This is a genomic window from Flavobacterium sp., assembly GCF_044360715.1.
Classification (GTDB): domain Bacteria; phylum Bacteroidota; class Bacteroidia; order Flavobacteriales; family Flavobacteriaceae; genus Flavobacterium.
In genome coordinates this window covers 1-51,820 of record NZ_JBIKJY010000017.1, presented here as the reverse complement: position 1 = coordinate 51,820, position 51,820 = coordinate 1, and the positions used below count along the sequence as shown (strand labels likewise).

The following is a 51,820-nucleotide window of genomic DNA, read 5'->3' as shown; positions in this document are numbered from 1 at the left end:
GTTTTAAAATTTTCCTTTTTTTTATTAGATATTTTCTGTTTAAAAGTAAATATCCCGAGAATAAAACTAAATTGAGTTAAATTATAACTCATAAACAAATAGAAGGATATATTAGAAGTAAAATACAATAAATAAACAACAGTTGAACAAAAAACTGAAGAAATAACTGCTAAAAAATAAGGGTCTAAAATTGACTTTACTAGAGATCGAAAAATTATATAATGTATGAAAACAGAAAAAAATAAAAGACTAATAAAAAGGCCAATATTATTTAAAGCTATATCATAAAATTCGTAATTATTCATAATAAACGGAGGGTTTTAGATATTTTACTCCTATAAATCCTGTATAAATAAATCCAATATGGAAAATTATTTTTAATAATTTCAAACCTATCCCTTTCAAAACAAAAATCTAAAATGTTAGAACCCGATGACCCTTCATCATTAAATAATGCTACAGTGATTGGCATATAGACAAATGAATAAGAAGAATTACCATATAATTTTAGGTTCAATTCATAATCTGCAAATATTTTATACTTGGTATCAAAACTATATTTGTTAAAAATTTCTCTAGGGTAAAAAATGCTTTGGTGACTAATGTTTCTAGTTGCAATTTTTAAAGCGCTAAACTTCCCATCATATATAACATTCCTTGTTTTAAATAGTACATTGCCATAATATATTTTATTCTTATCTATTAATTTACTACATATATTGTTTAAAACAGAATTGCTATATAACAAATCATCGCCCCCTAAAAAATACACATAGTCCCCTTTTGCTATCTTAATACCTTTATTCATAGCATCATAAATCCCTTTATCTGGTTCAGAAATCCATAATGTGATTTTATCTTGGTATTTTTTGATGATTTCTATTGTACCATCGGTCGATCCACCATCAATGATAATAAATTCAAAGTCTTCAAAATCTTGATTAATAACGCTGAGTATAGTTTCTTCTAAAGTTGCTACAGCATTATATACAACCGTTATAACAGATATTTTTGGCAACATTAATTTACTATTTTATTATCATTAAAAATGTTTAAAATTTCAGTTCCTAATTTCACTAGTGACTTATTGTTTTTTGCAATAAGCTCTTGGGGTGAATATTGTTTTTTTGGGCTTTCAAATACCATTTTCATTTTTTCTGCCAAATCTTCTGGAGAACCTGTTTTAAAAAAGGTTACTGTTTCGTCATCTAATTCCTTATTTACTGGGATATCAGATACAATTGATGGTATGCCAAAAGCAACGGATTCATAAACAGCACCTCCTCCAGGTCCGCCTTCGAACAAAGTCGGTTGTATTACCGCAACACTATTTTTTAATATCTGTAATTGGTCATTTTTAGGAATGTACCCAAGGATAAAAATTTTTTCGGCTAAACCAAACTCATTTATAAGGTCTTTTATTTCATCAAAATAATTTGGAAAACGACTATCATGAGTTTGTCCGGTACATACTAAACCAATGTTTTTATTTTCTAAGCCATCTAAAAACAACTTAAAACCTTTAATTGCTGTAAAATGGTCTTTATGTCGCCAAAATTGATTTGATATCACAAAGTAATTTTTTGGCAAATTATATTTGGCTAAATTAACATTAAGCTCAAAAAACGCTGGGTTTAACACCGGGCAAAAAGGAAGGCTTACTACTTTTGCTATGGTTTTGCCAATAAAATGCTTAATATCTATTTTAACAGCTTTAGCATTAACAATAACGGTTTGTGCGGTATTTAGCATTGCAGCAAATTCTTTGTCTCTGGATGTTAGCTCTGCGGCTGGGAAAAACTGTGGATAATATTTATGCTGAAAGTCATATAAGTAACCAACCCAAGGTATAGGAAAATTATTGGGCAGCGGCGCAAATGCTGGAATGATAAAGTCTATTTTATTTTTAATTACCTGTTCTTTTAAATCTTTATCTAAATCATTATAATGGCAAATTACTATATTGGGATCAACTTCCTTAAAAGCTTTTATAATTTGTGGAATGTCAATTTCTTTTTGTATTACAAATTTACTGTTAAAACAGTTATTAAGTGCAATCTTGACGATGTTTTTAAATTTGGTTTTAAATTTTAGTCGCTTGGGGATTAAAATATACAATTTAACTTTTTTCGTGTTTTCTTCTGTATTTAATGTAGAGAGCCCCTTAATTATTAGTCTAATAAAGTCGACGCCACCACCCCATTTAACGAAGTGCTCTGTTAATATACCAACACTATGCATTATTTGATTCTTTTAACTGGCATACCAACATAAGTTCCGGCTTCTTCAATAGTTTTGTTAACTAAAGCACTAGCGCCAATTATAGAGTTTGCAGTGATTTCTACTTTTTCAAGTATGGCTGCACCTGTACCAATAAAAACATTAGTAGAAATTATTACATTACCAGATATTTGAACCCCAGGTGAAATTGTTGAAAAACTACCAATTTCACATTCGTGTCCAACCGTAGAATTTATATTAAGGTGTACAAAATCTCCGATTTCTATTTCAGTAGTAATCAAATTACCTGGGCAAATAATAGAGCCTTTACCTACTTTAACCGAACGTTTATCATAGATTACACTAGGATGTATAACGGTGGGAAATAAAGTAGTTTCACAATTAATCTTATTGTATATCTTTTCCTTCAAAGCAGGATGACCAACAGCTATAATACAATTGTGAATTTTACTTTTATGAAATGTATTAAAGTATTGGTTTTCAGATATAATCTGGATACCATTAATACTATTTCCTGCCTGATATTCAGAATCATTTACTACAAAAGCATAAATATCTAACTTAATTTTCGAATTACTATTAGACTCGAATATATAAAATTCAACTTCTTTTGCAAAGCCCGAAGCACCAAATATAAAGGTTTTCATATGAAAAAAATTAATAATGAATGGTTAGATTTTATTATAATCAATTATTTATTGGCAAAGAAGTTCTTTATTTCATTACAAATAAATTCGATTTCTTCTTGTTGTAGGCCTGGGTAACTAGGTAAGTTAAGACCTCTCCATCCAATGTTTTCAGCAACAGGATGGCGCTGGTACTGTGAAGAATACATAGGCATGGTATGTACTGGATAAAATAAAGGTCTAGTTTCTATGCCTTGATTTTCTAGGTGTTCTCTTAATGCATTTCTTTCTTTGGCATCATTAGTTAATATTGAGCACATCCAATACGAATGATATACGTTTTCGCCTACTTGATCATGAAAAACTACGGGGGTATTAGTCAACAACGAACGATATGTATCGGCTACTCTTTTCTTTTCATTTAGTACTTGCTCAATGTTTTCCAGTTGAGCTAAACCTATAGCAGCACATATATTTGTCATTCTATAGTTGTAACCAATAACATCATGCCAATATTGCCTGTGTTTGGCCAAACCTTGTCCTTTAAAGTGTACTGAACGATCATGTAAAGTTTCATCATTTGTAACAACCATTCCTCCTTCACCAGTTGTAATGGTTTTATTACCAAAAAAACTGAAGGTAGATATATCGCCAAATGTACCAACATGCTTACCTTTATACATAGTTCCAATGGCTTCGGCGCAATCCTCTATTAAAAAAATATTATGTTTTTTGCAAATCTCTACTAATGAGTCCATATCACAAGGATGACCATATAAATGTACAGCCATTACTGCTTTTGTTTTAGAAGTAATTTTTCTTTCAACATCAGCAGGGTCTATTTGCCAAGTATCCGGTAAAGAATCTACAAAAACAGGCGTTGCACCTGTATATGCTATTGCATTTACTGAAGCTATGTAGGTTAACGTAGGTACGATTACCTCGTCTCCCTCGCTAATACCTAGAGCTAATAGTGCTAAATGAATTGCAACTGTACCGTTAGAAACTGTTGCAGCATGTTTTACACCAACATATTCTGCAAAAGAGCTCTCAAATTGATTTACAAACTTTCCTTTTGAAGAAATCCATGTTGAATCTAAACATTCATTGACATATTTTTTTTCATTGCCATTTAAAGATGGCTGATATACAGGTATTTTATACATAGTAGTAATATTTACTAATTATTTATTCCAAATTCCTTTGGCTTTATTATTTATAATTTTTTTATATTGAAAAAAACCTAAAAAAGCGCCAAAACTTAGACTAAGTGAATTAGCCAAAGGTATTGATATGATATCTAGGTGCAAAACTTTTATAAAAAATATTGAAAGAAATATATTGATTACACCTACTAAAGGAGCAAATATCATTTGTAATCTTATCTTACCAATACCGTTTAAAAAGTTAGAAAATATTGAGCTCCAATTCATTATCGCTATGTATAAACATAACCAAACCGAGAGACTAATTGAAATTTTTACCTCATCACCCACCCACATTCTAAAAAATGAAGCAGATACTGCTATCATCAATACTGACGCTAATATACTAGCTAGAAAAAATTTTATTAATTTTTGAATTGAACTTTTTATCCAAGAAATTTCATTTTTAAAATATGCTTCGTTGAATGCTGTCCAATATGGAGTAAGTACAATTGAAAAAACAATTGCTAAAATACTGTAATACTTATAAGCTACGTTAAAATTAGTTACTTCTTTTGGCTCAAAAAACTGGGCAATGATAATGTTGTCGGTTTGGAAGATTATTACAACAACAATCTGTAGAACAAAAAATTGCCAACCCAAGCTCAAAATACCTCTAGACTGCTTAAAATTTACTTTTTCAAATGAAGGTTTAACATTTTTAAAACTGGTGTTAAACAAAAATAAACTAGAAATAACACTTATTAAAAAGGGGATTAAAGAAAGGCAAATTGCTAATAAAACCACATTTGGCGCAGTAGTCTTTGTTAAAATCCAAACCGATAAGGTAATTCCTAAATTACTTAGAAAAAGCAAGAATGAACTAACTGCCACCATTTGAAATGCCGCTGCAACTACATTGATGATATCTGCAACAAATTTTAATAAAAATAAAATGGCAACAATGCTTACCATGTTACGTAATATATTTTCAGGTATAAAAGGAGAATTAAAAACAGATTGCCAATTTACAAGTTGATGAAATATCAGATAGATGCAAACTAAACCAATTGCTATTAAGCCAATTATTACGTAAGTTGTACTAACATACATTTTGCCTTGAGCATAGTTTTTTGCAGCTAAGCTTTCTGATAATTTGTTTTTTAAGCCATTTGAAATTCCAATATCGAGCATTGCAATCCAACCTACTAACGAAGATAAAGTTAACCAAACTCCATAGATATCTGGTTTAATATAATTTATCGTTAGTGGTACTAATATAAAAGACAAAAAAATGCTAGCTCCTCGAAAAAATAACGATAAGAAAGTATTCAAATTTGTTTTCTGAGTTCTATTAGAACTGTATTTTTTCAAATATCTACCTATCATTTAATTTAATTTAATCATCTGACAACCAGCTTGAAGAATGTATTATAACACCTAAGTAATCTACCAACTCTATCTTTAATTGATTACAAATTGGTACTTCTTGGATAGAGTTGTTGTTTTGGTCACCACCATTTACAATCTCAATATCTAACATTGCAATCCATCCTACTAAGAAATATAATACTATCGATTTACCCTGATCATCAGTTATGAGTAAAAATACTTTAAGTCCTTTAAGTTTACCTAAACCATCGATAATTTTATTTATAAAGCTATTAAAATATTTATTATTATTCAATTCTTATTTTTTTATAATTTCAATCCATTTTTCAATACTAATTAAAGGTTTCCATTCTAATAATTCTTCAGTGTCTGAAAAGAACTCTTCACTTGTAAATCGTTCGCCTCTCCTTTCTTCTATTAAAGTCCAATCACCGAACATTTGGGCTAATTCTATAATGGTTACGTTTTTCCCAGACCTTAAATGCCATTCATTATTTAAATTTTTATTTTCTATTGCAATTAAACCCGAAACAATATCTGTTACATGTGTAAAATCCCTTGATTGAGTTCCGGGTTTTACTACGGTCAATTTTTCATTGTTTTTAAATTGTCTCTCAAAAATAGCCACTACAGTTGCATAATTACCTTCATAAATTTGTTTCGGGCCGTATACATTAAAAAAGTAACTTATTTCATATTGTAACCCAAACCATGCATTGTAATTTTTAAGTAATTCTACCATTTTTGCTTTCATCCAAGCATAAGGAGATAAATTCTCATCTTTACCATTATTTCCAAATTTTGAAGAAGAAGCTGAATATATGATTTTAGCATTACATTTTTTCGCAAATTCAAATACTTTTGGGGTACCTCTCAAAATTGATTCAGAAACAAAATTTATATCATCAAATGAATGAACAATACGTGAATATTCTCCAAAATGATAAATTATATCAAAATCATTACTTTCAAAAATCTTATCTATTTCCCATGTAAATCCTTCCACATAATTAACACCATCTATATGATTTTCTTTTTTCCCGGTAAAATAACAATCTAACGAGGTTACTATATTATTTTTATCTTTTATTAATTCTTCAATTAAATTTGTCCCTACAAAACCAGCGCCACCAGTTACTAATATTTTCTTCATTATAATTTTTATTTTGTACCTATTCCATAATGTTCGAATCCTAATTCATTCAATTCTTTGGTATCATAAATATTTCTACCATCAAATACTATTGGATTTATTAATGCTATTTTAATTTTTTCAAAATTAGGGGACCTGAAATCAGCCCATTCGGTAACTATCAATAAGGCATCTGAATTTTCTAAAGCCTCATATTCAGTTTTGGAATATTCAATTATATCTCCAATACTATGTCTAGTCTCAGGCATTGCAATAGGATCATACGCTTTTACCTTACCTCCTGCGTTTAAAATTTTATCAATAATAACCAATGAGGGTGCTTCTCGCATATCATCTGTATTAGGTTTAAATGACAATCCCCAGATAGCAAAAGTTTTTCCTGCAATATTTCCTTGAAAACGATTCATCAATTTTTCAAATAAAACTGATTTTTGTTTTTCATTTACTGCTTCAACAGCTTCCAAAATTTGCATTTGATAACCATTTGAAGCAGCTGTTTTTATTAATGCTTTTACATCTTTAGGAAAACAAGAACCTCCGTATCCAATTCCTGGATAGATAAATTTATTTCCTATTCTAGCATCGCTGCCTATTCCTTTGCGAACCATATTGACATCAGCACCCACAATTTCACATAAATTAGCGATATCGTTCATGAAACTAATTTTTGTAGCCAACATACTATTAGCAGCATATTTAGTCATTTCCGCACTTGGTACGTCCATAAAAATAATGGGATGACCGTTTAATAAGAAAGGTTTGTATAATTTTCGCATAACCTCTTCTGCTTTCAGAGAGGAAACTCCCACCACAATACGATCGGGTTTTAAGAAATCATCAATGGCTGCACCTTCTTTTAAGAATTCGGGATTAGAAGCGACATCAAATGTAATATCCAATTGTCTTTTTTCTAATTCTTGTTGTATCGCCAATTGTACTTTTTCAGCAGTTCCTACTGGAACTGTGCTTTTGGTAACAATTACACCATAACTATTCATATGCTGTCCAATTTCTTGAGCTACACCAATAACGTATTTTAAATCAGCACTACCGTCTTCTCCTGGTGGTGTGCCTACCGCAATGAAAGCTACATCTGCTCCTTTGATACTCTCAGCTAAAGAAGTGGAAAATTGCAATCTTCCCTTTGATACATTTTTAGTTACCAAAGTTTCTAAACCTGGTTCAAAAATTGGGATTATTCCCTTATTTAAATTTTCTATTTTTGTGTGGTCAATATCCACACAGATTACGTCGATTCCAACCTCAGCAAAACAAGTCCCGGTAACTAAACCTACATAACCAGTTCCAACTACAACTATTTTCATTATTATTTTTTTTGCTTAATTAAAACTTCTTTTCTCAAACCACTACTTGAAAAACGATGATTACGTTTATTAAAATACAGTTCAATTCCGTTTTCTTCACAGAATGCTCTACCTGTAAATGTTTTATCTTTGTATTCTTCACCCACAATTCGCACATCAATTTTAAAGGCACGTAATATATCTTCTAAATCTTGTTCGGTAGCATAGGGTACAATCTCATCAACATGTTTACATGCTTTCAATTGTATGTATCGTTCCACAACTGTTTGAACGGGTTTGTTTTTTTCAGGGCGGTCAATCGTTGGATCTGTTTGTAAGCCACAAATTAAGTATTCGCATTTTCGCTTGGCTTCTTCGAGCATTTTTACATGTCCGGCATGTAATAAATCAAAAGCGCTAAAGGTAATTCCTACTTTCATATATTTATTTCAACAACCAACTTGATGATTGAATTTTGTCCCCTAACCCATCTAGTAATGTTATTCCTAATTTTTCACAAACTGGTACTTCGGGTATGGAGTTATTGTTTTGGTCGCCACCATTGGCAAAAGCCAATTGGTAGTCATGATGTAATAGTTCGTGTATATGTTGTATGGTAGCGCAAACGGTGCGGTCTTCGTCTATAGAAAGGAACACTTGGTCTACACTTTTAATGTTAGACACGATAAACACACGTTCGTCTTCTTGTTGAAACTCTTTACTGCCTTTCAAGGCACGTTGTTTGTCGTTATTGACAATTACAATAAGATATTCGCCTAATGCTTTGGCATTATTGAAGTATTCAATATGGCCTTTGTGGATGGGGTTGAAATACCCGGAGACTATGATGGCTTTTTTCATGTTTATATTAATTGCGGATTTGCAGATTTGCGGATATGCGGATTTGCGTTTATGCGAATTTGCAGATTTGCGAATTTGCGGATATGCGTATATGCAGATTTGCGGATGTGCAGATTTGCGGATTTGCAGATTTGCAGATAAACTAATTGGCACATTGTCTAATTGACTAATTGGCACATTAAAGACTTAACTCTTTAAAAATCCTTCTCACAATCAATCCTAAAATAGTTAAAAACCCAGCTAATATTCCGCCTAATACAATTCCTTTTGCTTTTCCGAATTTTTCCTTTGGTAATGGTAAAATGGGTTGGTCAATAACTTGTATTAATGGGGTTTCTTTACGAAGGGTTACTTTGGCTAACTCGGCTTGTTTTACGATTTCGGTTAAAATGGCGGTGTTGGCTTGCACGTCTACTTGTCGTCTGGCTGAGGGTACGCGTTTTACGTTTAGTGCTGGGTTGAGTCCGAACGTATTGTCGTTGGCTACGGCAACTCCGGTAATGGCACCATTAAGTTCCCCACGAATGGAATCCGTTTGACGTACTAAGATATCCATGTTTTCCTTCGCGCGTTTGCTTTTCGTTTCGATGTAAAAATCAGTAACCGTTTTGGTTAATGCTAAAGTAAATTGCTGTGCAAAGTATTCGTTAGTGCCTTTTAAAGTGATGGTTCCAATGGCTACTTTTTTATCTTTTTGGTCTACCGTTAAAGCGTTTTTAGATAAATCGTTATAAATTACTCCAAAAATACTGTCTTGAATTCTAGTGAATTTGGCTCTATCTGTATTAGGCAAGAATTTTATAACCTTCAACTTTGGCTTTTTTTCCCATTTTTCACGCCATTTTTTATCTTTGATGTACATTTCGGCCAAGGAAATGGTTTTGTTGTTTTGGGTTACAGGTGCTAATAAGGTTTGTTCTACCATGGCACGCGATTTGAAGAGCTCTATTAAGTTGGCTCCAGCAAAGGCTCCGCTGTTCCCACTTGCTCCGCCAATGTCGAATCCAAACGAACTGGCCAAACTTCCTAATCCACCTCCTGCGGCTTTTCCGTCTTCTAAGGCATAAGTTAGTGAGGCGGTATACACTGGTTTTTTATAAAACGAGTAGCCTAATCCTAATAAGGCTCCAATACTTCCTGCTAAAACAATCATTTTCCATTGAGAAAGAAGGTAGGTGTACCATTCTTTGGCTTTAAGCAAAAGTTCTTTTAGGGTGATTTCGTCGTTTGGTGTTTCCATATTTTTGGGTATTAGGTGAAAGGTTTATTTAATTGAAAATTGATAGTTGACAATTGATAATTATGAATTTTCACTTATTTAATCTGCTTTTTTTCTAATTTTTTTATTTTCACCGCAAAGTTCGCAAGGATTTCGCAAAGGACGCAGTGAATGGTTGGTTGTTATGTCTGTTGACTTCGAGTGCCTCAGTCAGCAGTCAGTTGGCTGATGTGCTATTTGTTGACTGAGGCTCTTGTTGTTGACTGAGGCTCTCGAAGGCAACAATTGATTTAATTATAATAAATAATGAATTGGCACATTGACTCATCGGCTAATTGACACATTGCCTATAATCTCCAATAATTTTTGAAGTCCTTTTTATTTAGGACGCCTTTGATGTCGTATAAATATACAGGTCCGTTGGATAATTTTTCGAAATCTGATGGTGTCATGTTGCGATAGGTTTTGTGCCCTACCGCTAAAACTATGCTGTCGTATTTTCCTATTGGGTTGGGTTGTAGACTTACATTATAATGTTCTTTCAATTCTAATGGGTTTGCATTTGGATCGATAACATCAACTGCAACAGAATAATCTTTTAATTCTTTGATTAAATCAATTACCTTTGAATTACGAATGTCAGATACTTCTTCTTTAAAGGTAATTCCCATCACCAACACACGGGATTTTCCTGGGTTTTTGTCTTGCTCGATAAGTGTTTGAACCACTTTTTTAGCAATAAACGTGGGAATAAAATCATTTACTCTTCGCCCTGCGGCAATGACTTGAGGGTCGATTCCGATTTTCTTCGCTTTGTGCATTAAATAAAACGGATCGACACTAATACAGTGGCCACCTACTAAACCTGGTTGGTATTTGTGAAAATTCCATTTTGTGCCTGCGGCTTCTATCACGGCTTGGGTATCAATGTTCATTTTATCGAATATGATGGCCAATTCGTTCATTAATGATATGTTGATGTCGCGTTGCGTGTTTTCTATTACTTTAGCTGCTTCTGCTACTTTTATTGTAGGGGCATGATGTAAACCTGCTTCGATAATGGAACCATATACGGCCGCAATTTTTTCAAGTGCTTCTGAACTGTTTCCTGAAACAATTTTCAAAATTTTAGTAACTGTTTTTACTTTGTCGCCCGGAACAATTCGTTCTGGACTGTAGCCAAAATCAAAATCGATTCCTGCTTTTAAACCACTGTGTTTTTCTAAAACGGGGACGCAATCTTCTTCTGTACAGCCAGGATAAACGGTTGATTCATATACTACAGTATCACCTTTTTTTAGTATTTTACCAATGCTTTTTGAAGCGCTTAATAAAGGATTAAGATTGGGCACTTTGTTTTTATCGATGTCGGTTGGTACTCCGATAATATGAAAATTGGCTTCTCGAGCTACTTCACTATCTGAGGTAAAAATAATGTTTGTGTTGGCAAACGCTTCGGCGCCTAACTCATTGGAAGGGTCGATGCCTTGCTTCATGAGTGCCACTCGTGATTCGTTGATGTCAAAACCAATAACTTTGAATTGCTTAGCAAATTCTAATGCTAAGGGCAATCCTACATAGCCAAGTCCTGTTACGGATAGTATGATGTTATTTTCGGGTTTCAAGGTTTTAGTTTGGTGTTAGTTTATCAGTTGACTTCGAGAGCCTCAGTCACCTGTTAGTTTACTTTGAGTGTTTTTTCAGTTATTCGTTGACTTCGAGTGCCTCAGTCAACGGATATAGTTAAAATTTGGTTACTAATTACTTTTTTCAATGACTTATCGGCTAATTGGCACATCGACTAATTGACTCATTAATTTCACAGCTTCGCCTGGTCAGTCCCATAATTGGGCTAACTGGCGGGTATTGAAAACCGAATTTGGTCTTCTTATTCTTGTTCGAAAACTAATAAACCATCGCCTTCATACTGTTTTGTGGTATGAAAAGTGATGGTTTTTTGAATTTCGTTTTCTATTTTTTCTTTTAATTGCTCTAAGTACTGCTGATGGATTATTCCTCCTTCAATAACTACTTCTAACAAACCCGAATCAATTCCTTTAGCGTAATCGCCAATCAAAAACACACGATGCACTTCTCCCATTCTACTCACGACTGCCTCTATAATGTCGTCTAAACCAATGTGTTTGCGAACAATTTGTTGCAATAATGAGAAATACGGATGTTGTTTGTTTGCGCGATAGAACACTTTAGATTCTTGCTCCTCACGAAGAATATAGCCTGCCTCAGAAAGGTTATTTAGCTCTTTTCGGATGGCATTAGTGTTCTCATGCATTTCTGTAGCCAAACCTCTTAAATACCCTTCATTAGCAGCATTAATGAAAAATTTCACCAGCAAGCGCAAACGGGTTTTTGAAGTTATTAAATTGGCTAACACAAATTTTATTTTTGAATAACAAAAGTACTCTTATTTTTAATACTAAAAAAGTTTTTTCTAAAAATTAGATTCTTTTTTTAAATGATTGTTTATTTTTTGTTGGGTTTTTATGCTTTTATTGAATTTATTTACATTTTGCTTTAATACATTTTTGTCTTCAATAGATAGCCTAATTTTTTTTATGGCTTGACTTTTGAAGGTTACTTTTAGATAATAGTTACGGTACCATTTTTTAGTAGCGCCAATTCGTTTTAAAAAATAATTATCTTTAAACTCAATTGCTGTTTTACTGATGGTTGGCCATAGTGGAATTGGTATATATTTTTTAAATATAACAAATACTTCTTCTTCTATCATTTTGTAAAATTGTGTAGTTTTAATTCTACAAAAATATTAAAAAAAAGAATGCCATTTCGGTTATGTTAGGCCATCTTTAGCCCATCTATGTTGTGTTTTATCATCTAAATCAACAAAACAACAGCAATTAACTTCAAATCAATATATTAAATGTTTTAGGAATGTGTTGTTTTCGTATAAAAAATTGTATTTTTGTCTTTATAGCGACAAAATATGACACATCAAACTAAAACAAACAGATTACGACTCGTTTATACTACATTAAAAATCCGGCCTTTTTCATTAAATGAATTAACTGTACTTTATGCGTCCTCGGGATATTTGAAAAGTAGGCGGCAAATTCAACGCGATTTGAAAGAAGTGGAGCTATTTTTTCAAGAAAAGGAAAGCATAAAGACCTTTTATGTATTAAAAGAAAAGTATTTTCATATTCAAAGCACATTGCCATCATTTGATGATTCCAATGAAGGTAATGCACTCCATTGTACAAGTTTTAATTTGCCGAAATCTAAGCCTGTTGAATCTTCAAAAAGAGCACTAATAAATGAAGCGATTTCCAAAAATAATATGTTGTTTATTCATGATTTAAAAAACGATGAAACAGGTGATAATTTTTCATTCAGCTCTAAGAAAATTCAAATTATTCCGGTATTAATGATTTTTCACAGAAACAATTATTACATTGGTGGCTATAATGTATCTCAAAACCAAGTCGTGATATATGGTATTCGTCAAATGGAAGGGATTACCATTCTTACCGAACCATGTAAAACCCAAGATTATTATAATTTAGTACGTAAAGAATTGGATTCAAGATTTGGTGTTACCAAAAATATTAATTCCAACATGTATACTATACAAATAGAAATTTCAAACGTATTGAGCGAATTTATTCAAAATCATACCTGGCATCATTCTCAGCAATTTGAAAAGAAAAAAGGAAAAACACTTTTAACTTTAACGTGTGGCATTAACAGAGAGCTTTTGGGCTGGTTATTACAGTGGATGTATAATATTAAAATTATTGAGCCGAAAATTTTAAGAACGTATTATGAAAAAGCCATAAAAGAAGTAATGGCTGTTCATAATGATAAGAAATCATTAGTTTATAAAAATATTTTTGAAACTACTGAGATGAATTGAATGCAAAAATTGCACATTTGACCTCAAAACAGAACACGATGCTTGTTTAGCAATTTTTTAAAACGTTGTTTTTTTCATACCTTTGCCACATAAATTTAATTCTTATATTATGAAGCGCATTTTTCTTGTTAGTTGTTTTACTTTGTTTACCCTTTTTTCTTTTGGACAAGAGTTTTTAAAAGGAAAGGATTTAAGTCAAATTAAAGCGGCACAATTTAGTGAAGCAGAGATTGCTCAAATTGGAAAAGAACTGAAAGCCAATCAAATGACTTTAGAACAAGCAGAACCTTTAGCGCTTGCAAAAGGAATGTCGGCTACTGAATTTACACTTTTAAAAACGAGAATTGAAAAGGCCAATTCAAATATTACTACTGAGAAAAAGAAAAAGAAAAACCCGCTAAAAACCATAGTAAAGGACACATTGCTTGTTAAAAATGATACTTTAACCGTTTTTGGTTCGGAGTTGTTTCGATCAAAAAATTTATCCTTTGAGCCCAATCAAAATATGCCGGCTTCTTCAAATTATATTTTAGGCCCCGGAGATGAATTAGATATTAGTGTATATGGGGTGCAGCAATTTAACTATTCTGGTACTATTTCTAAAAACGGCACGATTAACATTCCAAATGTTGGCGAAGTCTTTTTAAGCGGCCTTGCTTTTGAAGCTGCGAAAAATAAATTACAAAAACAAATTGGAAAAATATATAGCACGCTTGCTGGTAAGGGCAGTAAATTATCGGTTAGTGTCTCTAATTACCGAACCATTTCAGTAACTATTATTGGCGCCCTACAATCTGGAAACTACCAATTAAGTTCTATGAGTTCGTTATATAACGCATTGCACGTGGCTGGAGGCCCAAGCGACATAGGAAGTTATAGAAAAATTGAATTGATTAGAAATAATAAAATTATTCGCACAATAGATTTGTACCGTTTTTTAACAAAAGGGGATCAAAGTGATAATATTTCGCTTACAGATAATGACGTTATTCGTATTCCAAGTTATGAAGCCCGAGTTACGTTAGAAGGTGAAATAAAACGCCCTGGAATTTTTGAATTGGTGGCAGGTGAAAATTTAAAACAAATTATTTCATATGCTTCTGGATTTACAGAAAACGCTTATAAAAATAGAATTTTAGTAAAACAAAAAACCAATTCTGAATTAAAAGTAACCGATTTAAATGAATTGACTTTTGCTTCGTATCTTCCTCAAGCTGGCGATATGATAAGTGTCGATAAAATTTTAGATCGATATGAAAATCGTGTACAAATAAAAGGAGCAGTATATCGTCCGGGAGAATATAGTCTTCCAACCAGTGGCAGTATGACTATTAAAGATTTGTTGAAAAAAGCAGACGGCGTAACTGAAAATGTGTTTTTAGAAAAGGCTTCTTTAATCCGTCAGAAAAGCGATTTAACAAAAGAATACATCAGTTTTAATTTACAAAGCGCACTTAACGGAGAAGAAACTGCAAATATGACGCTTCAAAAAGAAGATGTAATTGTAGTTTTTTACAATCAAGAATTGTTAGATAGCTATAAGTTGTCTATAACTGGAGAGGTTCGTAAACAAGGAGACTTTACTTATGTTTCTGGAATGAGTTTGTATGATTTATTATTAGAATCTGAATTTTTTACTGATTTAGCAGCTAGTAATGTTACGGTATTTAGAAATAAAAAGGATGTTGTTTTTAACCCAAATGATAAAGAAAAAATAATCACTTTTAATCTTACGATTGATCCTAAAAACCCAAAACAAGCGGCCACATTTTTAATGGAACCACAAGATCAGGTAGTAGTTAGACGAATTGTAACCTTTGAAACCCCTCAAATGGTAAATGTTTCAGGTGAGGTTTTATACCCAGGAGGTTATGCAATCATAAAAAAGGACGAGCGTGTTTTAGATTTTATCAAGAGAGCAGGAGAAACTACTGATGAAGCAGATATTGAAGCTATCAACGTGATAAGAAATCAGTTAGTTATTCCAATTGATTGGAAATTAATATCTAAGAAACCAAATAGCACGAGCAATTTAATTATCCAAGTTAATGATTCTATCCGAATTCCCAATAAGAAGTCAACCGTACTTATTTCTGGTGGGGTAATGTTTGAAACGGAAGTGCCTTATCGAAATGGGAAAAATGTTAAATATTATATTAAAAATGCAGGTGGTGCTGCCGAAAAGGGTTGGATGAAAAAAGTATATGTAGTGCACGCTAATGGTTCGGCAAGTGCATCAGGTTCTTTTTTTGGAATTAGAAAATACCCGAAAGTTTTTGCAGGTAGTAAAATTATTGTACCTGAAAAACCTGAAAAAACAAAAATGAGCACAGGAGAAATTGTTGGGATAGCTAGTATATTAACAAGTTTAGCCGGAATTTTGTTAGCCGTATTAAAATAAGAAATTTTGCTATATATTAAAAAGGGGATTTATATAAATAAATCCCCTTTTTTGTTTGAATATTGTTGTTTGTAGCGCTATTATATCTTTATTGAGTCGTAATACTCAATTGTTTTTAGTACTGCGGTTTCTGTATCAAAAGGCATTTTATTAATCTCCAGCGCTACTTTTACTTTATTCCCATTAATGATTCTTGATTGAGAAATTTCTAAAAGTTTTTTAGAATTAAAATCCCATTTGAAAATGTCGCCAATTTTTGCAACAAGATTTAATGGTCCTTTAGGCACTTTAATAATTTTGGCTTTTTTGTCGAAAACATCAGCAATCCAATTAACCAATTGTGTAGTTATTATTGGCTCGTTATCTGCAACATTATAAATTCCTGAATTCACCATTGTTTTTTCAGAAATTTGAGCGATAATTTCCGTCAGGTTATCAATATAGCAAAACGATTGTTTCGTGTCAAAAACACCAAAAAACCAAGGAAACTTTTTACAAAAACTAAATGTATCGTGTAGCGTGCTTTTAGTTTCTCTCCCATAAACCGGAGCTACACGTAATATAATGGCTCTTTTTCCTTCAGGTAAAACTTGCTTCGATATAAACTGTTCCGCATCAAATTTAGATTGAAGAAAAGGATTTGTAGGATTTACTTTGGCTTTTTCTGTTACTTCCGAAATTTGTTTGTCAATTAATTCCGTAGTGCTTAAAAAGATGAACGTTTTAGCATTTGAACTTAAAAAATATCTAAATAATTTGGTTGTTAATTCGGTATTAACTCTAAAATATTCTTCGTCAAAAGCGCTGTCTTGCGGATTTAAATTTATTGCCGCTAAATGGATGATTGTTTCCGTTTCTAAAGGCATCATTTTGTGCCAATTTTGAAATCGGAGCGAAATAGATTTGTTTTTTTTAGATTTTGAATTAAAATATTTAGTAAGGTTTTGTCCGATATATCCAGTAGTCCCTGTTAATACAATTAGGCTCATAATTAATTTTTCATTAAGAGCGCTAAAATACAAATAAAATAAATTAAAATTTAATTTTAGTGGTAAATTAATTTTCTTCTTTTTCTATAAAATTCTGTTTATCAGTAATTTATATTTAAAATTATCAAAGAATATTAAGGTGTATTTAATATAATAATACAATTATAAATTTAAGAAAAGAAAAGAATTTTAAAGGTCCAAAACCAATCGGATTCCTAACGATTTTAGTATTAAAGTTACTTTGTTTGTTGATACTTTATCCACTATAGCTTTTTGATTTTTAAATGGCCCTTCATTAATTTGAATTTCCGTATTGGGCGTCCAGGTTTCTATAGCTACTTTAACTACAGGCGCTGCCAATTGTGTTTTTAAGGCCTCTATTTCTGAAGGTTTAATTATTGCGGGTTTGCCCAACCAAAAAACGTATTGTACCACGCCATTTATTTGAAAAACGTCTTTTCTATTGGCTTCTGCAATTTTTACAAATATATAAGAAGGAATCAATGGGGTTTCAACCATTTTTTTTCGATCAGACCATTGTTTGAGGGTGGTTACTATCGGACAATATACCTCTATACCAATAGCAGCAAGGTTTTCAGCCACCTTTTTTTCATTACGTGGTTTTGTATATATAGCGTACCATTCCATTTTATAGAGATTTAATATAAAAAAGCACCTTACTGATGCTTTTGATTTTTTTTGACACCGCAAAGATACAGATTAACTGAAAAAATCAAGAACAATTTTAATTGTTGTTGTTAATTGTCCGTTAAATTATATGTAAATAACGCTATCTTTATCAATAATTAGGAAATACTTTTTATTTTTATAAAAAATATCGAAAATGTCTATTCATAAATCATCTATTATTGCCGGCACAATGAATTGGGGCAAATGGGGAAGAAAATTTAACATTTCTGCTATTCAAGAACGTATCGAAACTTTCTTAACTGAAGATATAACCACTTTTGACCACGCTGATATTTATGGCGGTTACACCACAGAGGCTGATTTTGGAACTGCTTGGGCTGAAATGAATATTGATAGAAAAGAAGTAAAATTTATCACTAAATGTGGTATAAAATATGTTTGTGAGGAACGAGAGTATAGCATTAAACATTATGATTATACAAAAGAACATGTTATTTGGAGCGTAGAAAATTCATTAAAGAATTTACAAACCGAATATATTGATGTGCTGCTTTTACACAGACCGAGTCCGCTTATGGAAACTGAAGTAATTGCTGAAGCCATTACTGAGCTTAAAAATTCTGGAAAAATACGCGATTTTGGTTTGTCTAACTTTACGCCTTCACAAACCGATTTAATTAAAAAATATAATTCCGTAGCCTGTAATCAAATTCAGTTTTCCGCTTTGCATTTAGAACCTATGTTAAATGGCGAATTGGATTATATGTCGCTTCATAATATTCAACCCATGGCTTGGAATCCGCTAGGGTCTTTTTATAAAGAAGCTATTCCGCAAACCATTCGATTACGAGATTTGCTTCAAAAATTAACTGAAAAATATGGCGTTTCTGATGATTTGTTGCTTTTGGCTTGGGTTTTAAAACATCCTGCAAAGATTCAACCAGTAGTTGGAACCACACAAATGGATCGTATAAAAAACTTGAAAAAATTACACGGTTTTGAGTTGGAATTAGAAGATTGGTTTGCGATTTGGACTGAAAGTATTGGGACTAAAATTCCTTAAAAAATTAAACCATTAAGAAATTAAGTTTAATTAAGTCTAAATGGCGCTTAATTTCTTAATGGTAAAAAGTTAAAATGTTTATTAACTATTATAATATTTAAAAAGTGTTTTTTACATTTTCAAATTGAACGATATCAAAGAAGAATAAAATTTATTATAAAAAAAATCTTCTCCCTAAATTTATAAATATTCAGATTGATAACCATATTAATTTCATCATATAAAAATGATTAATAAACGGCTTTTAGTTAAGAATTTATTGGCTCATAATAACGAAAATAGTTTTTATGATAAAAAACGCCAATTAAATTTGCATACCAAAGAAGGAAAAGGAAAGTTTTTAAAACATATATGCGCCTTATCCAATTCCAACCCGTTTAATAATTCCTATATTGTAGTTGGTGTTGAAGATGATAATAATGAAATAGTTGGCGATGATTTTTTTGATGATAGCCGAATTCAAAATCTTGTAAATGCTTATTTGGAAAATCCTCCTAAAATTACTTATGACAACATCTCTTTCCCAAATTTACCAAAAGAAAGAGTGGTTGGTTTGGTTACAATTAAACCGAAAAATAAAATCTCTTTTTTTAAAAAAAATATTTACACGATTTTAATTAATAGTACTTTTATAAGAATAGGAAGTAACACCGTTCCTACTGAAGAAAAAATTGCGGTTTCAAAATCAAATGTAGCCACAGTTATTAGTATTGAAAATAATTCAAGAAATAGTATAGCGCTCACCCTTGAAAGTGTATTGGATTTTATTACAGTCAGACACAAAGATTTAGATAATCAATATCAAGTGTTTAAAGAGAATTTTGTGGTATGTTGGGCTGGAAAAAAACATATAGTTCGAAATGAAACGTATTATTCGCGAGTCGCTATTGAACTGATGAACGAACAAATTAAGCTATTTTATTCCAACCAAGATGAAGTAATTATTCAATATGATGATGATCGATTTACAATTACAGAATATGTAAAACTAGGTTTAAATGATGCCACTAGTTATTATCCATTAGAACGGTTAACCTTTTCTTTTTATGATAACGGCTATTATAAAATGCAAACCGAAATGCTTTTTGAACCACCGCAATACAATAAAAAACTACTTTTTCATATTTACAATTCTGTTAAGAACACCCTCGAGAAATTAGAAAAAAACAAAGCGGTTGTAGAAGAAGATGTTTTAAGAATTGCACCCACATTAATGATTTGTTATTTGAACGGATTTACAGATGCCAAACAAAAACTAATTGATGCCAAAAGTGTATTAAAAGCGTATCAAAATTCAATGGCTTTCTTAAGTTTTAAACATAGTTTGAGAATTTTAAGAAAGATGAAATACAATTAATCTTTCTCGCTCAAAAATTCTATATCTTCCACTAATTGAGTAAGGTTTTTTTCGCCTTTAACGGTTTTATCGATATTTAATCCGTTGTAAAACCCTCTAATTCTGCCTTTTTGATCTACTAAAACAAAATTTTCGGTATGCACCATATCGTACATTTCTTCAGGTTTACCTGTTTTTACAACCAAATACGATTGACGTGCAATTTTATAAATTTCTTTCTGATTTCCTGTAACTAAATTCCATTTTTCATCTATAACTCCTTTTTCTTTGGCGTATTTTTTCAATACCTCAACCGTGTCTTCATCTGGAAAAACAGAATGAGAAAGCAGTTTCACTTTCGGATTGTCTTTGATTTTGTTTTGCAACCAAACCATATTGTCGGTCATTTTTGGACAAATGGTTTGACAAGTCGTAAAAAAGAAATCCGCTACATAAATTTTACCGTAATAATCTTTATTTGTAATCTTTTTTCCGTTTTGATTGGTAAACGCAAATGGCGCTATTTTATGTTTGTAACCAATATGTTGCACCAATGAATCTACCAATTCCGGATTTACATCTCGAGGTGTAATTACGGGAAGCGTTTTTTGGTTTAATAATGTGTAAATGGATATAAAAATTACAACAAGTAACCCCAAAAAAAAGATGGATAGTTTTTTATATTTGAACATTTGAAGGCTATTTTTTTTACAAAAATAACACTATTTTTAATTATACAGAATGTATTTAAAGGTTCAATTTTAAAATAATTCTAGTTTTTTTAATAAATTTGTAATTCACATAACAATAAAAACCAACCTTTTAAAAAATTATAAAATGAAAAACAAAACCATACAAGCTAGTGTAGCAATTGCCTTAGTTGTGTTTTTTCAAAGTTGCTCTGTCACAATTGGAAAAGATGGACAACCAGGAAAAGACGGCTTATCTGGTGATGCCCTAGCGGCAAAATCAGAAAAATTCGGAATTCGTACCGAGTTTATGGATACTTCTGTAACGCCAAACGAAGATTTTTTTAGATATGTAAACGGAACTTGGTTGGATAAAACCGAAATTCCAGCCGACAGAACACGTTGGGGAAGTTTTGACGAGTTAAGAAAAAATACGGATGATGATGTAATGACTATTTTAAACGAAGCCGTTGCAAATAAAAACTTAGACCCAAAATCGGATCAAGCAAAAGCTGTAAATTTATACAAATCGATTTTAGATACCGTTTCTAGAAATAAATTAGGTATCACGCCTATTCAACCTTATTTAGAAAAAATAAATGCAGTAAAAAACAGCACTGATTTAATGAATCTTTTAGTTGAAACCAAAGCCGATGCTGGTTTAGGGTTTTTTGGTGCGTTTGTAGGTGCCGATGCTAAAAACAGCAACAAAAATGTAGTATATGTAGGAACTGGAAGTTTAGGTTTGCCTGATAAAGACTATTATATGTCTGACAAGCCTGACACGAAAGAAAAAAGAGAAAAGTACGTGTTACACATTGCTAAAATGTTTGGCTATTTAGGTATGGATCCAAAAACTGCTTCTGAAAAAGCAGCAAGGGTTTTGGCTTTCGAAATCTCTTTATCTGAACCAACTTTAGACCGAGTAGAAAGACGTGACCGCCGTAAAACATACAATCCGATGTCGGTTGCCGATTTACAAAAAATAGCGCCAAGCAACAATTGGTCTGCGTATTTTGAAAAATCTGGATTTAGTAAATTGGATTCTGTTGTGGTGTCTCAACCGAAATACTTAACCAAATTAGATGCTATTTTAAAAGAAAATAAAGTAGATGATTGGAAAGCGTATATGACTTGGACGCTTTTACGTTCAAATGCTGATGAATTAACGACCGAAATTGAAAAAACAGATTGGGATTTTTACAGCAAAACCTTATCTGGAGCTGTAAAACAAAGACCTGCTACGGAAAGAGCGTTAGCAACTGTAAACGGTGTTTTGGGTGAAGCTTTAGGAAAATTATATATTGAGAAAAAATTTCCCGCTGCAGCGAAAACAAAAGCAGAAGCTATGATTGCTAATGTGTTTAAAGCGTACGAAAATCGTATCAATAATTTACCTTGGATGACGCCTGCAACACGAGCAAATGCTATTGTAAAACTTAAAAAATTTAGAGTAAAAATTGGATATCCTGACACCTGGAAAGATTATAGTGCTTTACAAATAAAAAGTCCCGAACAAGGCGGAACACTTCACGAAAATTCTTTGGCCATCAGCCGTTGGAGTGCCAAAGAAAACGTTTCAAAACTTGGAAAACCAGTCAATAAAGAAGAATGGGGTATGTCGCCTCAAACGGTAAACGCTTATTATAGCCCAACCAATAACGAAATTGTGTTCCCTGCTGCTATCTTACAACCGCCTTTTTACGATTACAGAGCAGATGAAGCCGTAAACTATGGTGGAATTGGAGGCGTAATTGGTCACGAAATTTCTCACGGATTTGACGATTCAGGTTCAAGATACAACGCAGAAGGAAACTTAATTAACTGGTGGAGCGATGAAGATTTAAAACAATTTACCACGTTAGGAACGGCTTTAGCGGATCAGTATTCTGCTTTACAACCCTTGCCAGGAATTTATGTAGATGGTAAATTTACATTAGGAGAAAATATTGGCGATTTAGGTGGTGTAAACGCAGCGTATGACGGATTGCAAATTTACCTGAAAGAAAAAGGAAACCCTGGATTAATTGATGGTTTTACACCTGAACAACGTTTTTTCCTTTCTTGGTCTACCATTTGGAGAAGTAAAATGCGTGATGAAGCTATTAAAAACCAGGTAAAAACAGATACACACTCGCCAGGTCAATACAGAGCCTATGTGCCGCTTCAAAATATTGAATCTTTTTACAAGGCATTTAGTATAAAAGCAGGCGACAAAATGTATATTGCTCCAGAAAAAAGAGTTAAAATTTGGTAACAAGAAACTAAATTTTGTTCATCTGGACTTGTTTCAGTTTTTAAAAAAAGAAAAACCTGAAATTCTGAACTACATTTAGAATGACAGGTTTTTCTTTTTATACCGTTTCCTTTTTTATACATTTGCCTTATGCAATTTTCTTATCCAAATAACGAAAAACTAAAAAGCCATAAAACAATTGAACGGTTGTTTTCTGAAGGAAAATCGATATCTAAATATCCGTTACGGCTGGTTTTTATAGAAAATACGGATGAAAACAATTTGGAAAAAGTACTAATGGGCGTTTCCGTTTCTAAAAAATATTTTAAAAGAGCGGTTGACCGAAATTATTTTAAAAGAGTACTTAGAGAATGTTATCGATTAAATCAAAACCTATTGAAAGATAACCTTCAAAAGCCTTATGCTTTTATGTTTTTTTATCAAACCAAAGAAAAGTTATCGTATCAAGAAATTGAAGAAAAAACCAAACAATTGTTTCAAAAATTTAGTGAAACCATAAAGTAAATTAAAAACAACCGCTTGTTTTCAAAGATTTTAATTAAATTAGTAAAAATATTATTCCATAAATTATGAGTTTTTTAAACAAAAAAAAGGTGCTTATTCCCACGCTTGTAGCGGGATTTCTATTTGTAGCCGTAAGTTTTCAAAACGATTTTTTTGCCTTAGCCAAACAAATTGAAATTTTTACGAATCTGTACAAAATTGTCAACCAAAATTATGTAGACGAAACCAATCCAGGCAACTTAATGGATGTGGCTATAAAAAGTATGCTAAGTGAATTGGATCCATATACCGTATACTTTGATGAGCAAGATGTGCTTAAATTTAAAATAAATAATACGGGTGAATATACCGGAATTGGCGCCATTATAACGCGAAAAGATGATAAAATAATCTTAAAAGAAGTATACGAAAATATGCCCGCCGATAAAGGCGGTTTTAAAGCTGGTGATGTTATTACCCAAATTGGAGATGTGTCACTTAAAGATTTTAAAGAAGATGCTTCTCAGTTGCTTAAAGGTGCTAAAAACACTAAAATTGACATCGTATATTTCCGTCAAGGTGTTGAGAAAAAAGGTCAAATTATTTTAGATGAAGTAGAAATAAAAGCCGTTCCTTATTATAAATTATTAAGCGACAAAACAGGTTATATTGTGCTTCAAAAATTTAACGAAAAAGCTTCTGCAGAAACAAAAGCGGCTTTATTGGCTTTAAAAGAACAAGGTGCCACAAAAATTATTTTAGATTTACGAGACAATCCTGGCGGGTTACTTCACGAAGCGGTTAATATTTGTAATTTATTTGTGCCAAAAGAAGAAATTATAACCACAACAAAATCGCAAAACAAAACACATAATCATATTTATAAAACGAAGAACGAACCCGTTGATACTGAAATTCCATTAGCGATTATTGTAAATGACCGAAGTGCTTCTGCTTCAGAAATTATTTCGGGTGCATTGCAAGATTTAGACCGAGCAGTAATTGTAGGAAATAGAAGTTTTGGAAAAGGATTGGTACAACGTCCGTTTAATTTAACGTATGGCACACAGGTAAAAGTTACTATTTCAAAATATTATACGCCTTCTGGTCGTTGTATACAAGCAACTGATTACAGTAAAAAAGACGCCAATGGAAAGGCTATAAAAACAGCTGAAAAAGAATATAACGCTTTTAAAACTAAAGGCGGAAGAATTGTTTACGATGGCGGAGGAGTTTTACCAGATGTAGAAATTGCAGATATGAAAAAAAGCGCCACCAGTTTAAGTATTGCAAACTCAGATGCTGTTTTTGAATTTGCAAACGTATTGTATTACAGAAACCCGACTGCAAAAAACAGTACTGGAATTACTGATGCTGAGTTTAACGAGTTTAAAGCGTTTCTAAAAAAAGAAAAAGTAGAAATAAATAGCAACACAGATAAATCTTTAAAAACGTTATTAGAAGCTGCAAAAAAGGATAAAATTGATGCCGACTTACAACTTGAAATCAAACAATTGGAAGCCGCCATTGAAAAAACAAAAGACAAAGAATTAGATAAAAACAAAGAAGAAATTAAGCGTCTTCTTTTACAAGAATTATTATTACGTTATGGCTATCGTAACGCGTTTTACGATTATGTTTCTACTAAATATTCGGACGTGCTAAAAGCCCAACAAATATTAAATAATCCAACAGAATACAAACAAATATTAAAAAAATAAAATGAAGAAAATAGTCGTATTTCTATTTTTAACTGCTTCTTTTCTTGGGTTTTCTCAAGAAGAAACGGTGCATTCTATTTATTTTGATACCGATGTGCGTGAAATAAAACCTTTACAAGCAGAAGCGGTAGTTTATTTTTTAAGTTTGATTGATACCACGCGACTTCAAAGTGTTTCTATTTATGGCTACTGTGATGACGTGGGGAAAATTAATTACAATTACAAATTATCACAAGACCGCGCCAATAGTGTCAAGAAAATGTTGGTGAGTAAAGGGGTTAAATATAAAATTATTGTAAAAATAGAAGGAAAGGGAAAGGTACTTATTGATGAAGATTTAGAAGAAGATATTCCTGAGGCCAGAGCTAAAAACCGTCGTGTAGATGTGGTTTTAAACTTTAAACCTTTAGTGGTGGAAGAGTTAAATATTCCTGGTTTGTATAAAACCATTAGAAAAAATGCCTTAGTAGGCGATCGGGTATATTTAGACAAATTACTTTTTGATAGTGGCAGCAGCAGACTTAAACAAAGCGCTATAAAACAACTCGAAACAATAGTTGTTTTGTTAAAAAGATATCCCAACATTCAAATTGAAATTCAAGGTCACGTATGCTGTACGCCTCCGCCTCATAAAGATGCCGTTGACTTAGAGACACGAAAAAGAGAACTATCCAAAAACAGAGCAGAAAGAGTTTATAAATTTCTTCATAGTCGAGGTATTGGTAAAGTTCGTATGACTTTTAAAGGATATGGAAATACGCAGCCCATAGGTAAAGATGAGCAATTTGACAGAAGAGTGGAATTGGTTATTACGAAGATTTAATCCGAATTTTTACTATACCTTTTTCATTTCAATGTGCGGAATGTCGTCTTCCAAATAACTTTCGCCAACTACAAAAAAACCGTGACTTTCGTAGAATTTTTGCAAATATAATTGGGCAGATATAGTAATTTTTGTTTCCTGAAAAAGTATTTTAATCGCATCTATAGAAACGCGCATCAACTCGTGACCCCATTTTTTATCGCGGTGCGATTCTTTTAAAATTACCCGACCAATTGAGCTGTATTCAAAATAATCTTTCGGTTTAAAAAGTCGTGAACACGCCACTAAAACTCCGTCAGAATACCCTAAAATATGAATGGCTTTTTGGTCTTTCCCATCAATGTCTTGATATACGCAATTTTGCTCCACTACAAACACTTCTGAGCGCAATTGCAACAATGCATATAACTCGTCAGTAGTTAATTCGTGAAACGGCTTTATTTTAAATTGAATCATTTTATTAATTTGAAAGACAAAACTAAACCATTTTACGAGTTGAAACAAAAAACCTTTGTGAAAGTTTATTAAAAATAACACTTTCACAAAGGTTTAAATTATATAAAAAATAAAGGTTTATCCTTGTATTTTCAGTTTCATTCCAGGTTGAATATTATCTGTTTTCAGATCGTTTTTCTTTTTTAAATCGTCAGCCGTTAAATTCGGAAACTTTTTAGTGATTGAAAAAATAGAATCTCCTTTTTGTACGATGTAATAATCTTCATTGATTTCAATTTTGCTTTTCGCAGAAGAATATTTGTTTTCCGTTGGTTTTTCGGTGTTTTCAGCAACTGCATTTTCAACTACTGGTTCAATGATTTCGGTTTTCGGTTTCGGTTTTTTGACGACTTCGTTGACCGTGACTTTTTTGGTAGTTTGTATCACTAAACTTTGTCCGGCATTAATGGCACTCCCTTTAATTTTGTTCCACGTTTTTAAATCGGTTATAGACACTTGGTTTTTCTTAGCAATCTCAGCTAATGTCTCGCCTTTTTTCACTTTATGGAAGTTTTTACTTACTACTTCTTTGGTGCGTTTCTTGAGCACTTCTTCCGTCTCCACAGGCTCGTTATTCGCAACTACAAGACTTGCGGCTACTGCTAAAGAATCTTGTTTGGCAATGCTGTCGCGTTTTTTTGCTTGAAGTGCTAACTGAAGGTTTCTTGATTTTTCTTGTTCTAAATATGCTAAATAGCCATAAATTTTTTCTTCGTTCGAAACAAAAATCCCAATTTTATTTTTCGGTAAACGCAAATAAAAATATTCATCGTCAATTGAAGGAATATATTTTGATTTATAAATTGGATTTAAGTATTCCAATTGTGCCTCTGAAATATCCAATAAATCGGATAATTGCTTAAATGTCATAGCCTGTTTTACCATAACGGTATCGGTTTCAAAATACGTCATTTCTGCTTTTTTAGGCACCAAACCGTGTTCTTTTTTAAACTCGTAAATGTACATCGTAGCTAAAAAAGCAGGTAAATAGTTAGCTGTTTCTCTTGGTAAATATTTTCTAATTTCCCAATAATCTGTTTTTCCTCCAGAACGTCTAATGGCTTTAGAAACATTTCCGGGTCCGCAATTGTAAGAAGCTAAAACCAAACTCCAATCGCCAAAAATAGCATACATATTCATCATATAATGACAAGCCGCTTCGGTCGATTTTATTGGGTCATGACGCTCGTCTACATAAGTAGAAATGTTTAATTTGTATTGTTTACCAGTTGCTGGCATGAATTGCCATAAACCACCGGCGCCAACTTTAGATTTTGCTTTAGGCTGTAAAGCCGATTCTACAATAGCTAAATATTTAATTTCTAAAGGCAAATTGTATTTTGATAATTTTTCTTCAAATAATGGAAAATAATATTCTGCTAGCGCCATTTGTCTTTCAAAACTTTTAGTTCTGTTTTTTAAGAACGATTTAATTACGTTTTCCAAAGCTGGATTGTATTCAATTACAAAAGGCGATTGTATGTCTAATTTTCGTAATCGCTTTTTTAATACTTCCGTGTCTAAGTTATAGGCCACTTTCTCGTCGATATTCATGTTTTCAATATCAAAAAACATTTCATTTGACAAGGTAGCATCAGACAATTCTTTCAGCCATCTTTCGTCGATACAATTACTTGTTGCGTGGTGCGTAAAGGTCGCTTTAAGCGAATCCAAATACGATATTTTTGGTGTAAAAAGAGTTGGAATTATATCCTTGCTTTCTTGTGCCAACATTACGTTTGACAGAAAAAAACCAAGGGTTAGTAAAACTAATTTTTTCATGCTTTTATATGTTTTTGCTCCATAAATTCCGGAGTATTTTATCTAAATCATTAATATACAATTACTTGTATAAACGCAAATATATTTTATTTATTGCTAACTACCCAATTTTTAACGTTTAAATTTTCATTTTAACGTTTTTTTAGGGATTTCGTCGGTGATTTAGAGAAGTTGTGATAACAAATAACTCCAATAATAGTAGTTATTTGTTATCATTATTTTTATGGTTTTCTACTTCAAAATAGCAGCAATACCTGGTAACGTTTTTCCTTCTAACATTTCCAACATCGCGCCGCCACCTGTAGAAACGTAGCTCATTTTGTCTTCTAAACCAAACTGTTTTACCGCAGCAACACTATCACCGCCTCCTACTAAAGAGAAACATCCGTTTTTAGTAGATTCGGCAATAAAATCGCCAAGGGAAATGGTTCCGTTAGCAAAAGTTGGCAATTCAAACACACCTATTGGTCCGTTCCAAAGTATGGTTTTTGAGTGTAACACCACGTCTTTTAACATTTCTAATGTTTTCGGACCCGCATCTAAACCTTGCCATCCAGCAGGGATTTCAGCCACATTCACTACTTGTGTATTGGCGTCATTTGAAAACGCATCAGCGGCTAAAACATCTACAGGTAAATGAATTTTTACACCTTTTGCCGTAGCTTGTTTCATAATGTCTAAAGCCAATTCCATTTTGTCATCTTCACAAATAGAATCGCCGATATTTCCACCCATCGCTTTAATGAAGGTAAACGTCATTCCACCACCTATAATCATATGATCTACTTTGTCTAAAATGTTTTCAATAATGGTGATTTTAGAAGAAACTTTACTTCCTCCAAGTATTGCAGTTACTGGTTTTTCAGAATTTTTTAATACTTTGTTGATGCTTTCAATCTCTTTTGCCAATAAAGCGCCGAAACATTTATCATTTGGAAATTCGTTTGCAATAATTGTAGTTGATGCGTGCGCTCTGTGTGCTGTTCCGAAGGCATCGTTTACATACACATCGCCCAAACTTGCTAATTCTTTAGAAAAACCAACATCTCCAGCTTCTTCTTCGGCATAAAAACGTAAATTTTCCAACACTAATATTTCGCCATTTTGAAGATTTGCAGCGGCTTCTTTAGCGATTTCACCTCTACACTCTGAAGCAAATTTTACTTTTTTTCCTAAAACTTCTTCAATTTTATAAACAATATGGCTCAAAGAATATTTATCTTCTTTTCCTTTTGGACGGCCTAAATGCGACATTAAAATAACCGCTCCGCCATCGTTTAAAATCTTATCAATAGTTGGTTTTGCAGCTTCAATTCGATTCGCATCGGTAACGTTAAAATTTTCGTCTAAAGGGACATTAAAATCTACACGGATTAACGCTTTTTTGTTTTTAAAATTGATGTCGAAGATCGTTTTCATAGGAAATAGTTTCTAATTTGTTGTTTATGATATTTGCAAATATAAAAGTTTGATTTTAAAACCAAGATAAAAATCGCTTATATTTGCTAGATGTTATTTAAAGATATATTAGGTCAAGACCACATTAAAAACTATTTAATTACGACTGCCAACGCAGGACGGATTCCGCACGCGCAATTATTTATTGGGCCTGAAGGTTCTGGAACCTTACCGATGGCTATGGCATATGCGCAATATATTTTATGTAACAATTCCGACGGCGAAAACACCACAGGAAACAGTGCTTGTAATTTAAAATCTGAACATATATCACATCCTGATATGCATTTTGTGTATCCCATTACATCTACAGATGAAGTGAAAGGAGACAGTGTTGTAAGTACAAATTTTTTAGACCAGTGGCGCGGTTTTGTTAAAGAAAACCCATACGGAAGTTTATTTGATTGGTACAAAAAATTAGAAATTCCTAAAAAACAAGGAATTATTAGTGTTAAAGAATCGGCAGCAATTAATAAAAACTTATCATTAAAAGCATACGAAGGTGGCTATAAGGTAATGATTATATGGATGGCCGATAAAATGAGAACAGACGCAGCAAATAAATTACTGAAACTATTAGAAGAACCACCCGAAAAAACAATCTTTATATTAATTTCTGAAAGTATCGACGATTTATTGCAAACGATTATTTCGCGTTGTCAAGTAGTTGATTTTTTAGCGTTACCTGAGCAAGTAATTACGGATGCCTTAATTGCCACACATAAAGTAGAGGTTAATTTAGCAAAAAAAATAGCACATCAATGTGAAGGAAATTATAACAAAGCACTTCATTTATTGCATAAAGATGATGATGATAGTGTTTTTGAAGAATGGTTTATCAATTGGGTGAGAGCCGCTTTTAAAGCCAAAGGAAATGCAAGTGTAATTGCTGATTTAATTTCTTGGAGCACGACCATTGCTAAAGAAGGCAGAGAAACGCAAAAGAACTTTTTGCAATTTTGTATTCAATTTTTTCGACAAGCCTTGTTGTTGAATTATCAAGCAACTAATTTAGTATATTTAGAGCCTAATTTTGAGAATTTTAAATTAGAAAAATTTGCGCCATTTGTTCACGGAAATAATATTGCAGATATTTTTAAAGAATTGGAAGACGCAATGTATCATATTGAAAGAAATGGAAACAGTAACATTATTTTAACCGATTTATCGATAAAATTAACACGACTATTACATAAAAAAGAAATAAATTAAAAACAAAAATTATGAATGAATTTGCACTGATATTATTAGCTTTTTTAGCGATTACATTTTTACAATCAGGATACGATAAAATAGCCGATTGGAACGGAAATGTAAGTTGGTTAAAAGGTCATTTTTCTCAAACTTTTCTTAAAAACCAAGTCCCAGCGGCTTTACTTACTATTTTAGCTTTAGAAATTGTAGCTGGTGTATTGTCTATTATGGGAATTGCTGAAAACATAACGAGTGGCAGAACCATTATGGGTGATTATGCTTGTATGGTTTCGTGTGTGACGTTATTGCTGTTGCTTTTCGGACAACGTGTAGCGAAAGATTACGATGGCGCCAGAACGATTGTAATTTATTTAATTCCAGCATTGTTGGGCGTGTATTGGTTGTAACAAAATTTACGTGAGACCCTTTCAGGGTGACAAACGTTGTGTTGTGTTATATTTACCGTATTAATTACACCCAGTTTGTCTTGCTGAAAGCATCTCTTTTTGTTGAATTGAAAAACGTTATGTGAGTCCCTTTCAGGGTGACAAACGTTGTGTTGCATTTTGTTTGCTAAACTATTTACTCACAGTTTGTCTTGCTGAAAGCGTCTCAAGTCAAATCGTATCGTTTAAAAAATCCAAATTTGTATTGAAATTTTTAATGAGTTCAAGTTTACGATCTCGTTTCATTAATTTAATTTCTTTTTCTCTTTCTATTGCTTGTTGAACCCAACCATAATGTTCATAATATAGCAGGTAAGACACATTGGATTTTGCAGTAAAACTATTTGGATTTAATTTTGATTTGTGTTCGTGTAATCTTCTTTTAAGATTATTAGTCATTCCTGTATAAAGCACTGTTTTTGCTTTATTTGTCAGAATATAAACGTAAAAATTATAAATTCCTTCTGTAAATTCGATCATTGATTTTGGCGGTTAAAATAATTAATATTGCGCGAGACCCTTTCAGGGTGACAAACTGTGTGGTGAAACTATATGCTTAATTCTTCAAGCTTACTTTAAACAAACGCAATTCTTCCCAAGAAAATTGATTGCCATATTTTTCTTTTAAAATACCCAAACCTTCATCGTTATAGCCTTTAAACGCTTCTTCTAAGGCTGCAATTTTTTCATCGGACATAATATCTGAAATGGTAATCGCTTCCATTTGAATAAGTTTCGTAAAATGGGAATAAATCGAGCTTACTGTTAGTTTTCTTTTCGCAGCAATTTCTTCCACAGACAAATTTTGTTTCCAAAGCTCTAATGTGATTTCGATTGTAGATTTTTTTGGTTCTGTTGATTTGGCTTTTTTGGATTTGGTTTTCTTACTAAAGGTTTCGGAATAATCTTTGGCTACAAAACCATCAATTTCTTTGAATTTTTCTGATAACGAAGCAATTTTATTAATTTTATAAAACTTCATTTCATCAGACGACATCGTGTTTTTATTAAAATCAATTCCGTTTACTAAATTTTTAATCAATAGCATTGATTTTTTCAATTGTAAAACTGTTTTTACTTGAATTTCTTCTAATTCCAAAAGTTCATCGTGAAACGTTTTTACTTTTTTCAAGTTACTCACTTCCGCAATTTTCAAAAGCAAATCGGTTACCTGATAATCTAATGTTTTAAAATAATAATCATATGCCGCCTCGCAACGTTCTGCCAGAAAAGGAATATCTACAGTTTCTTGGAAACAAATTTTCTGGATTTGATTGCTAAATTTCTGAGAAGAATCCAATAAAGCCGCCACAATGCTTTCGTTTTGTTGAGCCCAAATACGATATTTCGATTTGGTTGAATTGGATACTTCGTCGTTATACGAAAATAAATGATTGCGCCATTCTTGAGCCAATTGTCTGAAATCGAAACTTTTACACAATTCTATTCGTAAAAAATGCTTCGTTTCTAATGCTAATGATTTTTCTAATACAATTTCATCTGCCTTATTATTGGCGTAATTTAATACTTCGTTATCGGAAGAAATGCCGTTTAATTGTATTGGAGAAAGCAAAATTAAGCCTTTTAACGAACGAAGTCGAGACAAAGCCACATAGGCTTGTCCGGGCGCAAAAACACGTGAAACATCTAAGGCTGCGTTGTCAAAAGTTAAACCTTGACTCTTGTGAACCGTAATTGCCCAAGCCAATTTTAAAGGATAATGACTAAATGTTCCTACGACGGTTTCTTCAATCTCTTTGGTGTCTGGATTTACCGTATATTTTATGTTTTCCCAAGTGTAAAGATCTACTTCAACGGTTTTGTTTTCTTCTTCAAAATGAACTAAAATTTCTTTTTCATCTAATGAGGTAATTTTCCCTATTTTTCCGTTAAAATAATTTTTTTCAAAAGAGGTGTCGTTTTTAATAAACATTACTTGAGCGCCTACTTTCAAATCCATTTTTGGTTCAATAGGATACATTTTTTCGGGAAAATCTTCCACAATTTCGGGAAAGTAAGAAATCGTTTTTGCTTTTAACTCTGTTAATGCCTCTTTATTAATTTCGTCTGCTTTTGCGTTATGCGTGGTAACAATAATACAACCGTTATGGTTTTTGATATTAAAATTTGGATTTACGTATTGATTTAAAACAGCAATATTCTCCTTTGTAATTTTATTGTTTCGAAGGTTGTTTAAAATAGAAATGAATACTTCGTCGTCTTGACGATAAATTTTATCCAATTCAATATATAAAGGCGGATTTTGTTGTATCACTTGAGAATGAAAAAAGAACATACCTTGATAATAGTTCTTTAATTCGTACCATTCTTCTTGCTTAATAACTGGAGGTAATTGCAATAAATCGCCAATAAAAAGTACTTGAACACCCCCAAAAGGCGCATCGATTCTTCTTACTTTTTGCAGCATAAAATCAATTGCATCCAATACATCTGGACGAAGCATAGATACTTCATCAATAATAAGCAATTCTAAATTTACGAGCACTTGTTTTTTAGTGCCGTTCATTCGGAAGTGTTTGCTAATCGTACTTTTCGTTTCAAATTTATATTGATACGAATTGGAATTGACAACTTTATAATCAGGAATAAAAGCCGCAAACGGCAATTGAAACATAGAATGAATGGTAACTCCACCCGCATTAAGTGCAGCAATTCCGGTAGGGGCAACCACAACCGTGTTTTTGTGTGATGTGGCAATAATTTCTTTAAGAAGTGTGGTTTTTCCAGTACCAGCTTTACCTGTTAAAAAAACAGATTTATTGGTTTGGTTGATAAACTGCAAGGTGTACTGAGCGGCTTTAGATAAGTGTTTCATTTGGCGTATAGTTTAAGTTAAAGTTGATGGCAAAGAATTGAGTTGTTCGTTGATAAACAAATTTAATTGAAAAAAAATTCTGAAACAAGTTGAAAATACTAAAAAATAAAAAAGCCCTGATTTCTCAAGGCTAAATTGTTATTTTTTTTGGTTTGTTGCTTTGTATTGATCATTTAGCTCTTTCAGCAACTTATCTGTTAAGTTATACGAATCTTTTGCATAAATTACAGAAGGAGCATCTTCTGAAGTAGTAAAAATATAATCGAATTTTTGTTTTTTACCGAATTCTCTGATATATTTTTTTACTTGTTTAATTAAAGTGTCTTGTAGTTTTCCGCCTTCTGTTTGAATTTGGGCTAAAACTTGATCTCTTTCTTGTAAAATTTGTTGTTCTCTTTGTTGTAATTCGCCATATTTTTGTTGTGCCCAAGCTTGTCCGTTTGCTTGTGCATTACTTTGAAATGCATCTTTTTCGGCTTGTAATTGTCTGCCTTTGGCCTCTAAAGGACGCCCCATTTCTTCAGATTTAACTTTGAATTTATCATTTTCATCCTTAAACTTTTCGTATTTTTCTAATAGAACAGAAGTATCTATATAACCTGTTTTAAAATCTGCTTTTGACGTGGTGGTTTCTTGACAAGAAATTAATGCTACACTTAATGCAACAATGCTTACTAATTTTTTCATTTTTGTAAAGTATGATTATTTAATTTGTAATCGTTTTTTTAATTTTTGTAAAAATAATAGGTTTCTTTTAATTTTTGCTTCTTTTTTAAAAATAAATTAAAAAGGAGACACTATAAGAAAACTTTATGTGTTGTTAAATATACAATAAGAAATTACTATTAAAACCGACTTATTTAAACCTTTGTTTTATTGATTAACTTTTTTTGTAAATATATTTGAGTGTTTTTACAAGAAAAAGCCTTTAAAACGTATTTATTTGCTTTTTACTTGTTTTTTATGATATAAATGTGCGAAGAAAACTCATTTTTGAACAATCCTGAAACATTTGAACATAAACCGACTAAAAATCCTTTTACGAAACTCATTTTTCCATTTTTATATTTTTCAGATAAAAGGGAAACATAAAAACTATCAAACCACATTGGTTTTACTTTTTTCAATTCCATATCCACATCCGAAAACAATCTTTTTATACTGGTTTTTGAAAAATGCCATAAATGACGAGGTACATCGTACGCTGCCCAAAAACGATTGTAATATTTGGCATCGTACGATTTGTAATTTGGTACCGCTATAATAATGGTTCCGTTTGGCTTAACAATACGTTTTAAATTGGCAATATATTCCGTTAAATTTGGTACGTGTTCTAAAACGTGCCACATAGTTACCGCATCAAAGGTGTTTTCTGGTAAAGCAAAAATATCTTCCGTAAACGAAATGCCCTTATTAGCAGCCAATTGTTTCGCATCAGAATTTGGTTCAAAACCTAATATCGACCAACCTTGGTTTTTAGCCTCTACTAAAAAATCGCCCGTTCCGCATCCAATATCTAACAACTTGCCTTTACTGTTTTGTTCTTTATTAAGTAATGAAACTTTGCCTTTAATAGCATTTCGTTTTACTAAATGGTATATTTTTTCAAACAGCGTTCTTTTACCATCTGTGTGTGAAATATAATCTTCGCTTTCGTAATACTTTGGTAAAACCTCTAATGATGGAGTAGGGTGTGTTTTTAAAATATCGTATTCTTTGTTGTATAACAAAGAAAATGTTTCTTTTGAAACGGAATGGTCTTTAACTATTATAAATTGGTTTTCTTCTAAAAATTTCATTTTCTCTTTATTTATTGGCTTTAACAACGTTGTTTCACGTGGAACCTGAAAATTACGGTTTTTGATTTTTGATTTACGAAACGTCTAAATCGTAAATCAAAAATCTCAAATCGTAAATACATTTATCTTCCCATATGAATTAGTAGTACCGAAATATCACTTGGCGAAACGCCGCTAATTCTTGAAGCTTGTGCTATAGTTGTTGGTCGTATTTTAGTTAGTTTTTGACGCGCTTCGATTGAAATCGCTTTTATTTTATCAAAATCATAGTTGTCTGGAATGCGAACATCTTCAAGACGATTCACTTTATCTGCGTGATTTTTCTCTTTTTCGATATAGCCAGAGTATTTCACTTGAATTTCGGCTTGTTCAATTACTTCCTGATCTAAATTATTTTCTGAAATATAATCTGTTACGGCTTTAAACTTTAATATATCATCTAAATCAATTTGTGGACGCGAAAAAACTTTAAACATTTTATCGCCTTGCGTCATCAAACTTGATCCTTTTTCTTCTAAAATAGGGTTGGCCACTTCTGCTTTAATACTTGTTTCTTTAAAGAAAGTAACAAATTTATCAGAAGCATCTAATTTATATTCCATACGTTTCAAACGATCTTCTTTCGCTAAACCAATTCCATATCCTTTCGGAGTTAATCTTAAATCGGCGTTATCTTGACGTAATAAGGTTCTATATTCTGCGCGAGAAGTAAACATTCTGTATGGTTCTTCTGTTCCTTTTGTGATTAAATCGTCAATTAAAACGCCAATATATGCTTCATCTCGCTTTAAAATCAAAGGTTCTTTTTCTTGAACTTGTAATGCTGCGTTAATACCCGCCATTAATCCTTGCGAAGCGGCTTCTTCATAACCGGTTGTACCATTTATCTGTCCAGCAAAATATAACCCATTAATTAATTTTGTTTCTAAAGTGTGTTTTAATTGCGTAGGAGGGAAGTAATCGTACTCAATAGCATAACCTGGTCGGAAAAACTTCACGTTTTCAAACCCAACCACAGAACGCAATGCTTTAAATTGCACATCTTCTGGAAGCGAAGTTGAGAAACCATTTACATACACTTCACACGTTTTCCATCCTTCAGGTTCAATAAACAATTGATGACGATCTTTGTCTGCAAAACGATTGATTTTATCTTCAATAGAAGGGCAATATCTTGGTCCGATAGATTTAATTCTGCCGTTAAACATCGGGCTTCTATCAAAACCTTCTCGTAATAAATCGTGAACCACTTCAGAAGTATAAGTCATAAAACAAGAACGTTGTTCTGTTAATGGTTTTGTAACATCTGAATACGAAAATTTTGAAGGGTTTATATCACCTGGTTGTTCAATCATTTTTGAATAATCTAAAGAACGACCGTCTACACGAGGCGGCGTACCTGTTTTCATTCTTCCTGATTCGAAACCTAATTTTAATAAATCTTCAGTAATGCCAAAAGAAGCGCTTTCGCCTGCACGACCTCCTCCAAATTGTTTGTCTCCGATATGAATTAAACCATTTAAAAAAGTACCATTTGTAAGGACTACCGTTTTGGCTTTAATCTCTAATCCTAAAGATGTTTTAATCCCTATAATATGATTTCCTTCAGTTATAATACCCGAAACCATTTCTTGATAAAAATCTAAATTCGGAGTTCCTTCTAACATCATTCGCCATTCTTCTGCGAAACGCATTCTGTCGGATTGACAACGAGGCGACCACATTGCTGGTCCTTTTGAGAGATTCAGCATTTTAAACTGAATGGCTGTTACATCAGAAACGATTCCGGAATAACCTCCTAAAGCATCAATTTCACGAACAATTTGACCTTTTGCAATGCCTCCCATAGCCGGGTTACACGACATTTGAGCAATGTTTTGCAAATTCATAGTAACCAATAAAGTACTACAACCCATATTGGCGGCAGCAGCGGCTGCCTCGCAACCTGCGTGACCGGCACCTACAACAATTACATCATATTTTTCTTGAAACATATCTTTTGTTCCACGTGAAACACGTGGTTTTTCTTTATGTTTTTTTGTTCCGCGTGGAACAAAAAAACCTGATTATTATATTAAAGTTCCACGTGGAACAGTTTTATTTTTTCGTTTTCTTTTGTGCGCATTAAAGTAGCATCTGCGTCTGTTTTGTCTTTGTATCCGCAATAATGCAAAACACCGTGAGCCAAAACACGTTTTAATTCTTCTTCAAAAGAGACTTTAAAATCAATCGCATTGTCTTTCACGCGCTCTATGGAAACAAAAATATCTCCACTAATTACATCACCTTCTGTATAATCAAAACTAATAATATCCGTAAGCGTGTCGTGGTTTAAATACTGCATATTAATAGCGTGTAAATAGTCATCGTCACAAAAAACATAAGAGATTTCTCCAACGGATTTGTTTTCAGAAGTTATAATAGTTTCTATCCAAGAAGCAAAATGCTCTTCTTGGTCTAAAATAAAATCAGATTCGTAATTAAAACTAATCATTGCTTTTAAAATATTGTTGTACTTTGGTGTTAAAATTGGGTTGCAAAGGTAAGCTTTGTCTGTTTAATATTTCCACACTTTTTAAATAATTTAATAACGCAGGAGGTAGTGGTTTGTTGCTTCCCAGAAAATCTGTTTTGTTTGTATTTGATTCTCTTTTAGTGTCTTGACCTTGTTGTTTAAGCGCTGATTCTAACTTTAATAATTCGTGATTTATTTGTAGCGCACGATTAATATTGTCTTGTGTAAGTCCTTTATTAATAAGTTGCTTCTCTAACTCCTTCATTTGTTTTATAGCGTTTTGTCCGTTACCGCCCACACCGTTTTTTTCCAATTCGTTTTGCAAAGATTCACGGAGCGCTTGTTGTTCTTTAATTATTTCTAATAATTTGCCCGCATCGCCTTCGCCGTCTTTACCTTCGTTACCTTGTGAGCCGCCTTCGCCTTCTTGGCCGGGTTTTTTTCCTTCACCAAGTTTTTTGCCTTCGCCGGGTTTTGGTTTTCCGTCTTTCATTTTGTCGCCCAAACCTTTTTGTTTAGAAATAATATCGGACAATTGGTCGCCTTTTCCTTTGCCTGGTTTTGGTTTTCCGCTACCGCCAGAAGAAGACATACTCATACTCATTTCGCTTTGTACATTACTCAGAAAATCTGCTAATTTGTTTGCAGAAGATAATGTGAATTGTTGGTGTGAAATTCCTTTTGAACGAGTAGTGGAAACTAAATTCTCAATAGACTTGTCTAAATTATAATGTATTTCTTCTACTTCTTTTAAAACCAAATCGGAAAGTTTGGGTTGTCGCAAAGACAAGGCAAACAAACTGTCGTCAACGTGCTTGAATTGCGTTTTTAAATCTTGTTGATTTTTAAGTAAAGCGCTTACATTAGATTTGGAATTAGAAACCGCCTTAAATTGTTTCATAACTTTTTCTTGATCAAATGAAAAAGATAATAAATTATCTAAAATTTGACGCATTACTTTAGCGTCTTCAGCATTGTCTTCCATTTCACCAGCCGACATCGATTCAGACATTTTTTGGCTCATCTCTTTCATTTTTTGAGCCGCTGCTTTTTGATTCTTTTTGGCTTGTTTTTGGTCTTTCTTTTCTAAATTATCTTCTGCTTTTTGTTGCTCTTGGTCTACGTCTTTTTGGTCGCCTTTATCGTTTGGAATATCCATTGGCGATTTCAATTCTTTATTTTCTTTTTCTAAATCGTCAAGTTCTTTTTTTAAATCATCAAACTCTTTTGAAAGCTTTTCTTGTTCCTCTTTCGTTGGGCTTTCTTTGTCTGAAAGCTTATCTTGTTTACTAGCTAATTTATCTAATTTATCCGCCAGTTGTTCTGCTTTTTGTTCAACATAATATCGCTTAGTAAGTTCCACTAATTGCTCTAAAGATTTTTGTTGCGTTTTAGCTTGTTGTTTCAATTTATCTGCTTTATCAAACAATTCTTCTTTTTCTAATTTTTTAGCCAACTCTTCAAGTTCTTTTAAAAGCTTTTCATTTTTCGCAGCTTGTTTCTCGTTTTTTTCTAAACGGTTTAAAAGCTCTTGTTTCATTTCGTCTTTTTGCTCAGGCTTAAATTGTTCCAGATTTTCCTTCATTTTTTCAGAAAATTCTTTCATCATTTCGTCTTGTTGTTTTTGACGATTAATAAAGTCTTGAATTTTTTTTTGGTCTTTATAATCTAAGTTGTCTTTTTGTTTGTCAAGCTTTTTAAGTTTGTCTAATGCTTCAAATTGTTTGTCTTGATTGTCCAGCGCTTTTTGTAAACTATTGATGTTGGATTGCTGTTCTTGTAATGATTTTTGCTCTTTTTGCTCTTTTGTTAATTCAGAATGAGAAAAAACGGCTGATTTAGATGATTTTAAACCATTAACTACATCATTATCAAACACTTCGAAATAATATTCGTAATTAATTCCGGGTTGTAACGCAATTCCATCAGGAAAAGCATATACAAATTGGTCCACCACTTTGTTTTTTAAAATCAAGCCCTTCTTGAAAAGTATATTAGGTTTGTTTTTATCGTAAAACACCACTTGTAATTTTGTCATTCCATAATCATCAGCTATTTGGCCAATAATTACTTTTTGTTTTAATTTTAAACTATCTGGAGTTTCGGTTACTGAAATACTCGGAAACTGGTCTTTTAAAATGGTTAATTTATATTGTAAATTCTCGTAGTTTTTAAGTTGCGTGTTTGAAATAGAAATTTGATAATCGGTAGCGTTAGTAATTCGTTTTGCAAATGAAAATTGCGTGGCGTTTTTTTGAAACAAACTAATTGCAGATTGATCTTTAAAAGCTACTTGTGTAGTAGCAAACGTATTTAATTTCCAAGTTACCGTTGTGCCTTCAGGAATAACTGCATTTCCTGTGCCTTGAATAATTTCTGATTTTTTTCCTAAATATTTTGGAAAATTTAATTGCATCGTAAATGAAGAAATAGTAGGCACATTCACCACGTTTAAAACATAATCGGCAGAAGTGATTTCGTTAGATTGAAAATGAAATTTAATATCTTTCTGTACGTTTTCAAATTGATAAGTAAAATTACCAGGTGATGTGTTTTCTAAAAAATATTCTTCATCATTAATTACAATTGACGCGTTTTCAGGAATAACCGAACCCACGGTTCTTACAACTAATTTAAAAGATTTATTTTGTTCCACGTGTAAATTGTTCGAAATAATTTCAAACTTAAACGCAGCGGGTTTTTCAAAATTAGTATCGTATTGAACCACTCTTGCAAAACTTTTAGAAATTACATCCGAATTTCCAGATATATAGAAAAATAAAAGAAACAATAACGGAATCAGTGCAAAAGGCAAATATTTTTTGTTCCGGTTAAAATTTATAGCGTTTGAAAACGGAATGGGTTGTAAGTTCTTCGCTTTTTGTTCTATAGAAGCTAAAACCAATTCTGAAGGCTCAGTGGTGTTGGCTAATTGCAAGAAATTAAGTAATTTATCTTGTACTTCATCAAAATGAGTTCCTATAATTTTGGATGCTTCTGCGTAGTTTAACCCTTTTTGAATTTTAAATAATTTTGATACAGGTATCACTATAAATTTAAACAACAATAGCGCTTCTACCAACAAAAATAGCCAAAACAATATGGTTCTACCTAATGAATCAAACCAAAGAAAATATTCGATTAGAAAGGTAAAAATAAAATATAATAAACCAATGGTCATAAAAAGAAGTACTCCTTTTATCAACTCATTCGTGTAAAACTTTTTGATAAAGCCTTCCAGTTTATCGTAAATTATGGCTTTCTTTTCCAAGATTGTTACTAATTTGTTTATAACCGATAAAATTACAAAAAAAATCAACGATAAAATAAATTCCAAATTTTAAAATTCCAAATTCGAATTTTTGCAGTATTTGGAGTTTGGAATTTAACTTTTGGAATTTTAAAATAGTATCTTTGCCAAAAATATATTTAGATGAACAAACCGGTAAGAGTACGATTTGCCCCAAGTCCAACAGGGCCTTTACATATTGGTGGCGTAAGAACTGCGCTTTTTAATTATTTATTTGCCAAAAAACACGGCGGTACTTTTTATATACGTATAGAAGATACAGACCAAACTCGTTTTGTAGCAGAAGCGGAAGATTATATTTTTGAAGCTTTAGAATGGTTAGGAATTTCACCTGATGAAACCATTGGAAAAAATGAAAAATTTGGACCGTACCGTCAATCGGATAGAAAAGAAATGTACAAGCAATATGCCGATGAATTAATTCAATCTGGTTGGGCGTATTATGCGTTTGATACTCCTGAAAAACTCGACGAATTGCGCAAACAAGCAGAAACTGAAGGAAAAACATTTATATACAATCATACTGTTAGAGAAAAATTAGATACTTCATTAAATTTTTCAGATGAAATAGTAAAAACCCGAATTGCAAATGGAGAACATTTCGTAATTCGTTTTAAAACACCAGTAAACGAAACCTTGCATTTACAAGACATTATTCGTGGTGATGTACATTTTGATACCAATTTACTTGACGATAAAGTCTTATTTAAATCGGACGGAATGCCAACGTATCATTTAGCCAATATTGTAGATGATCATTTAATGGAAACTTCACACGTAATTAGGGGTGAAGAATGGTTGCCATCTATGCCTTTACACGTAATGCTTTACAGAGCATTTGGTTGGGAGGCGCCAGAATTTGCACATTTACCTTTGATTTTAAAACCAATTGGAAACGGAAAATTAAGCAAGCGTGATGGAGATAAATTAGGATTTCCAGTATTTCCTTTACAATGGAAAACCGCGGAAGGAACCTCGAAAGGCTATAAAGAAACTGGGTTTTTCCCTGAAGCTGTAATTAACTTTTTAGCCTTATTGGGTTGGAATGACGGAACGGAACAAGAAATATTTAGTTTAGCAGAACTTATAGAAAAATTCGATTTAAAACGAATTCATAAATCAGGTGCAAAATTTGATCCAGAGAAAAACAAATGGTTCAATCATCAATACTTACAAAAACAAACGGATGAAAGTTTAGCCGAAGCGTTTAAAGTAATCTTAGAAGAAAAAGGAATTTCAACTTCTTTAGATATTACAAGAGTAGTTACTTCAATTAAAGAACGCGCTAATTTTATAACAGAGTTTTGGGATTTAGCCGATTATTTCTTTGTTGCGCCAACGTCTTACGATGAAAAAGCAGCTAAAAACTGGAAAGAAGAAACACCAGAATTAATGAAACAAGTTGTTGAGCAATTACAAAATATAGAAGGTTTTACATCAACAAATATTGAAACTCTTTTAAAAAACTGGATGACAACAAACGAAATTGGTATGGGTAAAGTAATGCAGCCGCTACGATTGAGTTTAGTTGGCGCTTTAAAAGGTCCGCATTTGTTTGATATTATTGAACTAATTGGAAAAGAAGAAACTTCAAGTAGAATTGAAAAAGCAATTGCAACTTTATAAACATTAAAATTAAGATATAAGTGATAATTTATACTTCTTGTAACTTTTACACAAAAGCAACGTATAATTAGTATAACTTTAAATTATCACTTATGTCTCCAATTATCATTTTCATCCTTGTTTTAGGATTATTTATCTTACTAAGTTCCTTTTTTACTGTAAAGCAACAAACCGCTGTTGTAATAGAGCGATTTGGAAAATTTACAAGCATTAGAAGTTCTGGATTGCAATTAAAAATTCCTGTAATTGATAGAATTGCCGGAAGAGTAAATCTTAGAATTCAACAATTAGACGTTATTATTGAAACGAAAACAAAAGACAACGTTTTTATTAAAATGAAAGTTTCGGTTCAGTTTAATGTAATTCAAAGTAAAGTGTACGAAGCGTTTTACAAATTAGAATACCCACACGATCAAATTACGGCTTATGTATTTGATGTGGTTCGTGCCGAAGTTCCTAAGTTAATTTTAGATGATGTGTTTTTGAGAAAAGACGACATTGCTATTGCGGTAAAACGTGAATTGAATGAATCTATGACTACTTACGGATACGATATTATCAATACTTTAGTAACAGATATCGACCCAGACATTCAAGTAAAAAATGCGATGAATAGAATTAACGCGGCTGATAGAGAAAAAACAGCTGCAGAATTTGAATCGGAAGCACAACGTATTAGAATTGTAGCTAAAGCCAAAGCAGAAGCTGAAAGTAAAAAACTACAAGGACAAGGTATCGCAGACCAACGAAGAGAAATTGCAAGAGGTTTAGTAGAAAGTGTAGAAGTATTAAATAATGTAGGAATTAATTCGCAAGAAGCTTCGGCATTGATTGTGGTTACTCAGCATTATGATACCTTACAAGCTATTGGAGCGGATACAAATAGTAATTTAATTTTATTGCCGAACTCGCCACAAGCCGGAAGTGATATGTTAAATAATATGGTGGCAAGTTTTACAGCGAGCAACCAAATTGGTGAAACGATGAAAAATCAGCCGAAACGAGCAAAGAAAAAAACCGACCATACATCCGCGGATTATAATCCAAGCGACACAAGTGAAGCTTAAAAAAAATTAGAATCTGAAAAATTCAGATAAAAAAAATGAAACCATCAATTTTAGAATTGATGGTTTTTTTGTGTCTAATTTTTAAAAACAGAATCCTGATGGTCTTTTTTATGGCTAAAATTTAAATAAAGCGATTTTAGCGATTTTTAGTAATTGGAATTTAAAAACACTTTACCTAAAAAAGTTTTTGATTTAAAATTTATTTATGAAAGCCTTTTTTTAAAGGTTAAACTTATACTAATTATTGTTTCAATAGTTTTTTCTAATACTATGAAATAAGCACAAAAAAGGAATAAAAAAACCTATAAAGAATTTTTCCTTATAGGTTTGAAATTTAAATTAGATTCTGAAACAAGTTCAGAATGACAAACGTGTTTTTACTGTTCAGAAACTTTTGCCCAAGTATCTCTTAATCCAACGGTTTTGTTAAAAACTAATTTTTCAGCGGTTGAATCTCTGTCTACACAAAAATAACCTAAACGTTGAAATTGAAAATGATCCAATTCTTTTGCGGTTTGTAAACTTGGTTCAACATAGCCTGTAATCACTTTTAAAGACTCTGGATTGATGTATTCTTTAAAATCAACCTCTTTGTTGCCGTCAGGATTTTCGTGTGTGAAAAGTCGGTCATACAATCTAACTTCCGCTTCAACCGCGTGTGGTATAGAGACCCAATGAATTACGCCTTTTACTTTTCTATTACTCGCTTCTGTACCACTTCCTGATTTAGAATCTACATCGTAAGTACAATGGATTTCGGTAATATTTCCTTCTGCATCTTTTACAACAGATTCTCCTTTAATGATGTATGCGTTTTTTAAACGTACTTCAGTTCCTAAGGTTAAACGGAAAAATTTCTTGTGTGCTTCTTCTTGAAAATCTTCTCTTTCAATATATAATTCTTTAGAAAAAGGCACTTCTCTAAATGTCATAACTTCTTCTTCTGGATTGTTTTCAGCAGTTAACCATTCTTCTTTTCCTTCTGGATAATTTGTAATTACCAGTTTAATTGGATGTAAAACCGCCATTACACGAGGTGCAATTTTATTTAAATCTTCACGAATACAGAAATCTAAAAGAGATACATCAATTAAATTCGTACGTTTAGCAATTCCGATTGTGTTAGCAAAATTCCGAATAGCAGTTGCGGTTATTCCGCGTCTTCTCATACCAGAAATCGTACTCATTCTCGGATCGTCCCAAGCGGTAACGTACTTTTCTTCAACTAATTGTAATAATTTACGTTTAGAAACTACGGTGTGCGATAAATTTCTACGAGCAAATTCTCTTTGTTTTGGTCGTACTTTGGTTTCGTCATAAATTTGATTTAAAAACCAATCGTATAATTCTCTATGAGGTAAAAATTCTAACGTACAGAATGAGTGTGAAATTTGTTCTAAATAATCACTTTCTCCGTGAGCCCAATCGTACATTGGATAAATACACCAATCGTTTCCTGTACGATGATGATGTGCGTGCATAATACGATAAATAATAGGATCTCGCATTAGCATATTATTGGCTTTCATACTTATTTTAGCGCGCAAAACGTGAGTTCCTTTCTCGAATTCTCCGTTTTTCATACGTGTAAATAAGTCTAAATTTTCTTCTATGGAACGTGTTCTAAAAGGCGAATCTGTTCCTGGTGAAGTAGGTGTTCCTTTTTGAATGGCCATATCTTCAGAAGACTGACTGTCTACATACGCCTTGTCATTTTTAATTAATTCTACTGCCCAATCATATAATTGTTGAAAATAATCTGAAGCATAACATTCTTTGTCCCAATTAAAACCCAACCATTCGACGTCTTTTTTAATGGCGTCTACAAACTCTTGTTCTTCTTTTGAAGGATTCGTATCATCAAAACGTAAATTAACTGGCGCTTTATAATCTATACCTAAACCAAAATTTAAGCAAATAGCACTTGCGTGACCAATATGTAAATATCCGTTAGGTTCTGGAGGAAAACGAAAACGTAATTTATCCGAAGATAAACCGTTTTTTAAATCGTCTTCTATAATTTGTTCTATAAAATTTAAAGATTTTTCTTCTGCAGACATAATAATTTTCTTTCTTTTGACAAAGATAGAAAATGTTTCAAGTTTAAGGTTTAAAGTTGTTTAAAAAGTTGAAAAAACTAACTAACTTTGAACTTGAAACCTGAAACAAAAAATTAATGGGAAAAATAAAATTAACTAATATTCGAACCTTTTCATATCACGGATGTTTGGAAGAAGAAGCAAAAATTGGAAGTAATTATAGAATAGATTTAACTATAAAAACCAATTTAAAACCATCTGCTCAAACAGACGAACTAAATGATACTGTAGATTATGTAGATTTAAATCGAATTGTAGTAGAAGAAATGGCAATACGTGCCAAACTTTTAGAACACGTGGCACAAAGAATTATAGATAGGGTTTTAAAAGAATTACTTCCTGTATTAAAAATAAAAATTGAGGTAACGAAGCTAAACCCGCCAATTGGTGGTGATGTTGAAGGAGTTACGATACGTATGAAGAAAAAAAGATAGTTTTAAGAAAATAAAGATTGAAAAAAGAAAATAGATTTTAAAATATTTGGAATTTGTGATTTGAATATTGAAATTTTTATATCTATATTTGCAATCCAATAATGGCGTCGTGGCCGAGCGGCTAGGCACCGGTCTGCAAAACCGTCTACTCCGGTTCGAATCCGGACGATGCCTCTGAAAGAGTTACTTGAAAAAGTAGCTCTTTTTTTTGTGTATTTTTAAAAAAAATTAAATAACGTTATCGTTCGAATCCGGCGAAAATTCAAAAAGAGTTACTTGAAAAAGTAGCTTTTTTTTATAAAATTACTTCACAACTTGCTCTATACCTAATTTTTTATTTACGATTTGTTTGCTTTTTGGAAAAAGCCCTTGAAGGATAAAAAACACACCGAAAATTAATATTACTATACTAATAATTCTTTTAATTTTATAAATGTTATTTGGTGTTAATTTATGTTTTAATTGTTTGGCTAATAGTATTTTATAAATATCAATTAGTAAATAAAACACTAAAATTGAAGTAAAAAAAACAAAAATTCGCAACGGATTCATTTCTAATTTTGGACCGTGAGTTATTATAATCATCATCCAAAAACCTAAGACTCCAATATTAATAATGTTTAAAAAAACACCTTTAAAAAATAAACCTAAGTAGTTGTTTTTCTGAATATCTTCATCATCATCGTCTTCCATTTTTTCGTTAAATTTTTTCTTTAACTGAATATAAGAAATTAATCCGTAAACAGACATAATAATTCCTCCAACAATATATAAAATAGGGTTGTCTTTTAATTGCGAAAGTATTTGATTCGTGGCAAAATAAGCAATAAGTATAAAAATAATATCACTAAAAACAATTCCTAAATCTAAAGTAAAAGCAGCTTTAAATCCTTTTGTAATACTGGTTTCTAATAACATAAAAAAACCAGGACCAATAGAAATAGCTAACAAAAATGCCCAAGGAATGGCTAATAATATATCGTGAATCATTAAAAAGTTTATAAGTTTAAAAAGTTTATAAGTTTAAAAGGGTTATTAAACTAATGCACTTAAATGTAAAACTACTAATTTTTAAAGTTATAAAAAAACTTGAAGGTAAATTTTATTTTGCTTGAATAATTTTTCCGCCAGCAACCGATTTTTGATTTATTTGTTTTGGATTGCCGTAAATAGTAATTGTTCCGCCTGCTCTGGTTTTAGCATCCACTATATCAGAAACATTTACATTAGCTATTCCGCCAGCATTTACGGTTACTGTAGTTTGTTGGCTAATACAATCTTGACCATCATATTTAGCACCCGAATTCGCTAAAATATCCTGATTTTTTACTGTTCCTTTAACAGTAACTATGCTTCCTGCACCACAACGCACTTTTAATTTATCTGCACTAAGAGTATTTAAAACAATTTCTGCGCCTTCTTTGGTAATAATATCAAAACCAATAGCTTTTATTTCTGTTTCACAAGAAATTCTACTGCCTTCATTAGCTTCTAAAGCATTTAATTTTTTATAATAAACGGTTGCTGAAACAGCATCACCACTTAGTATTTTTGTTAATGGCATTCTAATTTTTAATTCGCCATTATTGTTTATTAATTCTACTTCTTCTGAATTAGTACCTTTTAAAATTACTTTATTTTCAGTACCTGAAAGTAATAACACATCTATTTTATCAAAAGACGTGACTTTGGTAAAATCACCAACCGATTTTTCAGTTTGGGCAAAAGCTAAAGAGCTTAAAAATAATAAGGAATAAATGATTTTTTTCATGATTTATATATAATTTTAAAATAATAATATAAGCTAACTATTATAAATATTATGATTTGAATAGTATTTAATTTAATTCTATCTAAAATGTATTTCTTTAAGATTAAATCTAAAATCAATATTAGAAAACCTACAAATAATAAGATGATTTTAAAGAAACTTATTAAAGCTTTCGCATGAAAATAATCATTTTTATTTGAATGTATAAATAATATCGAAAACAAAACTATTAATCCAGTTACACTAAAAACCGAAATATTCCTTTTTATAAATTCTATTACTTTCATATAATGAGATTTCTCCTAACGTCGAAATGACAAGTTTGTGATGATGTTTTATTTTAACTGAACACTAAAAACTGATTACTGAACACTTTATTTGTTTTCTCTTACAAAATGAAAATCCAATTGTTTTTTTACTAAATCGGCATTTTTTACTTTAACGTATACTTCGTCTCCTAATTGTATTAAGTTTTTAGAAACTTCACCTACTAACGCATATTGTTTGTCGTCAAACGTATAATAATCATCTTTAATTTCTCTAATACGCACCATTCCTTCACATTTATTTTCGATAATTTCTACATAAATTCCCCATTCGGTAACGCCAGAAACTACACCTAAAAACTCTTGATCTTTATGGTCTTGCATGTATTTTACTTGCATATATTTTACAGAATCTCTTTCCGCTTTAGCCGCTAAATTTTCTCTATCGGACGAATGCATACATTTTTCTTCAAAAACTTCTTCACTAACACTTTTTCCGCCATCTAAATAAAATTGTAGCAAACGGTGTGCCATCACATCAGGATAACGACGAATTGGCGAAGTAAAATGCGAATAATAATCGAACGCTAAGCCGTAATGACTAATATTATTTGTAGAATAAGCGGCTTTACTCATACAACGAATTGTAAGTGTATCCACCATATTTTGTTCTTTTTTTCCTTGAACGTCTTCTAATAATTTATTTAAAGAAGTAGAAATATCTTGTTTTGATTTTAAATTTAAATTATATCCGAATTTAGAAATTACATTTTGTAAACCGAATAATTTATCTTCATTTGGTTCATCGTGAATTCTATATATAAACGTTTTCTTTTGTTTTCCGATAAATTCAGCTACTTTTCTATTAGCTAATAACATAAATTCTTCAATTAAATGATTAGCATCTTTACTTTGTTTGAAATATACTCCAACAGGTTCTGCGTGTTCGTTTAAATTGAATTTTACTTCTACTTTATCAAAAGAAATTGCACCAGCATTCATTCTTTTTCTACGAAGAATTTTTGCAAAATCGTTCATTTTTAAAGTGGCTTCTACAATTGGTTTTGGTGCGTGATATTCCTTTCCAGTCAATGAAATATGTGCTGGAATTATATCTGATTTACTTTCAATAATTTCTTGTGCTTCTTCATACGAAAATCGTTGATCTGAATAAATAACCGTTCTTCCAAACCAAGAATCAATAACTTCCGCTTTATTATTTAATTGAAAAATAGCTGAAAATGTATATTTTTCTTCATTTGGTCGTAAAGAACAGGCAAAATTTGATAATACTTCGGGTAACATTGGAACCACTCTGTCTACTAAATACACAGAAGTAGCTCTATTATACGCTTCTTCATCTAAAATAGTACCTTCTTGTAAATAATGAGATACATCAGCAATATGAACTCCAATTTCATAATTTCCATTAGGTAAAACTTGGAATGATAAGGCATCATCAAAATCTTTAGCATCTTTTGGATCAATTGTAAACGTTAAAATATTTCGCATATCTCTACGTTTTGCAATTTCTTCTTCTGTAATTGAAGTATCTATTTGATTCGCATAAGCTTCCACTTCAATTGGAAAATCGTATGGTAAACCATATTCTGCTAAAATGGCGTGAATTTCTGTATTATGTTCTCCAGGTTTTCCTAATACTTTAATTACTTTTCCAAAAGGGGAATCGGCTTTTTTTGGCCAATCCACCATTGAAACTAATACAACATCACCGTGTTCTGCAGTAGCTATTTCATTTTTTGGAATAAAAATATCGGTATACATTTTAGCGTTTGTAGTAGTTACAAAACCAAAATTTTTCTGAATATCAATTACGCCAACAAATTCTGTTTTTGCTCTTTCTAAAATTTCTAAAACTTCTGCTTCTGGTTTTCTTGAACTTCTTCTATTGTAAATATAACATTTAACTTTATCACCATCTAAAGCATGGTTTAAATTAATAAACGGAATATATACATCATCTTCTAATTCAGAACAAACAAAATATCCCGATTTACGAGATGTCATGTCTACAGTTCCTTCGTAATATTCTGCTTTTGATATTATTTTGTATTTACCGCGTTCGTTTTCTTCTATTTTACCTGCTTTCTTTAAAATACCTAATTCTTTAATAATTTCGTTTCTACTTTGAGTATCATTCACTTCAATTATCGCAGCTATTTGTTTGTAATTAAAGTCTTTAGTAGGTGATGCGGATAGTATTTTATATACGTGAGCCGAAAAATCTTTGGCTTTTTTTGTCATTTTTCTGAAATTCTTTTTCATATATCATTCTTAATATGCATTAAAAGTACAAAGAAGAAATCAGAAAACGGAATTAAGTAGCAAGATTTAATAAAATTTTAATTTTCTAAATCTTGAAAGTTTTCAACATATATTAAAAACAATAAAAAAAGATTTTAATTAAATTTAAATTATTGATGGTTATTATAGTGTGTTAATATGTAGTATA

General features: G+C 31.9%; 44 protein-coding genes and 1 tRNA gene. 14 read left to right on the top strand and 31 right to left on the bottom strand.

The window, feature by feature from the left end:
• Window positions 1-301 precede the first annotated feature (301 nt).
• The 14 genes from ACIQ16_RS07145 to ACIQ16_RS07080 form a co-directional block, all read right to left on the bottom strand.
• Window positions 302-1,021 (bottom strand): glycosyltransferase family 2 protein, encoded by a 720-nt coding sequence (locus ACIQ16_RS07145; RefSeq protein WP_396150042.1) that lies wholly within the window; start codon window positions 1,019-1,021, stop codon window positions 302-304.
• On the bottom strand, window positions 1,021-2,241 hold the full coding sequence (locus ACIQ16_RS07140; RefSeq protein WP_396150040.1) for a glycosyltransferase: 1,221 nt from the start codon (window positions 2,239-2,241) through the stop codon (window positions 1,021-1,023). The genes ACIQ16_RS07145 and ACIQ16_RS07140 overlap by 1 nt, the downstream gene beginning before the upstream one ends.
• Window positions 2,241-2,888 carry a NeuD/PglB/VioB family sugar acetyltransferase gene (locus tag ACIQ16_RS07135; protein WP_396150038.1) on the bottom strand — a complete coding sequence of 216 codons (648 nt, stop codon included), beginning with the start codon at window positions 2,886-2,888 and terminating at the stop codon, window positions 2,241-2,243. The genes ACIQ16_RS07140 and ACIQ16_RS07135 overlap by 1 nt, the downstream gene beginning before the upstream one ends.
• Before the next feature lie 44 nt (window positions 2,889-2,932).
• Entirely contained in the window at window positions 2,933-4,033 is a 1,101-nt protein-coding gene (locus tag ACIQ16_RS07130; protein ID WP_396150036.1) for a DegT/DnrJ/EryC1/StrS family aminotransferase, read from the bottom strand.
• Window positions 4,034-4,051: 18 nt separating this feature from the next.
• Window positions 4,052-5,401, bottom strand: coding sequence for an oligosaccharide flippase family protein (locus ACIQ16_RS07125; protein WP_396150034.1), 1,350 nt, complete (start codon window positions 5,399-5,401; stop codon window positions 4,052-4,054).
• A gap of 10 nt (window positions 5,402-5,411) precedes the next feature.
• Entirely contained in the window at window positions 5,412-5,699 is a 288-nt protein-coding gene (locus ACIQ16_RS07120) for a hypothetical protein (protein WP_396150032.1), read from the bottom strand.
• Window positions 5,700-5,702: 3 nt separating this feature from the next.
• Complete coding sequence (locus ACIQ16_RS07115) at window positions 5,703-6,557, bottom strand: NAD-dependent epimerase/dehydratase family protein (RefSeq protein ID WP_396150030.1); 855 nt, start codon at window positions 6,555-6,557, stop codon at window positions 5,703-5,705.
• Window positions 6,558-6,565: 8 nt separating this feature from the next.
• On the bottom strand, window positions 6,566-7,882 hold the full coding sequence (locus ACIQ16_RS07110; protein ID WP_396150028.1) for a UDP-glucose dehydrogenase family protein: 1,317 nt from the start codon (window positions 7,880-7,882) through the stop codon (window positions 6,566-6,568).
• 2 nt (window positions 7,883-7,884) lie between these two features.
• Entirely contained in the window at window positions 7,885-8,301 is a 417-nt protein-coding gene (locus tag ACIQ16_RS07105; RefSeq protein ID WP_396150026.1) for an adenylyltransferase/cytidyltransferase family protein, read from the bottom strand.
• A 4-nt stretch (window positions 8,302-8,305) separates the two neighbouring features.
• A complete protein-coding gene (locus ACIQ16_RS07100; protein ID WP_396150024.1) occupies window positions 8,306-8,722 on the bottom strand; it encodes an adenylyltransferase/cytidyltransferase family protein in 417 nt (138 codons plus the stop codon).
• 178 nt (window positions 8,723-8,900) lie between these two features.
• Complete coding sequence (locus ACIQ16_RS07095; protein WP_396150022.1) at window positions 8,901-9,962, bottom strand: Wzz/FepE/Etk N-terminal domain-containing protein; 1,062 nt, start codon at window positions 9,960-9,962, stop codon at window positions 8,901-8,903.
• A gap of 326 nt (window positions 9,963-10,288) precedes the next feature.
• Complete coding sequence (locus ACIQ16_RS07090) at window positions 10,289-11,566, bottom strand: nucleotide sugar dehydrogenase (protein ID WP_396150020.1); 1,278 nt, start codon at window positions 11,564-11,566, stop codon at window positions 10,289-10,291.
• A 263-nt stretch (window positions 11,567-11,829) separates the two neighbouring features.
• On the bottom strand, window positions 11,830-12,336 hold the full coding sequence (locus ACIQ16_RS07085) for an ArsR family transcriptional regulator (RefSeq protein WP_396150018.1): 507 nt from the start codon (window positions 12,334-12,336) through the stop codon (window positions 11,830-11,832).
• Between the two features lie 57 nt (window positions 12,337-12,393).
• Complete coding sequence (locus ACIQ16_RS07080; RefSeq protein WP_396150016.1) at window positions 12,394-12,693, bottom strand: hypothetical protein; 300 nt, start codon at window positions 12,691-12,693, stop codon at window positions 12,394-12,396.
• A gap of 213 nt (window positions 12,694-12,906) precedes the next feature.
• On the opposite strand from ACIQ16_RS07080, the gene ACIQ16_RS07075 reads away from it, so the two are divergent.
• Complete coding sequence (locus ACIQ16_RS07075) at window positions 12,907-13,836, top strand: WYL domain-containing protein (RefSeq protein WP_396150014.1); 930 nt, start codon at window positions 12,907-12,909, stop codon at window positions 13,834-13,836.
• 109 nt (window positions 13,837-13,945) lie between these two features.
• Window positions 13,946-16,237 (top strand): SLBB domain-containing protein, encoded by a 2,292-nt coding sequence (locus ACIQ16_RS07070; RefSeq protein ID WP_396150012.1) that lies wholly within the window; start codon window positions 13,946-13,948, stop codon window positions 16,235-16,237.
• Between the two features lie 80 nt (window positions 16,238-16,317).
• On the opposite strand, the gene ACIQ16_RS07065 is transcribed toward ACIQ16_RS07070, so the two are convergent.
• Entirely contained in the window at window positions 16,318-17,226 is a 909-nt protein-coding gene (locus ACIQ16_RS07065; RefSeq protein ID WP_396150010.1) for an NAD-dependent epimerase/dehydratase family protein, read from the bottom strand.
• A gap of 189 nt (window positions 17,227-17,415) precedes the next feature.
• Window positions 17,416-17,874: a UpxY family transcription antiterminator gene (locus tag ACIQ16_RS07060; protein ID WP_396150008.1), complete on the bottom strand. Its 459-nt coding sequence runs from the start codon at window positions 17,872-17,874 to the stop codon at window positions 17,416-17,418.
• 196 nt (window positions 17,875-18,070) lie between these two features.
• Here ACIQ16_RS07060 and ACIQ16_RS07055 point away from each other — a divergent pair, with 196 nt between their 5' ends.
• Window positions 18,071-18,940 (top strand): aldo/keto reductase family oxidoreductase, encoded by an 870-nt coding sequence (locus tag ACIQ16_RS07055; RefSeq protein WP_396150006.1) that lies wholly within the window; start codon window positions 18,071-18,073, stop codon window positions 18,938-18,940.
• A 226-nt stretch (window positions 18,941-19,166) separates the two neighbouring features.
• Entirely contained in the window at window positions 19,167-20,297 is a 1,131-nt protein-coding gene (locus ACIQ16_RS07050) for an ATP-binding protein (RefSeq protein ID WP_396150004.1), read from the top strand.
• Here the strand turns inward: ACIQ16_RS07050 and ACIQ16_RS07045 are convergent.
• Window positions 20,294-20,968, bottom strand: coding sequence for an SCO family protein (locus ACIQ16_RS07045; RefSeq protein WP_396150002.1), 675 nt, complete (start codon window positions 20,966-20,968; stop codon window positions 20,294-20,296). The genes ACIQ16_RS07050 and ACIQ16_RS07045 overlap by 4 nt on opposite strands.
• A gap of 145 nt (window positions 20,969-21,113) precedes the next feature.
• Here ACIQ16_RS07045 and ACIQ16_RS07040 point away from each other — a divergent pair, with 145 nt between their 5' ends.
• The 4 genes from ACIQ16_RS07040 (at window position 21,114) to ACIQ16_RS07025 (ending at window position 26,249) form a co-directional block, all read left to right on the top strand.
• Window positions 21,114-23,222 carry a M13 family metallopeptidase gene (locus ACIQ16_RS07040; protein ID WP_396150000.1) on the top strand — a complete coding sequence of 703 codons (2,109 nt, stop codon included), beginning with the start codon at window positions 21,114-21,116 and terminating at the stop codon, window positions 23,220-23,222.
• Window positions 23,223-23,351: 129 nt separating this feature from the next.
• Window positions 23,352-23,726: a ribonuclease P protein component gene (gene rnpA, locus ACIQ16_RS07035; RefSeq protein WP_396149998.1), complete on the top strand. Its 375-nt coding sequence runs from the start codon at window positions 23,352-23,354 to the stop codon at window positions 23,724-23,726.
• A gap of 65 nt (window positions 23,727-23,791) precedes the next feature.
• The gene (locus ACIQ16_RS07030; protein ID WP_396149996.1) at window positions 23,792-25,426 is read left to right on the top strand and encodes a S41 family peptidase; all 1,635 of its coding nucleotides are present in this window, start codon (window positions 23,792-23,794) and stop codon (window positions 25,424-25,426) included.
• A 1-nt stretch (window position 25,427) separates the two neighbouring features.
• Window positions 25,428-26,249, top strand: a complete 822-nt coding sequence (locus tag ACIQ16_RS07025; RefSeq protein WP_396149995.1) for an OmpA family protein — start codon at window positions 25,428-25,430, stop codon at window positions 26,247-26,249.
• 12 nt (window positions 26,250-26,261) lie between these two features.
• On the opposite strand, the gene ACIQ16_RS07020 is transcribed toward ACIQ16_RS07025, so the two are convergent.
• From ACIQ16_RS07020 to ACIQ16_RS07010, 3 genes are all read right to left on the bottom strand, one after another.
• On the bottom strand, window positions 26,262-26,705 hold the full coding sequence (locus ACIQ16_RS07020) for a GNAT family N-acetyltransferase (RefSeq protein ID WP_396149993.1): 444 nt from the start codon (window positions 26,703-26,705) through the stop codon (window positions 26,262-26,264).
• A 117-nt stretch (window positions 26,706-26,822) separates the two neighbouring features.
• The gene (locus tag ACIQ16_RS07015) at window positions 26,823-28,526 is read right to left on the bottom strand and encodes a transglycosylase SLT domain-containing protein (protein WP_396149991.1); all 1,704 of its coding nucleotides are present in this window, start codon (window positions 28,524-28,526) and stop codon (window positions 26,823-26,825) included.
• A 231-nt stretch (window positions 28,527-28,757) separates the two neighbouring features.
• Window positions 28,758-29,945 (bottom strand): phosphoglycerate kinase, encoded by a 1,188-nt coding sequence (locus ACIQ16_RS07010; RefSeq protein ID WP_396149989.1) that lies wholly within the window; start codon window positions 29,943-29,945, stop codon window positions 28,758-28,760.
• A gap of 90 nt (window positions 29,946-30,035) precedes the next feature.
• On the opposite strand from ACIQ16_RS07010, the gene ACIQ16_RS07005 reads away from it, so the two are divergent.
• Entirely contained in the window at window positions 30,036-31,196 is a 1,161-nt protein-coding gene (locus ACIQ16_RS07005; RefSeq protein WP_396149987.1) for an ATP-binding protein, read from the top strand.
• An 11-nt stretch (window positions 31,197-31,207) separates the two neighbouring features.
• The gene (locus ACIQ16_RS07000; protein WP_353078146.1) at window positions 31,208-31,585 is read left to right on the top strand and encodes a DoxX family membrane protein; all 378 of its coding nucleotides are present in this window, start codon (window positions 31,208-31,210) and stop codon (window positions 31,583-31,585) included.
• Between the two features lie 210 nt (window positions 31,586-31,795).
• Here ACIQ16_RS07000 and ACIQ16_RS06995 read toward each other — a convergent pair whose 3' ends face one another.
• The 7 genes from ACIQ16_RS06995 to ACIQ16_RS06965 form a co-directional block, all read right to left on the bottom strand.
• Window positions 31,796-32,104, bottom strand: a complete 309-nt coding sequence (locus ACIQ16_RS06995; RefSeq protein WP_396149985.1) for a GIY-YIG nuclease family protein — start codon at window positions 32,102-32,104, stop codon at window positions 31,796-31,798.
• 76 nt (window positions 32,105-32,180) lie between these two features.
• Window positions 32,181-34,460 carry a helix-turn-helix domain-containing protein gene (locus ACIQ16_RS06990; protein ID WP_396149983.1) on the bottom strand — a complete coding sequence of 760 codons (2,280 nt, stop codon included), beginning with the start codon at window positions 34,458-34,460 and terminating at the stop codon, window positions 32,181-32,183.
• Window positions 34,461-34,598: 138 nt separating this feature from the next.
• On the bottom strand, window positions 34,599-35,147 hold the full coding sequence (locus ACIQ16_RS06985) for an OmpH family outer membrane protein (protein WP_396149981.1): 549 nt from the start codon (window positions 35,145-35,147) through the stop codon (window positions 34,599-34,601).
• Window positions 35,148-35,410: 263 nt separating this feature from the next.
• A complete protein-coding gene (locus ACIQ16_RS06980) occupies window positions 35,411-36,259 on the bottom strand; it encodes a class I SAM-dependent methyltransferase (RefSeq protein ID WP_396149979.1) in 849 nt (282 codons plus the stop codon).
• A gap of 122 nt (window positions 36,260-36,381) precedes the next feature.
• A complete protein-coding gene (mnmG, locus tag ACIQ16_RS06975; RefSeq protein ID WP_396149977.1) occupies window positions 36,382-38,253 on the bottom strand; it encodes a tRNA uridine-5-carboxymethylaminomethyl(34) synthesis enzyme MnmG in 1,872 nt (623 codons plus the stop codon).
• Between the two features lie 80 nt (window positions 38,254-38,333).
• Entirely contained in the window at window positions 38,334-38,753 is a 420-nt protein-coding gene (ybeY, locus tag ACIQ16_RS06970) for an rRNA maturation RNase YbeY (RefSeq protein WP_396149975.1), read from the bottom strand.
• Complete coding sequence (locus ACIQ16_RS06965) at window positions 38,746-42,045, bottom strand: DUF4175 family protein (protein WP_396149973.1); 3,300 nt, start codon at window positions 42,043-42,045, stop codon at window positions 38,746-38,748. The genes ybeY and ACIQ16_RS06965 overlap by 8 nt, the downstream gene beginning before the upstream one ends.
• Before the next feature lie 162 nt (window positions 42,046-42,207).
• Between ACIQ16_RS06965 and gltX the strand changes: the two genes are divergently transcribed.
• Entirely contained in the window at window positions 42,208-43,710 is a 1,503-nt protein-coding gene (gene gltX, locus ACIQ16_RS06960; protein WP_396149971.1) for a glutamate--tRNA ligase, read from the top strand.
• Between the two features lie 92 nt (window positions 43,711-43,802).
• Window positions 43,803-44,777, top strand: coding sequence for an SPFH domain-containing protein (locus tag ACIQ16_RS06955; RefSeq protein WP_353078130.1), 975 nt, complete (start codon window positions 43,803-43,805; stop codon window positions 44,775-44,777).
• Between the two features lie 377 nt (window positions 44,778-45,154).
• Here the strand turns inward: ACIQ16_RS06955 and ACIQ16_RS06950 are convergent, their stop codons facing one another.
• The gene (locus ACIQ16_RS06950; RefSeq protein WP_396149969.1) at window positions 45,155-46,837 is read right to left on the bottom strand and encodes a glutamine--tRNA ligase/YqeY domain fusion protein; all 1,683 of its coding nucleotides are present in this window, start codon (window positions 46,835-46,837) and stop codon (window positions 45,155-45,157) included.
• Between the two features lie 116 nt (window positions 46,838-46,953).
• Here ACIQ16_RS06950 and folB point away from each other — a divergent pair, with 116 nt between their 5' ends.
• A complete protein-coding gene (gene folB, locus ACIQ16_RS06945; RefSeq protein ID WP_396149967.1) occupies window positions 46,954-47,310 on the top strand; it encodes a dihydroneopterin aldolase in 357 nt (118 codons plus the stop codon).
• Between the two features lie 103 nt (window positions 47,311-47,413).
• Window positions 47,414-47,484: transfer RNA gene (locus ACIQ16_RS06940), tRNA-Cys, on the top strand.
• A gap of 129 nt (window positions 47,485-47,613) precedes the next feature.
• On the opposite strand, the gene ACIQ16_RS06935 is transcribed toward ACIQ16_RS06940, so the two are convergent.
• The 3 genes from ACIQ16_RS06935 to rnr all read right to left on the bottom strand — a co-directional run bounded on the left by ACIQ16_RS06935 (window position 47,614) and on the right by rnr (window position 51,633).
• Window positions 47,614-48,300 (bottom strand): LysE family translocator, encoded by a 687-nt coding sequence (locus tag ACIQ16_RS06935; RefSeq protein WP_396149965.1) that lies wholly within the window; start codon window positions 48,298-48,300, stop codon window positions 47,614-47,616.
• A gap of 112 nt (window positions 48,301-48,412) precedes the next feature.
• A complete protein-coding gene (locus ACIQ16_RS06930) occupies window positions 48,413-49,081 on the bottom strand; it encodes a head GIN domain-containing protein (RefSeq protein WP_396149963.1) in 669 nt (222 codons plus the stop codon).
• Window positions 49,082-49,455: 374 nt separating this feature from the next.
• Complete coding sequence (gene rnr, locus ACIQ16_RS06925; RefSeq protein ID WP_396149961.1) at window positions 49,456-51,633, bottom strand: ribonuclease R; 2,178 nt, start codon at window positions 51,631-51,633, stop codon at window positions 49,456-49,458.
• Between the last annotated feature and the right edge of the window lie 187 nt (window positions 51,634-51,820).

Excerpts from the sequence above, each read along its gene's own strand:
- ACIQ16_RS06950 (WP_396149969.1), bottom strand. The coding sequence starts at position 46,837 with ATGTCTGCAGAAGAAAAATCTTTAAATTTTATAGAACAAATTATAGAA.
- ACIQ16_RS07130 (WP_396150036.1), bottom strand. The coding sequence starts at position 4,033 with ATGTATAAAATACCTGTATATCAGCCATCTTTAAATGGCAATGAAAAA.
- ACIQ16_RS07080 (WP_396150016.1), bottom strand. The coding sequence starts at position 12,693 with ATGATAGAAGAAGAAGTATTTGTTATATTTAAAAAATATATACCAATT.
- ACIQ16_RS07105 (WP_396150026.1), bottom strand. The coding sequence starts at position 8,301 with ATGAAAGTAGGAATTACCTTTAGCGCTTTTGATTTATTACATGCCGGA.
- ACIQ16_RS07100 (WP_396150024.1), bottom strand. The coding sequence starts at position 8,722 with ATGAAAAAAGCCATCATAGTCTCCGGGTATTTCAACCCCATCCACAAA.
- rnr (WP_396149961.1), bottom strand. The coding sequence starts at position 51,633 with ATGAAAAAGAATTTCAGAAAAATGACAAAAAAAGCCAAAGATTTTTCG.
- ACIQ16_RS07065 (WP_396150010.1), bottom strand. The coding sequence starts at position 17,226 with ATGAGCCTAATTGTATTAACAGGGACTACTGGATATATCGGACAAAAC.
- ACIQ16_RS07125 (WP_396150034.1), bottom strand. The coding sequence starts at position 5,401 with ATGATAGGTAGATATTTGAAAAAATACAGTTCTAATAGAACTCAGAAA.
- ACIQ16_RS06995 (WP_396149985.1), bottom strand. The coding sequence starts at position 32,104 with ATGATCGAATTTACAGAAGGAATTTATAATTTTTACGTTTATATTCTG.
- folB (WP_396149967.1), top strand. The coding sequence starts at position 46,954 with ATGGGAAAAATAAAATTAACTAATATTCGAACCTTTTCATATCACGGA.
- ACIQ16_RS07010 (WP_396149989.1), bottom strand. The coding sequence starts at position 29,945 with ATGAAAACGATCTTCGACATCAATTTTAAAAACAAAAAAGCGTTAATC.
- ACIQ16_RS07110 (WP_396150028.1), bottom strand. The coding sequence starts at position 7,882 with ATGAAAATAGTTGTAGTTGGAACTGGTTATGTAGGTTTAGTTACCGGG.
- ACIQ16_RS07000 (WP_353078146.1), top strand. The coding sequence starts at position 31,208 with ATGAATGAATTTGCACTGATATTATTAGCTTTTTTAGCGATTACATTT.
- ACIQ16_RS07055 (WP_396150006.1), top strand. The coding sequence starts at position 18,071 with ATGTCTATTCATAAATCATCTATTATTGCCGGCACAATGAATTGGGGC.
- ACIQ16_RS06935 (WP_396149965.1), bottom strand. The coding sequence starts at position 48,300 with ATGATTCACGATATATTATTAGCCATTCCTTGGGCATTTTTGTTAGCT.
- ACIQ16_RS07060 (WP_396150008.1), bottom strand. The coding sequence starts at position 17,874 with ATGGAATGGTACGCTATATATACAAAACCACGTAATGAAAAAAAGGTG.
- ACIQ16_RS07005 (WP_396149987.1), top strand. The coding sequence starts at position 30,036 with ATGTTATTTAAAGATATATTAGGTCAAGACCACATTAAAAACTATTTA.
- ybeY (WP_396149975.1), bottom strand. The coding sequence starts at position 38,753 with ATGATTAGTTTTAATTACGAATCTGATTTTATTTTAGACCAAGAAGAG.
- gltX (WP_396149971.1), top strand. The coding sequence starts at position 42,208 with ATGAACAAACCGGTAAGAGTACGATTTGCCCCAAGTCCAACAGGGCCT.
- ACIQ16_RS07030 (WP_396149996.1), top strand. The coding sequence starts at position 23,792 with ATGAGTTTTTTAAACAAAAAAAAGGTGCTTATTCCCACGCTTGTAGCG.
- ACIQ16_RS07145 (WP_396150042.1), bottom strand. The coding sequence starts at position 1,021 with ATGTTGCCAAAAATATCTGTTATAACGGTTGTATATAATGCTGTAGCA.
- ACIQ16_RS07140 (WP_396150040.1), bottom strand. The coding sequence starts at position 2,241 with ATGCATAGTGTTGGTATATTAACAGAGCACTTCGTTAAATGGGGTGGT.
- ACIQ16_RS07095 (WP_396150022.1), bottom strand. The coding sequence starts at position 9,962 with ATGGAAACACCAAACGACGAAATCACCCTAAAAGAACTTTTGCTTAAA.
- ACIQ16_RS07015 (WP_396149991.1), bottom strand. The coding sequence starts at position 28,526 with ATGAAAAAATTAGTTTTACTAACCCTTGGTTTTTTTCTGTCAAACGTA.
- ACIQ16_RS07050 (WP_396150004.1), top strand. The coding sequence starts at position 19,167 with ATGATTAATAAACGGCTTTTAGTTAAGAATTTATTGGCTCATAATAAC.
- ACIQ16_RS06990 (WP_396149983.1), bottom strand. The coding sequence starts at position 34,460 with ATGAAACACTTATCTAAAGCCGCTCAGTACACCTTGCAGTTTATCAAC.
- ACIQ16_RS06985 (WP_396149981.1), bottom strand. The coding sequence starts at position 35,147 with ATGAAAAAATTAGTAAGCATTGTTGCATTAAGTGTAGCATTAATTTCT.
- ACIQ16_RS06955 (WP_353078130.1), top strand. The coding sequence starts at position 43,803 with ATGTCTCCAATTATCATTTTCATCCTTGTTTTAGGATTATTTATCTTA.
- ACIQ16_RS07135 (WP_396150038.1), bottom strand. The coding sequence starts at position 2,888 with ATGAAAACCTTTATATTTGGTGCTTCGGGCTTTGCAAAAGAAGTTGAA.
- ACIQ16_RS07020 (WP_396149993.1), bottom strand. The coding sequence starts at position 26,705 with ATGATTCAATTTAAAATAAAGCCGTTTCACGAATTAACTACTGACGAG.
- ACIQ16_RS07075 (WP_396150014.1), top strand. The coding sequence starts at position 12,907 with ATGACACATCAAACTAAAACAAACAGATTACGACTCGTTTATACTACA.
- ACIQ16_RS06980 (WP_396149979.1), bottom strand. The coding sequence starts at position 36,259 with ATGAAATTTTTAGAAGAAAACCAATTTATAATAGTTAAAGACCATTCC.
- ACIQ16_RS07115 (WP_396150030.1), bottom strand. The coding sequence starts at position 6,557 with ATGAAGAAAATATTAGTAACTGGTGGCGCTGGTTTTGTAGGGACAAAT.
- ACIQ16_RS07040 (WP_396150000.1), top strand. The coding sequence starts at position 21,114 with ATGAAAAACAAAACCATACAAGCTAGTGTAGCAATTGCCTTAGTTGTG.
- rnpA (WP_396149998.1), top strand. The coding sequence starts at position 23,352 with ATGCAATTTTCTTATCCAAATAACGAAAAACTAAAAAGCCATAAAACA.
- ACIQ16_RS07045 (WP_396150002.1), bottom strand. The coding sequence starts at position 20,968 with ATGTTCAAATATAAAAAACTATCCATCTTTTTTTTGGGGTTACTTGTT.
- ACIQ16_RS07025 (WP_396149995.1), top strand. The coding sequence starts at position 25,428 with ATGAAGAAAATAGTCGTATTTCTATTTTTAACTGCTTCTTTTCTTGGG.
- mnmG (WP_396149977.1), bottom strand. The coding sequence starts at position 38,253 with ATGTTTCAAGAAAAATATGATGTAATTGTTGTAGGTGCCGGTCACGCA.
- ACIQ16_RS06930 (WP_396149963.1), bottom strand. The coding sequence starts at position 49,081 with ATGAAAAAAATCATTTATTCCTTATTATTTTTAAGCTCTTTAGCTTTT.
- ACIQ16_RS07070 (WP_396150012.1), top strand. The coding sequence starts at position 13,946 with ATGAAGCGCATTTTTCTTGTTAGTTGTTTTACTTTGTTTACCCTTTTT.